The organism is Bacillus sp. V3-13, from assembly GCF_002860165.1.
Taxonomy (GTDB): domain Bacteria; phylum Bacillota; class Bacilli; order Bacillales; family Cytobacillaceae; genus Bacillus_BJ.
Genome location: NZ_PGUZ01000020.1, coordinates 1 through 56120, shown reverse-complemented (window position 1 = coordinate 56120; position 56120 = coordinate 1). Strand labels below are relative to the sequence as shown.

The window sequence follows — 56120 nt, the reverse complement described above, 5'->3', positions numbered from 1 at the left end:
GACATTTGTGATGCCGGATCTTGAGGGACTTGTTCTCGATGTAGGATGTGGCTATGGCTCAATTGGGTTATCAATTGCGAAAAGCTTTCCTGATCGAACGGTCCATATGGTGGACGTTAATGAACGAGCACTTGCGCTTGCGAAAGAAAATGCAGTGGCGAACGGCGTAAACAATGTTTCTATTTATGAGAGTGACCGGCTCTTGAATGTTGCAGATCTCGGCTTCGCAGCTATTTTAACGAATCCGCCCATCCGCGCAGGAAAAAAAGTCGTTCATGACATCTTTGAACAAAGTTTTAGCCTGCTCGTTTCCGGAGGGGAACTTTGGGTAGTGATTCAAAAGAAGCAGGGGGCACCATCAGCGATTGACAAATTGAAGGAATTGTACGCTGAAGTTGAGACGGTCGAGAAGAAAAAAGGTTATTTTATTTTAAAAGCAAAAAAACATTGACGCAAATTTTTGACTATGTTAATATTATAAAATGCCAATATATTATATTCAGGATGTAAGCTAAATTAAACAACTGTTGTATAAATTTGGTTGTTTAAGGAGAAAATAACAAAATAATAGTTCGTAATATGAAAATGTGGTTTTTGAGTTAAAAACCCTTTTTCTTTTTGTCTTACGCAAAGGGCTTGTACCTGGTAAGACGCTATAGATCCAATTATAACGCTTGATTTGAGGGGTGAATCAGTTGACAGGTCAACTAGTTCAGTATGGACGACACCGCCAACGAAGAAGTTATGCACGAATCAGTGAAGTTTTAGAATTACCAAACTTAATTGAGATCCAAACCTCTTCATATCAATGGTTTCTTGATGAAGGTTTGCGTGAAATGTTCCAGGATATTTCACCAATTGAGGACTTTACTGGTAACCTATCGCTTGAGTTCATTGACTACAGTCTTGGCGAACCAAAGTATTCTGTTGAAGAATCAAAAGAACGAGATGTAACATATTCAGCACCTTTGCGTGTTAAAGTTCGTCTTGTAAACAAAGAAACAGGCGAAGTAAAAGACCAGGATGTCTTTATGGGTGACTTCCCGCTCATGACAGAAACAGGCACCTTTGTCATTAATGGTGCAGAGCGCGTTATTGTTTCCCAGTTAGTCCGCTCTCCGAGTGTTTACTATAGCGGAAAGCTCGATAAAAATGGAAAAAAAGGTTTTACTGCAACCGTAATTCCGAATCGCGGCGCCTGGCTTGAGTATGAAACAGATGCCAAGGACGTCGTATATGTAAGAATAGATCGTACGAGGAAGCTGCCCGTTACGGTTCTTTTGCGTGCTCTCGGGTTTGGTTCCGATCAAGCGATCATCGATTTAATTGGTGATAACGAGTATATTCGCAACACACTTGAAAAGGACAATACGGAAAGCACAGAAAAAGCTCTATTGGAAATTTACGAGCGTCTGCGCCCGGGTGAGCCGCCAACAGTCGAAAATGCAAAAAGCTTGCTTGTGTCCCGATTCTTTGACCCAAAACGCTATGATTTGGCAAATGTAGGACGTTACAAGATTAATAAGAAGCTTCATATTAAAAACCGGTTATTTGGACAGCGTCTGGCGGAAACGCTTGTGGACCCTGAAACTGGTGAAATTATCGCTGAAAAAGGGACGATTTTAGACCGCCGCACATTGGATCGGATCCTTCCTCACCTGGAAAAGAATATCGGTTTTAAAACTTTCACTCCTGTTGACGGTGTAGTGGATCATGACATTGTGCTGCAAACGATCAAGATTTATGCACCGAATGACGAAGGTGAAAAGGAAATCAATGTTTTAGGTAATGCTTATGTTGAAGAAACGGTGAAGAATATTACGCCTGCAGATATTTTTGCTTCGATCAGCTATTTCTTTAATCTTCTGCATGGAGTAGGCGATACAGACGATATTGACCATCTCGGCAACAGGCGTTTGCGCTCTGTCGGAGAGCTGCTGCAAAATCAATTCCGTATCGGGTTGTCCCGGATGGAACGCGTCGTGCGCGAAAGAATGTCGATCCAGGATACAAATACGATTACGCCTCAGCAGCTGATTAATATTCGTCCTGTTATTGCATCGATCAAAGAGTTCTTTGGAAGCTCGCAGTTGTCTCAATTTATGGACCAAACGAACCCGCTTGCGGAATTAACGCATAAAAGGCGTTTGTCTGCATTGGGACCTGGTGGCTTAACGCGTGAGCGTGCAGGCTTTGAAGTCCGCGATGTCCACTATTCACACTATGGCCGCATGTGTCCAATTGAAACGCCGGAGGGCCCGAACATTGGATTGATTAACTCTCTATCATCGTTTGCCAAAGTAAATCGATTCGGCTTTATTGAAACGCCATATCGCCGCGTTAACCCGGAAACAGGAAAAGTAACCGGACAAATCGATTACATGACCGCTGATGAAGAAGATAATTATGTAGTTGCCCAGGCGAATGTCCCTCTTGGTGAAGATGGTTCTTTCCTTGATGAGGAAGTTATTGCCCGTTTCCGCGGAGAAAATACAGTCGTTCCAAGAGACCGCGTCGACTATATGGATGTGTCTCCGAAGCAGGTAGTATCTGCTGCAACCGCTTGTATACCGTTCCTGGAAAACGATGACTCAAACCGTGCATTAATGGGCGCGAACATGCAGCGCCAGGCGGTTCCGCTCATGCAGCCGGAAGCGCCGCGAGTAGGTACTGGCATGGAATACGTATCGGCAAAAGATTCTGGTGCTGCGGTGATCTGTAAGCATGAAGGAATTGTCGAGCACGTTGAAGCGCGCGAAATCTGGGTGCGCCGGATTCAGGAAGTTGATGACCAGGAAGTCAAAGGTGACCTTGATAAGTACCGGATGTTAAAATTCATCCGTTCAAACCAGGGTACATGTTATAACCAGCGTCCGATTGTCAGTGTCGGAGACCGTGTCGTTAAAGGAGAAATTCTTGCAGACGGACCTTCGATGGAAAAAGGTGAGCTTGCGCTTGGCCGCAATGTTCTCGTCGCTTTCATGACATGGGATGGCTATAACTATGAAGATGCGATCATTATGAGTGAACGTCTTGTAAAAGACGATGTATACACTTCTATCCATATTGAAGAATATGAATCAGAATCCCGCGACACGAAGCTTGGACCGGAGGAAATTACCCGCGACATCCCGAACGTCGGCGAAGACGCCCTTCGCAACCTGGATGAGCGCGGAATTATCCGGATTGGTGCTGAAGTGAAAGACGGTGACTTGCTTGTTGGAAAGGTTACTCCTAAAGGTGTAACTGAACTGACTGCCGAAGAACGTCTTCTTCATGCCATTTTTGGCGAAAAAGCCCGTGAAGTAAGAGACACATCCCTTCGTGTGCCACATGGCGGCGGCGGAATTGTTCTCGACGTTAAAGTATTTAACCGTGAAGATGGCGATGAATTACCACCTGGTGTTAACCAGCTTGTCCGTGTTTATATTGTCCAAAAACGGAAAATTTCCGAGGGTGACAAAATGGCCGGACGCCATGGAAACAAAGGGGTTATCTCCAGGATTCTTCCAGAAGAAAACATGCCGTTCCTTCCAGACGGCACGCCTGTAGATATCATGCTCAATCCGCTCGGGGTACCTTCGCGGATGAACATCGGACAGGTGCTTGAGCTTCATCTTGGCATGGCGGCAAGAAGCCTTGGCATTCACGTTGCTTCTCCAGTATTTGACGGAGCCCGTGAGGAGGATGTTTGGTCAACGATCGAAGAAGCCGGAATGGCCCGCGATGCGAAAACCATTTTATATGATGGACGTACTGGTGAACCGTTTGATAACCGCGTTTCGGTCGGTGTTATGTATATGATCAAGCTTGCCCACATGGTAGACGATAAGCTGCATGCCCGTTCAACTGGACCATACTCACTTGTTACTCAGCAGCCGCTTGGAGGTAAAGCCCAATTCGGCGGACAGCGCTTTGGTGAGATGGAAGTTTGGGCCCTTGAAGCATACGGTGCTGCATACACATTGCAAGAAATCTTAACCGTTAAATCGGATGATGTCGTTGGCCGTGTGAAAACGTACGAAGCCATTGTCAAAGGTGAAAATGTTCCAGAACCTGGTGTTCCGGAATCATTCAAAGTATTAATGAAGGAACTTCAAAGCTTGGGCATGGATGTTAAAATCCTTTCAGGTGATGAAGAAGAAATAGAAATGCGTGATACGGAAGATGATGAGGAGCTACAACAGGCTGAATCATTAACGATTGCACCGGAGCCGGAAGACTCTGTATCTGAAAAAGTTGGAATCAAAGAATAATCCCGATTCAGCAATAAGGGTAAAACCCAGAGATCGAAAGGGAGGTAGGCCCCTTGCTAGATGTAAATAATTTTGAGTATATGAAGATTGGTCTTGCGTCACCGGACAAAATCCGTTCATGGTCATTCGGTGAGGTTAAGAAGCCAGAAACGATTAACTATCGTACATTAAAACCAGAAAAAGACGGCTTGTTTTGTGAGCGTATTTTCGGTCCGCAAAAGGACTGGGAATGTCATTGCGGCAAATACAAACGCGTCCGTTACAAAGGGGTAGTCTGTGACCGGTGTGGCGTTGAGGTAACCCGCGCGAAGGTTCGCCGTGAGCGCATGGGTCATATTGAGCTTGCTGCACCCGTATCTCATATTTGGTATTTCAAAGGGATTCCAAGCCGGATGGGACTTGTCCTTGACATGTCCCCCCGGGCGCTTGAAGAAGTCATCTACTTTGCCTCTTACGTGGTGACGGAAACTGGCGATACAGCTCTTGAAAAGAAACAGCTCCTTTCCGAAAAAGAATACCGGGCATATCGCGATAAATACGGTAACAAATTCCAGGCATCAATGGGTGCTGAAGCGATTAAAAAGCTTCTCTCTGACATTGATTTGGATAAAGATGTCGAAACGCTCAAAGAAGAGTTAAGAACAGCCCAGGGTCAGCGCCGTACTCGTGCGATTAAACGCCTCGAAGTACTGGAAGCTTTCCGTGGTTCAGGAAATGAACCGTCATGGATGATTTTAGACGTTCTTCCGGTCATTCCGCCTGAGCTTCGCCCAATGGTTCAATTGGATGGAGGCCGTTTTGCGACTTCAGACTTAAACGACCTTTACCGACGTGTAATCAATCGTAACAACCGCCTGAAGCGCTTGTTGGATTTAGGCGCTCCAAGCATCATTGTTCAAAATGAAAAGCGGATGCTCCAGGAAGCGGTTGATGCACTTATTGACAACGGCCGCCGTGGCCGTCCGGTAACAGGACCTGGCAACCGTCCGTTAAAATCGCTCTCCCACATGCTCAAGGGTAAGCAGGGACGATTCCGCCAAAACCTTCTAGGGAAACGTGTTGACTATTCTGGCCGTTCTGTAATCGTCGTAGGCCCGAATTTGAAGATGTACCAATGCGGATTGCCGAAGGAAATGGCTCTTGAACTATTTAAACCGTTTGTGATGAAAGAGCTTGTTGAAAAAGGTTTAGCGCATAACATCAAATCAGCTAAGCGCAAAATCGAAAGAGTGTCACCGGAAATCTGGGATGTTCTTGAAGAAGTCATTAAAGAGCACCCTGTATTGCTTAACCGGGCCCCAACTCTTCATAGGCTCGGCATCCAGGCGTTTGAACCGACATTGGTGGAAGGCCGTGCAATCCGTCTCCATCCGCTTGTATGCACGGCATACAATGCCGACTTTGACGGTGACCAAATGGCCGTTCACGTTCCATTGTCTGCAGAAGCACAAGCAGAAGCAAGACTTCTCATGCTCGCTGCTCAAAACATCCTGAACCCTAAAGACGGTAAGCCGGTTGTTACTCCATCACAGGATATGGTATTAGGGAACTACTACCTGACGGTGGAGCGCGCAGGTGCTGTCGGGGAAGGCATGATTTTTAAAGATACAAACGAAGCGCTGATTGCTTACCAGAACGGCTATGTCCATTTGCACACAAGAGTTGCGGTTCATGCCGGATCATTAAACAATCAGACATTTACAGAAGAACAAAACAAAAAGCTGATGGTTACAACTGTCGGAAAGCTGATCTTCAATGAGATTTTGCCTTCCACATTCCCGTATATCAATGAGCCTACTAAGCAAAATCTTGAGGAGAAAACTCCAGAAAGATATTTCGTAGATCAGGGATCTGACGTTAAATCAGTCATTAGCGGGATGCCGCTTGTCGATCCGTTTAAAAAGAAAATCCTTGGGAACATCATTGCCGAAGTGTTTAAACGTTTCAAAATCACAGAAACGTCGAAAATGCTTGACCGCATGAAAGACCTTGGATTCAGGTACTCTACGAGAGCCGGGATCACGGTTGGTGTGGCTGATATCGTTGTATTAAAAGAAAAGCAGGAAATCATTCAAGAAGCTCAAGGCAAGGTTGATAATGTCTTAAAGCAGTTCAGACGCGGTCTCATTACAGAAGATGAGCGCTATGACCGGGTTATCTCAATCTGGAGTGCTGCGAAAGATACAATTCAAGCGAAGCTGATGAAATCTCTTGATAAAACGAATCCGATCTTTATGATGAGTGATTCAGGTGCCCGTGGTAACGCGTCTAACTTTACACAGTTAGCCGGTATGCGCGGTCTGATGGCCAACCCGGCCGGCCGGATTATCGAGTTGCCGATCAAATCCAGCTTCCGTGAAGGCTTAACAGTACTCGAGTACTTTATTTCTACACACGGTGCCCGTAAAGGTCTTGCGGATACAGCCCTTAAAACAGCTGACTCAGGTTACTTGACCCGTCGTCTTGTCGACGTTGCCCAGGATGTAATTGTTCGTGAGGATGATTGCGGAACGGACCGGGGCTTGTTAATCAGAGCGCTTAAAGACGGCACAGAAGTCATCGAATCTCTTGAGGAACGTTTAATTGGCCGTCATGCAAGAACTGCGATCAGGCATCCTGAGACGAATGATGTGATTGTTGAAGCTAACGGCTTAATTACCGAAGATATTGCTGCAGAGATCGTTGCAGCCAATATTGAAGAAGTCAATATCCGCTCTGCCTTCACATGTAACACCCGCCATGGCGTATGTAAAAAATGTTACGGCCGCAACCTCGCAACCGGACAAGAGGTTGAAGTCGGCGAAGCAGTTGGCATCATTGCTGCTCAATCAATCGGTGAACCTGGTACCCAGTTAACGATGCGTACTTTCCATACAGGCGGAGTTGCCGGTGACGATATTACGCAGGGTCTGCCTCGTATCCAGGAGCTGTTTGAAGCGCGGAATCCGAAAGGGCAAGCGGTGATCTCAGAACTTGAGGGAACGGTTGTCGGAATTAACGAAGGAAAAGACCGCCAGCATGAGATCGTCATTCAAGGTGAAGTGGAGTCCCGTACGTACCATGCTCCGTACACTGCCCGCCTAAAGGTGGCCGTGAACGATCGCGTCGAGCGCGGACAGGAGCTTACGGAAGGTTCTATTGACCCGAAAGAATTACTCAGAGTCCGAGATGTCAGAGCTGTTCAGGAATACTTGCTTCGTGAAGTGCAAAAGGTATACCGGATGCAAGGTGTTGAAATTGGCGATAAGCACATTGAAGTTATGGTCCGCCAGATGCTTCGGAAAGTGCGCGTCATCGACGCAGGAGAAACGGATGTTCTTCCAGGAACGCTTCTGGAGATCCATCAGTTTACCGATGCCAATGAAAAAGCGCTTCTGTCCGGAAAACTTCCGGCAACAGGAAGACCGGTATTGCTCGGAATCACGAAAGCATCGCTTGAAACAGACTCGTTCTTATCTGCTGCTTCCTTCCAGGAAACAACAAGAGTTCTTACCGATGCTGCGATCAAAGGCAAGCGCGATGAACTTCTTGGCCTGAAAGAGAACGTGATTATCGGGAAGCTTGTTCCAGCCGGAACCGGTATGCAGCGTTATCGAAAAGCGGAACCGCTTCTTAAAGAAGATACGCTTGAAGATGCTGTAACGGTTGAGTAAGAGAGTTTAATCAATAAGCGGTACTTGTATGGTCGAACACACCGCAAGTACCGCTTTTATTTCTAAAAAATGAATTGCGATATAACTGGTTAAAAAAAGCTTTTACAATGTTGACATCCTTATACCAAAATGTTAATATAGCAAAGGTGCTCCTATTTACCTGGTGCTTTGGAGGATATGATGAATGTCTTATGAAAAAGTAATTCAGGCTAAGAAAATTATCGTAGGAACAAAGCAGACGGTTAAGGCGCTTCAATCCGGTAAAGCCATTGAACTGATTGTTGCTGACGATGCTGACCCGAGGGTAATAGCAAAGATCAAGCAAACAGCGAGGGAAATGGAGATACCGATTGCCCATGTATGTTCCATGAAGAAGCTTGGCAAGGCATGTGGTATTGAAGTGGGTGCCTCAGCGGTCGCAATTATCGCTTAAAAACTGTTTTTGCAGGATGATAACTTGCAAGAACTTTGTTTTTTGTTTTAAAATGAACCACCTGGATGTGTGGGCTTAAATGTAGAAATGAAGGGAGGAAAATATCAATGCCTACAATTAATCAATTAGTGCGCAAGCCTCGTCAATCTAAAGAGGAAAAGTCAAAATCTCCTGCGCTTAATAAAGGATACAACAGCTTCAGGAAAGCACAAACAAATGTATCTTCACCACAAAAACGCGGGGTTTGTACTCGTGTTGGTACAATGACACCGAAAAAGCCGAACTCAGCATTGCGTAAATATGCGCGTGTTCGTTTAACCAACGGTATCGAGGTGACTGCTTACATCCCTGGTATCGGGCATAACCTGCAAGAGCACAGTGTTGTATTAATCCGTGGCGGACGTGTTAAAGACCTGCCTGGTGTGCGTTATCACATCGTTCGTGGCGCACTTGACACTGCCGGAGTAAACAATCGTATGCAAGGTCGTTCTAAATACGGAACAAAGAAACCTAAAGCTGCAAAAAAATAATCCAGTAAAATCAAGCTTTTTTGAAAGGAGGAACATCCATGCCCCGTAAAGGACCTGTAGCAAAAAGAGACGTATTACCGGATCCGATTTACAACTCAAAGCTTGTATCCCGTCTTATCAATAAGATGATGGTTGACGGCAAGAGAGGTAAGTCACAAGCAATTCTTTACTCTGCATTTGATATTATTCAAGAACGTTCAGGCAAAGAGCCGATGGAAGTTTTTGAACAAGCACTGAAAAACATCATGCCAGTTCTTGAAGTTAAAGCTCGCCGTGTAGGTGGTTCTAACTACCAAGTACCAGTTGAGGTGCGTCCAGAGCGCCGCACAACTCTTGGTCTTCGCTGGTTGGTAAACTACTCTCGCCTTCGTGGAGAAAAAACGATGGAAGAGCGGTTGGCAAACGAAATTCTCGATGCTGCCAACAACACTGGTGCATCTGTGAAGAAGCGTGAAGATACACACAAGATGGCTGAAGCAAACAAAGCATTTGCTCACTATCGCTGGTAAATTGACTGCAATCTATTTAAATCAATCATACCTAGGAAGGAGAAAGACACCCAATGGCAAGAGAGTTCTCCTTGGAAAATACACGTAATATCGGCATCATGGCTCACATTGATGCCGGTAAAACAACAACAACTGAGCGCGTGCTTTATTACACTGGCCGTATCCATAAGATCGGTGAAACTCATGAAGGTGCGTCTCAAATGGACTGGATGGAGCAAGAGCAGGAGCGCGGAATTACAATCACTTCTGCTGCTACAACTGCTCAATGGAAAGGCCATCGCGTAAACATTATCGATACACCGGGACACGTAGACTTTACAGTCGAAGTTGAACGTTCCCTCCGTGTACTTGATGGTGCGGTAGCTGTTCTTGATGCCCAGTCCGGTGTAGAACCGCAAACAGAAACTGTTTGGCGCCAGGCTACAACATACGGAGTTCCACGTGTTGTGTTCGTTAACAAAATGGACAAAATCGGTGCGGACTTCCTGTATTCTTTGAAAACTTTGCATGACCGTTTGCAGGCAAATGCAGCTGCCATTCAATTGCCAATCGGTGCAGAAGATGCATTCGAAGGCATCATTGACTTAGTTGAAATGAAAGCTACATTCTACGGCAACGATCTCGGCACAGAAATCGAAGAGCGTGAAATCCCTGCAGAATACATGGATCAAGCTGAAGAGTACCGCGAAAAATTAATTGAAGCGGTAGCTGAACTTGATGAAGACTTAATGGAGAAATACCTTGGCGGAGAGGAAATCTCCAACGAAGAGCTGAAAGCAGCCATTCGTAAAGGTACAGTAAACGTTGAGTTTTACCCGGTAATCTGTGGATCAGCTTTCAAAAACAAAGGTGTTCAAAAGATGCTTGATGCAGTAATTGACTATCTTCCTTCGCCGCTGGATGTACCGGCCATTAAAGGTACACTTCCTGATTCGGATGAAGTCGTAGAACGCCATTCAAGCGATGACGAGCCATTTGCAGCGCTTGCATTTAAAGTCATGACAGACCCTTATGTTGGAAAGCTTACATTCTTCCGTGTGTACTCTGGTACATTGAGCTCAGGTTCATATGTACAGAACTCTACTAAAGGCAAGCGTGAGCGTGTAGGACGTATCCTGCAAATGCATGCGAACAGCCGTGAAGAGATCTCACAAGTATATGCAGGGGATATCGCTGCAGCAGTTGGTCTTAAAGATACAACTACTGGTGATACTCTGTGTGACGAAAAAAATCTTGTTATTCTTGAATCTATGGAATTCCCAGAGCCTGTTATCTCGCTTTCCATTGAACCTAAATCAAAAGCGGACCAGGACAAGATGACCACAGCTCTTCAAAAATTACAAGAAGAAGACCCAACATTCAGAGCACATACAGATCAGGAGACTGGCCAGGTAATCATCGCCGGTATGGGTGAACTTCACCTTGATATCCTTGTTGACCGTATGCGCCGCGAATTCAAAGTAGAAGCCAATGTTGGTGCTCCGCAGGTTGCTTACCGCGAAACTTTCCGCAGTTCAGCACAAGTTGAAGGGAAATTCGCGCGCCAGTCTGGTGGACGCGGACAATACGGACACGTTTGGATTGAATTCTCTCCAAACGAAGAAGGAAAAGGCTTTGAATTTGAAAATGGAATCGTCGGTGGTGTTGTTCCGCGTGAATACATCCCGGCAGTTCAAGCCGGCCTTGAAGACGCGCTTGAAAGAGGTGTTCTTGCTGGCTATCCATTAGTAGATATTAAAGCAAGGTTGTTTGACGGTTCTTATCATGATGTTGACTCCAGTGAAATGGCGTTCAAGATCGCTGCTTCAATGGCGCTTAAGAACGCAGCTTCCAAATGTAACCCTGTAATCCTTGAGCCTATCATGAAGGTTGAAGTTGTCATTCCAGAGGAATACATGGGAGATATCATGGGGGATGTTACTTCTCGCCGTGGACGTGTAGAAGGTATGGAAGCACGCGGAAACGCTCAAGTTGTCCGTGCAATGGTTCCACTTTCTGAAATGTTCGGCTATGCAACATCATTGCGTTCCAATACGCAAGGACGCGGAACATTCTCAATGCACTTCGACCACTACGAAGAAGTACCAAAATCAATTTCTGAAGAAATCATCAAAAAAAATAAAGGTGAATAATTGATTTTCATCCTTTAATAAAGTATAACTACTAATGTAAGCATGGGGCCGTGAATAAGCCTGGCTTGTTCACGGTCCATAAATATACTTAATTTTAATATCCAAAGGAGGATTTTCCTAATGGCAAAAGCTAAATTCGATCGCTCAAAGCCACACGTTAACATTGGTACAATTGGTCACGTTGACCATGGTAAAACAACTTTAACTGCTGCAATCACTTCTGTTCTTGCTAAATCTGGTGGTGCAGAAGCTCGTGCATACGATCAAATCGACGCGGCTCCTGAAGAGCGTGAGCGCGGTATCACTATCTCAACTGCACACGTTGAGTACGAAACTGCAAACCGTCACTATGCACACGTTGACTGCCCAGGACACGCTGACTATGTTAAAAACATGATCACTGGTGCTGCGCAAATGGACGGCGGAATCCTTGTTGTTTCTGCTGCTGACGGCCCAATGCCACAAACTCGTGAGCACATCCTTCTTTCCCGTCAAGTAGGTGTTCCTTACCTGGTTGTTTTCATGAACAAATGTGACATGGTAGACGACGAAGAACTACTTGAATTAGTAGAAATGGAAGTTCGTGACCTTCTATCTGAATACGATTTCCCTGGTGACGATATTCCTGTAATAAAAGGTTCTGCCCTTAAAGCTCTTGAAGGAGATGCTGCTTGGGAAGAAAAAATCGTTGAACTTATGGCTGCTGTTGACGAGTACATCCCAACTCCAACTCGTGACACTGACAAGCCTTTCATGATGCCTGTTGAGGACGTTTTCTCAATCACAGGCCGTGGAACAGTTGCTACAGGACGTGTTGAGCGCGGACAAGTTAAAGTTGGTGACGTTGTTGACATCATCGGCTTAACTGAAGAGCCAAAATCAACTACTGTAACTGGTGTTGAAATGTTCCGTAAGCTTCTTGACTACGCTGAAGCTGGTGACAACATTGGTGCCCTTCTTCGTGGTGTTGCACGTGAAGAAATCCAACGCGGCCAAGTATTGGCAAAGCCAGGCTCAATCACTCCACACACTAAGTTCAAAGCTGAAGTTTACGTTTTATCAAAAGAAGAAGGTGGACGTCACACTCCATTCTTCACAAACTACCGTCCTCAGTTCTACTTCCGTACAACTGACGTAACTGGTATTTGTAATCTTCCTGAAGGCGTAGAAATGGTTATGCCTGGAGATAACATCGAAATGAACGTTGAGCTTATTGCTCCAATCGCTATCGAAGAAGGTACTAAATTCTCTATCCGTGAGGGTGGACGTACTGTAGGCGCTGGCGTTGTTGCTACAATCGTTGAGTAATGATAATTAGAAAAGCAGATGGGTGACGACCCATCTGCTTTTTTTACTGTATAGGAAATTATAAAATCAAACGCTGTGAATAACTTTGAGATTATTGCAGACTTCGTCCAGCTCCAGCGCCTAGCCCCTCGAGTCGCTTCGGTCCTGCCAATGAAGTCAAAGAACGACTTCACCGTCAGGCCCTCCAGCGCTTGTCGGGGCTGATCAAGGCGCTTGCGCTTTTGTTCCTGTTTAGAATCATAAATATGCTTATTTTAAAACATTAAAGTAGCGTGCCTCCGGGTGTGCAAACACGATGGCTGTTACAGAAGCTTCCGGCTCCATCATGAATCCGTCTGTCAGATGAATGCCGATCTCTTCTGGACGTATGAGCTTAAACAGCTTTGCTTGATCTTCCAGGTTAGGGCAGGCTGGATATCCAAAAGAGAAACGTTGCCCCTGATACTTTGCAGAAAAGCGGTCTTTCATCGTCATTTCAGTCGGATCAGGAAAACCCCAGCGGTCGCGCATTTGCCGGTGAATCAACTCTGCCAAACCTTCCGCAGTTTCTAAAGCGAGTGCTTGCAGTGCGTGACTTTCAAGGAAACGTCCTTCCTTCTTTAACTTTTCAGCTGTTTCGCGAATTCCTCTGCCGGCTGTTACCGCAAAAAAACCCACATAATCGATTTCCGGGCTTTCGGACGATTTTAAATAATCTGCTAAACAAAGATAAGGATCAGCCTCCTGTCTCGGGAAGTCAAATTCGTCCAGCACCTGGCTATGGTCCTCAGGGCTGAAAACAACAACACGGTTACCTTCGGACTTTGCCGGAAAAAATTGATAAACAGCAGAAGGCTGAATCCAATCATTGTCCACCGACTCTTGTATTAAACCATCCACCACTGCTTTTACTTTTAACGCTTTTTCATCTTGTTCCTCAAGCAGCCTGGAAATCTTTCCTTTAACCCCTAAATGGTGACCAAGCAGCATTTGTTGGTTTACATAAGGAAGAACGTAGGAAAGGGGATAGTTTTTCAATATATGCCGCTTAGTATCCTTGGGGATAAAAACCGGTGCTGGCTTAACGGTTACTTTAGGAACCGGCCTGGTTGCGGTGGCAACAGAGGCTTGAGATCGCTGATCCTCCGCTAAGGCCGACACCTTTTCCTGTTTATCAGCCAAGAATTTATCATAGCCATCAGGAGACTGCAGCTGGTTGGCGAGAGACAATCCGGTCATTGCATCTTTTGCATAAAGGACAATTCCGTCATATTCTCTCGAAATTTTTGTATCGGTAAATTTTCGCGACAAAGCAGCGCCGCCTACCAAAATTGGCACGGAAATCCCGGCTTGCCTCATATCCTGTGCAGTCAAGACCATTTGCTGGGCAGACTTAACAAGCAGGCCAGACAACCCGACGATATCGGGTTTTTCGCTCCGAATTGCTGCAACAAGATCTGTTGGTGATACTTTTATGCCAAGATCAACGACTTGGTAACCGTTATTGCTTAAAATAATCTCAACCAGGTTTTTGCCGATATCATGAACATCACCTTTAACGGTCGCCAATATAATTTTACCTTTCGAAGAAGAAACGGAGTCTTTTTCCATAAAAGGTTCAAGGAAAGCAACAGATGCTTTCATCACTTCGGCGCTTTGGAGGACTTCTGCAACGATTAATTGATTATCGTTAAAAAGGCGGCCGACTTCCTTCATTCCATCCATTAAAGGGCCGTTAATGATATCAAGAGGTGACGGATAATTACTGAGGGCTTTTTCCAAATCAGGAAGCAGCCCTTCTTTCGTTCCCTCAACAATGTAATAGGATAGTCGTTCCGCTAAACTCATTGCGGGTATATTGCTTTTTGATTCCTTCTTTTTACCGCGGTAGAACTCAGTGAATTCGGCTAAAGATTTGTCATCAGTGTTGAATAAAAGTGCTTCTGCCAACTCCACTTCCTGCTTTGGAATCGACGGGAATCTCTCCAGTTTTTCCGTGTTGACAAGCGCGTAATCAAGCCCTGCCTGTGTACAATGGTAGAGAAAAACGGAATTTAAGATTTCCCTGCCGACAGGAGGAAGGCCAAACGATACATTGCTGATCCCCAAAATGGTCTGTGTGTCCGGAAACTGCTCTTTTATTAAGCGGATCCCATCAACCGTAGCCTTGGCCGAACCGATATATTGTTCATCTCCCGTACCGACAGGAAATACGAGTGGGTCAAAAATGATATCCTCCGGGCGAATCCTGTATTTACCAACAAGCAGGTCATAGGAGCGCTTCGCGATTTCGAGCTTGCGTTCGGCTGTTACGCCCATTCCTTTTTCGTCAATCGTGCCGACCACTACTGCCGCTCCATATTTATGGATGAGCGGACAGATCGCTGCAAAACGTTCCTCACCGTCTTCAAGATTAATCGAATTAATAATCGCTTTCCCCTGGGAGTAGGTTAACGCCTTTTCGATTATTTTTTCATCGGTTGAATCGATTACTAACGGAACCTTTACCTTTTTAACAGCTTCGATAATAAATTGTTCCATATCGAACAGTTCATCCCGGTCCGGGTCGGCAAGGCATATATCAATAACATGGGCGCCTCCCTTGACCTGGGCTCTGGCAATTTCAGCAGCTTCTTCATATTTGCCTTCGCTGATTAACCGTTTGAATTTCCGGGAGCCAATCACATTGGAACGTTCACCGACCATAATTGGACGCAGTGACGGGTCATCATAGATTAATGGTTCAATTCCGGAAACCTTATGGACGTGGTTTTCTTTTATAGTTCTTGGTTTAATATCCTTCATCACAGCAGCAATCGCTCTTATATGGTCGGGTGTTGTCCCGCAGCAGCCACCGACTATGTTCAGCCAGCCTTGCTCTGCAAAACCGGCGAGCTTCTTTGCAAGCGTTTCAGGCGTTTCATGATATTGCCCTTCTTCGTCAGGCAAACCGGCATTCGGGTAACAGCTGACGGCAGTTGAAGCCAGGTTGGAAAGGGACCTGATATGATCCTGCATAAATTCCGGACCTGTCGCACAGTTCAACCCAACAGCGGCGGGTTTCATATGCTCGACTGAAATATAAAATGCCTCAATTGTCTGGCCGGCGAGGGTCGTTCCCATTGGCTCAATTGTACCGGATACCATGAGCGGAAGAGTTGTGCCGGTTTTTGCAAATGCTCTTTCAATGCCGATGTATCCTGCCTTCACATTGAGAAGGTCCTGGCTTGTTTCAAGGAGCAGAAGATCCACACCGCCATCAATTAAACCAATTGCTTGTTCTTCGTATGTTTCAATTAATGCAGCAAACGTTGTTCCGCCGGTGACGCTTAACGTTTTTGTTGTCGGTCCCATTGATCCGGCAACATAACGAGGCCGGCCTGGTGCAGAAGCCCTGTCTGCGGCCTTTTTGGCAATTTGCGCGGCGGCTTTGTTAATTTCATAGGCTCTATGGCCAAGTTGATATTCATCGAGGACCAAGCTTGTTGCGCCAAATGTATTTGTTTCAATAATATCGGCTCCTGCCTCCAGGTATTGTTCATGGATTTGTTCAATCACATCGGGGACGGTTAAATTTAAATACTCATTGCAGCCGTCATACTGTTCACCGCCAAAGTCTTCTGCACTGAGGCCAGCTCGTTGCAGCATCGTGCCCATTGCCCCATCCATAATCAGGATTCGTTCTTTGAGTAGATCAGAGAATTTTGGTTTGGTCATGGTGATTCCCCCCTGTTAAGACGTTGTCATAGCGCCGGGCATAATTCGTTAATTCCACAGTCAGTTCATACCGCAAAAATGGCGTAATTAAATAAATGCCATTAAATAAATCGAGCGCAGCGTCAATTAAAGATTTTGAAATCTCAAGCCCCTCCCGGCAGGCTTCAGCAGGATCATCTTTAAAACGGGCCATTCTCTCCCTGATGCTTTCCGATATTTTGATACCCGGCACTTCGTTATGCAGGTATTCAGCATTTTTACTGCTGATCAGGGGCATGACGCCAATATAAATCGGTGCTTCAATATGTGTAGTTGCTTCATGGATTTCGATCATTTTTTCTTCAGAAAAAACGGGCTGTGAAATAAAATAATCGGCTCCGCAGTCGATTTTCTTTTCAAGGCGTTTAACGGCTTTATCCAAAGAACGAACATGGGGATTAAAAGCACCGCCAACGGAAAAAGTTGTTTTTTGTCCAAGTTCCTTTCCGGAAATGGATAGCCCTTCATTTAACTGCTTAATCATTTGGATCAATTCAAACGATGACATATCGTATACCGACGATGCACCGGGAAAATCACCGACCCGGGCCGGGTCTCCGGTAACGGCTAACACATCGTGCAAACCGAGTGTGTGAAGGCCCATAAGATGAGACTGGAGCCCGATAATATTGCGGTCGCGGCATGTAATGTGAATGAGCGGCCTCAGGCCCAGTTTCGATTTGACGAGATGCCCCAATGCTTCATTCGCAATTCTTGGAGTAGCAAGCGAATTATCAGCCAGTGTGATGGCGTCGATCCCGGCATCCTGAAGGGCCTTTGCTCCCTCAAAAAATTTCCCTGTATTCAGCTTCCGCGGCGGATCCAGCTCGACGATGACCGAACGTCTTTGTTTGACGACCTGATCGAGGGGAGGTTCCGCTCTTTTTACTGTAGCTGTTTCGACGATGATCTTCTTATCTTTTAGTTTAACGATTTTGTTTGTTACAGGGGCTTTATCTTTCAGTTCCGCAGCAAAAGCGCGGATATGTTCCGGCGTTGTGCCGCAGCAGCCGCCGAGCAGCCTGACTCCCTGTTCCCGGAAAGGTTGTGCCGATTTTCTGAAATATTCTGCATCACCTTCATAGTGAAATTTGCCATCGACATAGGCAGGAAGACTGGCGTTTGGATACGCGGAAAGATAGGCATGCTTTGGCAGCGGCACCTGCTCGAGCGTCAACAGCATATGATGCGGGCCGAGGCGGCAGTTAAGGCCGATAATATCGGCACCTGTTTGCTCCAATTTTGCAAAAGCTTCATCGATTGGCGTCCGATCCTGAAGTATTCCCGTTTCTTGCAGGGATACCTGGGCAATGATCGGAAGCGCAGTTTCTTTCCTGGCAATCGCCAAAACGGTTTCAAGCTCTTTTAGATCATAATACGTCTCAAGGAGCAGGCCGTCTACCCCCGCCAAAAGAAGACAGTATAATTGTTCACGAAAACTCCTTTTTATTTCTTCAATCGAAATCGAATGGGGTTTTATCCCGCGGTTCCCGCCGATTGTTCCGAGCACGTATGCATTGTCTTGGGCCGCATTCCTGGCGATCTTGACAGCGGCGCTGTTAATCTCTTTTACTGAATCCTCCAGTCCATATCGCTGCAGCTTCAAATAGTTAGCTGCATACGTATTCGTTTGGATAAGGTCGGCACCGGCATTGATATACGCTTTGTGAATATTCAGGATCTGCTCCGGCTCGGAAAGATTCAGTTCTTCAAAACAGCAGTCGGTACCGTAAGAGTACAAAAGCGTACCCATCGCTCCGTCTGCTATCAATATTTGATTTTCCATTTTTTTAAGAAAGCTCATAGTTGTACTCCTTGGTGAGCGACAAATTGCCTCGTTGTCTCCAACGCAGCAGAAAAGTCGTTAATAATATCTTCAGCATTTTCGAGACCAACCGATAAGCGCAGCAGGCTATCGCTGATCCCGCGTTTTTGCCTTTCCTCAACCGGCATCGAAGCATGGGACATCTTTGCCGGATAGGATAAAATGGATTCGACTGCACCGAGACTAACCGCAAAAACGGGAATTTCCACATGCGAAACAAAATGGTAAAGCGCCTCCCTGCCGCCGGCTAAATCAAATGAGAGAATTGCCCCTGCTCCACCCGCCTGCCTCTGTTGGAGATCATACTGCGGATGGTCTTCAAAGCCCGGGAAGTAAACTTTATGAACGGCAGGATGTGTTCTTAAAAAGCAGGCAATTTGGTGCGCACTTTTCAAGGATTGTTCCAGCCTGACATGAAGCGTTTTTAACCCTCTCAATACGAGCCAGGAATCCTGGACACCAAGGACGGCACCAAGCGTATTTTGCAGAAAATAAAGTCTTTCGGCCAAGTCCTCATCCTTGACGACAGCGAGCCCAGCCACAACATCACTATGGCCCGATAAAAATTTTGTAGCACTGTGCAGGACGACGTCGGCTCCCAATAACAAAGGTTTCTGCAGAGCCGGGGTCAGGAACGTATTGTCGACAAATGTTAAGGCATCGTTCTCTTTTGCCAGCCCACTGACCGCTCTGATATCTGTAACTTTTAAGAGGGGATTGGACGGTGTTTCAACATAGAAAACCCTTGTATTTGGCTGTACGGCTTCCCGGACTGCGTGAAGATCTGTCATATCGGCAAACGTATACTCAATCCCCATTCGCGATAGAACTTGTGTTACCATCCGGTATGTTCCTCCGTATACATCCTCGGAAATCACGACATGGTCACCAGAGGACAAAAGAAGAAAGGCTGTCGAGATCGCTGCCATTCCGGATGAAAAGGCAAAGCCCCTTGTGCCTTCCTCGAGCTCGGCGATTGCCTGCTCAAGAGCTTCACGTGTCGGGTTGGAACTGCGGCTGTAATCGTATTTGCCGAAGCTTTCAATATCGAATTGATGAAAGGTAGAGGCATGGTGAATCGGAACACTTACAGCACCGGTGGCCGGATCAGTTTTCTGGCGATTATGCAGCAGCCTTGTTTCAAAATGTATTTCCCTGTTCACTTTCATAAGGCAGCCTCCTCCACGATGGAACTGAATGCTTGCGCAAGGTCTTCAATCAAATCATCCGCATTTTCAATGCCGACGGAAAATCTTAATAAACGGTTGCATACCCCGGTTTCAATTCTGATTTCTTCCGGGATATCCGCATGTGTTTGGGTGGCAGGATAAGTAATAAAGCTTTCGACACCGCCAAGGCTTTCAGCAAATGTGATCAGGGATAATTTTTTCAAAAAAGGATTCACCCATTTTTCATCCTTGATTCTAAAAGAAATCATCCCGCCTCTCCCCGGGTAAAGGACATCTGTTACACTTTCATGGCTTGAAAGGTACTGCACAAGTTTCTTTGCGTTTTTCTCGTGTTTTTCAATCCGGAGCGCCAATGTTTTCATGCCGCGGATTAACAGCCATGAATCAAAAGGACTGAGAACTGCGCCCGCTGCATTATGGTGGAATGCAAGAGATTCACACAAGCCGTCACCTTTGGCGACAATCAACCCGGCCAGCACATCATTATGGCCGCCAAGGTACTTGGTTGCGCTATGTATGACAATGTCAGCGCCGAGAAGAAGGGGCTGCTGGAGAATGGGTGTATAAAATGTGTTATCAACAATCAGCAATAATCCGTGTTTTTTGGCCAGGTCTGAAATAGAAGCAATATCTGTTTGCTCCATAAGGGGATTGGTTGGGGTTTCAACAAAAATGGCTTTCGTTTGCGGAGTTATTTTTCGATCCAACTCCTCGAGACAGCTCGTGTTGAGATATTGACACGTTAATCCCCACTTCCTGAAACCGTGTTCAAGCAATCGATATGTGCCTCCATATAAATCTTTGCTGACAATCCATTCATCGCCTGATTGAAACAATGATAGCAATGTCGCAATCGCTGCCATGCCCGAACTGCAGGCAAAACCCTGGTCGCCGTGCTCAAGGTCTGCGATCGCTTTTTCAAGGAGCTCGCGTGTCGGGTTGCCTGTTCGGATATAGTCATAGCCGGATGATTGGCCGATCCCTTCATGCATGTATGCCGTAGAGAAGTATACAGGCGGGTTTACCGATCCAGTAATATCACTCCTGTTGCCGATTTGGGCCAGCTTCGTATCTAATTTGTACATTGCCATCACTCCTTTAAAAAATAAAAAAAGCCTTCAAGAAGAAGACTTTATATGTTGGCGCAGCCGTTCTTCTCATCTTTCAAGTCCATAAAAAACTTGCAGGATTTAGCACCTTTTCAATGCTTAAAGGCATTGATGGTTGCTGAGGCGTCTTCGGGCCGGTCCCTCAACCTCTCTCGATAAGAAATCATTTTATTGAATTGACTAAAATTTACAACATTCAATTACTTGTGTCAACCATTTTTTTAAAATTAAGAAAATATTTTTACTTTAAAAACGGGTTAGCATTAAGAACTAACTATTCCGAGCGGCTAAAATTTCAAAACCCGGTCCGGATTCGAAAAAAAAAATTAAGTTGTATATAATCATGATATGTACGCATTTGGAAAAGGACACTTTAAAATTAACGATTGACAAATAACTGGCATCCTATTAATATAAATATAACCCATCGGAATTATAGGATTTAAGTTTTTTTAGCGCTTTGCCCGATGCGCCTGGACTAAATTCCTATTTTTCATTTCAGTACTTTAAAGTATTGACATGGAATTCCTTTGTGTTAAAATCTAGAAAAAATAAACTTATCCAGAGCGGCGGAGGGAATTGGCCCGATGAAGTCCGGCAACCTGCTGAATAAGCAAGGTGCTAAATCCAACAAAATGTGAAAACCATTTTGGAAGATAAGGTAAACATATTCTTACCTGATGAGTCTTTCCGAAGTGGAAAGGTTTTTTTATTTAGAAGGAGGGGCTTGTTTGGGAAAGAAAGTGAATCAGTTCGATGAAATTTCTTTGCGCTTGCAGGAAATCCTGGCGGGAATGAAGTACGGTTCGATCACGCTGGTCGTTCAGGACGGCGTAGTTGTTCAAATCGAAAAAAATGAAAAACTGAGAATTAAATAATCTTGCTGACTAGATAAACTAGAGGCAGTTTTAACCGTTACCGGTTAGAGCTGCCTCTTTTTTCGGAATTGGAGGGATTGATTTGGCGCAATTCATTACGTATCAAGATTTTGATACGTTTTCACCACTGGACTTTTCATACGATAACGAGACAAAAGGAGCATTGGACGTTCTGAAGTGGGCGTATTCGCATTATGGAGAGGAAAACCTTGTTTATGCATGCAGTTTTGGGATTGAAGGGATTGTCTTGATCGACTTGATCTACAAGGTGCATGAAAAAGCGAGAATTGTTTTTCTCGATACAGATCTTCATTTCGCGGAGACTTATCAATTAATTGATCAAATTAAAGAGAAGTATCCACGATTAGTCATTGAACTGAAAAAACCTGATCTATCTCTGGAAGAACAGGCGCAAAGTTATGGGGATGAACTATGGAAGAGTGACCCGAATAAATGCTGTGAGCTTCGAAAAGTGATTCCGCTTAACAGCGTGCTTTCAGGAACAGCGGCCTGGCTGTCAGGCTTAAGGAGAGAACAATCAGAAACAAGGAAACATATGCAATTTATTAATAAGGACCACCGCTTTCAATCAGTGAAGATTTGCCCGCTTATCCATTGGACGTGGAAGGATATTTGGCGTTACGCCCACAAAAACAATTTGCCGTATAACATCCTCCATGATCATGGCTACCCAAGCATCGGCTGCAAGACGTGTACGGCGCCTGTTTTCAATAGCGGGGACTTGAGATCAGGCCGGTGGACCGGACAGAATAAAATTGAATGCGGACTTCATCAATAAGAGGTAATCAATATGATCCTAGCTTATATAACTTGTATCGTCGCCTTGTTTTTTGCGATGAATATTGGAGCGAGCGGGGCAGCGGCTTCGATTAGCATTGCATACGGGTCGGGGGCTATTCCAAGCAGGAGAAAGGCATTGTTCTTGTGCGGAATCGCTATTTTTGCCGGTGCTGCCCTGGGCGGGAGTGAAGTAGTCAAAACGATAGGCACAGACATTATCCCGCAGTCGCTGCTGACCGTAAAAGCGGTTTTGATCATCCTTTCCTCAGCCGCCTTATCTTTATTTATTGCCAACCTGATGGGGATCCCGCTCTCAACCAGTGAAATTACCGTTGGATCAGTTGTCGGAGTCGGAATTGCCTATCAGGCTTTGTACATCCATAATATTTTGGTCATCGTCAGCTTTTGGATTATCGTACCTGCTGCCGGGTTTACGATCGCGCTTCTGCTCGGCAAGCTCATAAAAAAGCTGGAGAAGCAATACCCGGGATTGAAAAACGAAAAGATGCAAAAAACGCTTGCTGTGTTTGTGATCATTGTCGGATTCTTTGAAGCTTTTTCAGCCGGCATGAACAATGTTGCCAATGCGGTTGGCCCTCTGGTCGGTGCGGGAATTGTGCCGATTCATACAGGCATTCTGATTGGAGGCTTGTTTATCGCCCTGGGTGCAATATGGATGGGCGGGGGGGTTTTGCAAACAAACGGGAAGAAGATTACCAACTTTTCGTTGTTGGAAGGAGGCGCGATTTCAGGAACCGGGGCGTTCCTGGTGATCCTTGCTTCCATTTACGGGCTGCCCGTTCCGCTGACACAGGTAACCAGCACGGCTATTATCGGAATCGGCGCATCGCATAATGGATTGGGCATTTTGAAGAAGAAAATTATCAACAAAATTCTTAAAGTATGGATCGTTTCGCCGATCGTCTCGCTGGTGATCTCATACAGCTTTGTGAAGATGTTTGTCGAAAGCGACCTATATTCCGTGATTGTTTTATTCAGTGTTTGCGCTGCAACGCTTGGAACGCTCAGTTTGGCGAAAACAATAAGAGAAGACAACAGGATCATTTACGAAAAAGGTGGAGGCATTTAGACAAAAAACCCATTTTTCTTATAAGGATACTTGATTTCAAATAGGAACAGGAGGAAATAAACATGACTTTAAGCCTTCCGCACGGGGGAACATTAATCAACCGCTGGAATCCTTCGTTTGTTTATGAAAAAATTGACAAACAGATTGAACTGGATGGAATCGCATTAAGTGATCTTGAATTGATTGGCACAGGCGCCTACAGTCCGTTAGACGGGTTTATGAGAAAGGAGGATTACGAGTCCGTTTTACATAGAATGCGCCTGGCGGATGGTACGGTGTGGAGCATTCCGATTACGCTGCCGGTCACCGATCAAGAAGCAATCACGCTTTCAATTGGCGATGAAGTGCGGCTGGTAAGCAAGGATGTGACATATGGAGTTATTACGATCTCCGATATCTTTCATCCGGATAAGCTGGCGGAAGCGCAATCTGTTTACCGGACCCGGGAGCTTAAGCATCCAGGAGTCAACAAACTTTTACAAAGAGGCGATGTATATGTTGGCGGGCAGATTACCCTTGTAAAACGGGTCAAGCGGACAGATTTTCAGTCATTCTATTTGGATCCGGAACAAACGAGAAACATATTTGCGGATAAGGGCTGGAAAACCGTCGTTGGATTTCAAACGAGGAATCCCGTCCACAGAGCCCACGAATATATCCAAAAAACGGCACTCGAAACGGTTGATGGACTATTTTTAAATCCGCTTGTTGGTGAAACAAAATCGGATGATATTCCCGCTGATGTCAGAATGAAAAGCTATCAAATTTTACTTGAAAACTATTATCCGCTCGAGCGCGTGTTTCTCGCTGTATTTCCAGCAGCGATGCGCTATGCGGGGCCGCGCGAAGCGGTGTTCCACGCTATCGTTCGGAAAAATTATGGCTGTACCCATTTTATCGTCGGACGGGATCACGCCGGGGTTGGCGATTATTATGGAACCTATGATGCACAGAAGATTTTCAGCGAGTTTAAGCCGGAAGAACTCGGGATTACCCTGTTATTTTTTGAGCACAGCTTTTATTGCTCTAAATGCGAAAATATGGCGTCAGCGAAAACATGCCCGCACTCAAGCGCGGACCATGTCATCCTTTCGGGAACAAAGGTCAGAGAGCTGCTGCGAAATGGCGAAACCCCTCCAAGTACCTTCAGCCGCAAAGAAGTGGTCGAGGTGTTAATTGAAGGATTACAGGAAAATGCAGTGAGAGCATAACAGGATCGGGGAGGATTATTTTTGAGTAAAAGTTCACATATCACCTGGCATGATTTATCACTTTCGAAACAGTTAAGAAGAAGACAAAACGGCCATCACAGTTTTGTGATCTGGTTTACCGGTCTGTCGGGATCTGGAAAATCGACTGTTGCCAATGAGGTCGCGAAAAGGCTTTTTGACCAGCAAATCAATAATTATGTATTGGATGGCGACAACATCCGTCATGGATTAAACAAGGATCTGGGTTTTAGCGACTTTGACCGAAAAGAAAATATCAGAAGGATCGGAGAAGTTTCCAAGCTGTTTATTGATAGCGGCCAGGTCATTTTAACGGCGTTTATTTCCCCTTTTCTCGAGGACAGGCAGCTTGTCAGGAGCCTTCTCGAAGAGGATGAGTTTATTGAAGTTTATATTAAATGCCCGCTTGAAGAATGTGAAAGGCGCGATCCAAAAGGCCTTTACCAAAAAGCGAGAAATGGCCTGATCCGGGATTTTACCGGGATAACCTCTCCTTATGAGGAGCCGGTTGAGCCTGAGATCACAATTGAGACAGACCTTTATACAGTCGAAGAAAGTGTTGAACAGGTCATTGATTATCTTAGATTAAAAAATTTTATATAAACAGGGGGAATTGAAATGGCTTATGAAAAGTTCTGGGCGGGCAATCCTGCAATCAACAAGACTGAAATAAAGAAGCTCGAAAAAGACGGCTTAAAGATTTTTGATGATATCCCTTATTATGCCAAGCATGGTTTCGCCTCGATCCCGAAAGAAGAATGGGATATGTTCAAATGGGCTGGATTATACTTGCAGCGCCCTAAGGAAGACGGATACTTTATGATGCGGGTTTGCGTTCCGTCAGGAATCCTCACCTATGAACAGGCTGTGACACTCGCTAATATTGCGAAGGATTACGGGCGGGGGGTCTATGATGTGACGACAAGGCAAGCGATCCAGTTTCACTGGCTGACGATCGAACAATTGCCCGACATCTTCGCCAGGCTTGCGAAAGTAGGGCTGTCCAGTGCAGGCGCTTGCGGGGATATTACGAGAAATATTGTCGGCAACCCGCTGACAGGAATCGATCCAAATGAATTATTTGATACGAGCGGTATCGTAAAGGAAGTTTACGAATTCTTTCAGTTTAATGAGGACTTTTCAAATTTGCCAAGGAAATACAAGCTGTCGATCAGCTCGAATGTACACAATGCTTCAAATGCGGAAATTAACTGTTTGTCTTTTGTACCGGCATATAAAGAATTAAATGGGGAACGGGTTGCCGGTTTTCACGTGAAGGTGGGCGGAGGCTTATCGTCTGTTCCCTATCTGGCTGAAACGCTTGATGTATTTGTTACTCCGGAACGGACACTTGAAGTTGCAGTCGCAATCACAACGATATTCCGCGATTACGGTTACCGTGAAAAACGCCACCGCGCCCGGCTCAAGTTCCTTGTTGCCGATTGGCGGCCGGAAAAATTCAAGGAAAAGCTGCTTCAACTGACCGGGCCGCTTCCTGAAAAAGGGGAAGACGCAGCGAAAGGCTGGAATGCCGGTTACTTTTACGGAATTCATCAACAAAAGCAGCCGGGCCTTAATTATGTCGGCATAAACATACCTGTAGGCCGCTTGACTCCGGAAGACGTTTTAGAATTAGCGCGAATTTCGAAAAAATACGGAAATGGCGAAATCAGAAATTGCAACTCACAAAATGTCATCATTCCGAATATACCCGATCAACATGTCGAAGCACTTCAAAGCGAGGAAATTTTTAAAAAGTTCCCGATTGCTCCAAGCAAATTTATCGGCTATGCCGTTTCCTGTACCGGCATAGAATATTGCAATCTTGCCCTTGTTGAAACGAAGGAGAGAATGAGAAGAATTGCTGAACATTTGGATCAGCAAGTGGAGCTTGATGTCCCGGTCAGGATTCATATGGTCGGATGCCCAAATTCCTGCGGACAGCGGCAAATTGCCGAGATCGGGCTTCAGGGCATCAAAATGAAGAACAAGGATAAGGTGATGGTTGAAGCCTTTGAAATCTATGTCGGTGGCACGCTTGAAAACGGCGGCAAATTAAACGAGAAATTAAAAGGAAAAGTGGAAGCAAATCAGCTTGAGTTTGTTCTAAAAGAGATTTTGCTCTATTTTAAAGACACAAAAATCGCAGGTGAATCGTTTTTCGATTATGTTGAACGAGTTGGAACGGAGCCATTGCAGGAGCGCTTAAACACGATCATTGACAGTGTAGCTGTATAAAGGAAGAAAGGTGACCTAAAACATGAATCTATACCGATTTGAAGTCACGATCGATCAAGAGGTGGCCCATGTCATCATTGCAGCTGAAAATGATGAAGCGGCGTTCCGCCTTGTCGATGTTGAACTTGAGAAGCATTTTTTAAAGGTAAGGGAAGTCGACGATATTTCTTTATATGAAAAGAAAAAAATCCGCAACGGAAACGGCTTTGTATTATCGGGATTTGAAACGATTCTTTAATGATGAGGGGTGAGGTATATGCAATCAGGGAAAGTCTATCTGGTCGGGGCCGGTCCCGGAGACCCGGAGTTAATCACGGTAAAAGGACTGAACAGCATTAAAGAAGCGGATGTGATTCTATATGACCGGCTGGTAAACAATGAGCTGCTCAAGTATGCAAAGCCGAAAGCAGAGCTGATTTACTGCGGAAAACTGCCCAATTATCATTCGCTGCAGCAGGAAACAATTAACCATTTCCTCGTTAAGCATGCCAAGAAGGGGAAAATCGTAACCCGTTTAAAAGGCGGCGATCCGTTTGTATTTGGCAGGGGAGGAGAGGAAGCGGAAGTACTTGCTGCGAACGGAGTCGATTTTGAAATTGTTCCCGGCATCACAGCAGGAATCGCAGCACCCGCGTATGCCGGCATCCCGGTAACGCACCGGGACCACAGCTCGTCCTTTGCGATTGTGACCGGGCATCGCAAGAAAGGCGAAGATGACAACATCAAGTGGGAGCTCCTTGCGAAAGGGATCGATACGCTTGCAATCTATATGGGTGTCAAAAACCTTCCCTATATAAGAGAAAAACTTCTCCACCATGGAAAACGGGAAGATACGCCGGTCGCACTGATTAACTGGGGAACATTGCATGCGCAAAAAACCGTCGTCACTACACTGGGGGACGTAGAGCAGGCCGCTGTAAAGGGGAAAATAGAGAATCCTTGCATGATCATTGTCGGAGACGTTGTCAATATGCGCGACAAGATTAATTGGTTTGAAAATAAACAACTAAAAGAAAGCCTGTTTGCAAGCGGGGCATATTAATGGAAGCTATTTTATATATTTGCCATGGAAGCCGGGTTCCGGCAGCGCAGCAACAAGCTATCGCGTTTATTGAAAAAACGATGAAAGAAAGCCCGGCACCGATCAACGAGTACTGCTTTCTCGAACTCGCGAAGCCGACGATTGAGGAAGCGTTCAGGCGCTGTATTGAAAAAGGGGCAACGAAAATCGCAGCGGTCCCTGTGTTATTGTTAACAGCCGTTCACGCAAAAAAAGATATTCCAAATGAGCTAAACAGAACAGCTGCCCAGTTTCCTGAAGTGCAACTGAACTACGGACGGCCGATCGGTGTTCATCCCGGCATGGTCGAAATCTTGCTCGAACGACTTAAAGAGACGGATGAGGCCCTGACAGAAGATTCGATGATCGTGTTGATAGGCAGGGGGAGCACAGATCCGGATGTTAAGCGGGATCTTGGTGAGATTGCCGAACTGCTGAAACAGAGCAGTGGAGTAAGAAGGGTAGATACGTGTTACTTAACAGCTGCTGAGCCTGGTTTGGAAGAAGGCCTGAAAATAGCAGCCGAAAGTCCCTTCAGTAAAGTTTTTGTCATTCCCTATTTGTTGTTCACAGGAATTTTGATGAAAACAATTGAAAAAGCAATTAACAACCATAGTCAAAAAGATTACAAACAATATATTTTGAGCAATTACTTGGGATACCATCCGCATATAGAAAGCATATTGCGCGAGCGTGCCCATGAACTCTTGGGCGGACAAGAGCAAAAAGGAAACGAGCTGTTAAGATATATATATAGTAGAAGATAAAAGATTCGGAATAAGCAAGATTGAAATCGGGCCGCCAGGCCTGATTTTTGTTTTTAACTAGAATGTATCCACTATATTTGCAACAAGTAAAAGATATATTTTACCGTTTCGCTTAAATCATCCTGGCAATTTCAGCCGGGATTTTTGTATTGCAGAATCTCCATATCATGACAAATTATTGGAAACAAGGAATCTCTTGAAAAGAGATACGGACATCGCTATAATAGAAAAAGTGTGTGAAACATAAAGAAAAGCGAAGATCAGCTTGCGTTTGCTTTATGATTTCTGTATAATAGATAATGTTGGTCTTTGACTGCGATGATGTGGAAGGTTGCTGACACACCCGGCCGCTTTGCCATGGCGAGTGTGTGGGAAATTTCCACGGAGAATGTCTATTTGAAAATAGGCGAAAAGGAGGGAAAGTAATGGCAAAACAAAAGATTCGTATCCGTTTAAAAGCGTATGATCACAGGATTCTTGATCAATCCGCAGAGAAAATTGTTGAAACAGCGAAACGTTCCGGTGCAGCAGTATCAGGTCCGATCCCGCTTCCAACAGAAAAGTCAATCTACACTATTCTTCGTGCGGTGCATAAGTACAAGGATTCTCGTGAGCAGTTTGAAATGCGCACACACAAACGTTTAATTGACATCATTAATCCAACACCACAAACTGTTGACTCATTAATGCGTTTAGACTTGCCATCAGGCGTAGATATCGAAATTAAACTTTAATGAAATAAACCAAACAATCATTTAGGAGGTGTGACTGAAATGACCAAAGGAATCTTAGGAAGAAAAATCGGTATGACTCAAGTGTTTGCTGAAAACGGGGACCTTATTCCAGTAACAGTTGTTGAAGCAGGAGCAAACGTTGTTCTTCAAAAGAAAACTGTTGAAACTGACGGCTATGAAGCGGTTCAACTGGGTTTTGAAGACAAGCGCGAAAAGCTTTCCAACAAACCTGAAAAAGGACACGTTGCAAAAGCAAATACTGCTCCTAAGCGCTTCGTTCGTGAATTGCGCGGAGTTAACTTAGAAGAGTATGAAGTTGGTCAAGAAGTCAAAGTTGATATTTTTGCAGAAGGCGATGCAGTTGATGTAACTGGTATCTCAAAAGGTAAAGGTTTCCAGGGCTCAATCAAGCGCCATGGACAATCTCGCGGGCCTATGGCGCACGGATCACGTTATCACCGTCGCCCTGGTTCAATGGGACCTGTTGCTCCAAACCGTGTATTTAAAGGTAAAGCATTACCTGGACGTATGGGTGGAGAGCAAATCACTGTGCAAAACCTTGAAATCGTAAAGGTTGACGCTGAGCGCAACTTGCTTTTAGTGAAAGGTAACGTACCTGGAGCGAAAAAAGCATTGCTTAAAATTAAATCTGCGGTAAAAGCATAATATCTTCACAGGAAAGGAGGAAACAAAATGCCTAAAGTAGCATTATACAGCCAAGACGGATCACAAGTTGGTGAAATCGAGCTTAATGAATCTGTATTTGGCATCGAGCCCAATAACCATGTGTTGTTTGAAGCGGTGATCATGCAAAGAGCATCACTTCGTCAAGGAACTCACAAAACTAAAATTCGTTCTGAAGTAGCCGGCGGCGGACGCAAGCCGTGGCGCCAAAAAGGAACTGGACGCGCACGTCAAGGATCGATCCGTTCTCCACAATGGCGCGGCGGCGGTACTGTATTCGGACCTGTTCCACGCAGCTACAGCTACAAACTGCCAAAAAAAGTACGTCGTTTAGCGATTAAATCTGCACTATCTTCTAAAGTGTTGGATGAAAATATCCTAGTATTAGAAAACCTTGCTTTCGAAGCACCAAAAACAAAAGACTTCAAAGGAGTCCTTAAAGGTCTTTCAGTTGATTCAAAAGCGCTTGTTGTTACAGCTGACCTCGATGAGAACGTAGCGTTGTCCGCTCGCAACATCCCTGGTGTAACTGTTGTAACTGCTTCTGGAATCAATGTTTTGGATGTTTTAAATCATGATAAGTTAATCATGACGAAAGCAGCGGTTGAAAAAGTAGAGGAGGTGCTTGCATAATGGATGCACGCGAAATCATTAAGCGCCCCGTAATCACTGAAGCTTCTTCTGATATCATGGCTGACAAGAAATACACATTCGAAGTCGATGTTAGAGCGAACAAAACTCAAGTTAAAGACGCTGTTCAAGAAATCTTTGGAGTGAAAGTTGAGAAAGTCAACATTATGAACTACAAAGGTAAGTTCAAGCGTATGGGTAAATTTGGCGGCTATACAAACAAACGCCGCAAAGCTATCGTGAAATTAACTGAAGACAGCAAAGAAATCGAATTCTTTGAGGTTTAATATTTTTAACTAGAAGAGGAGGGAAATAAAATGGCGATTAAAAAGTACAAACCTACCTCCAACGGTCGTCGCGGCATGACTAGTTCTGATTTCGCTGAAATCACAACTGACAAACCGGAAAAATCCTTGCTTGCTCCTTTAACAAGAAAAGGCGGCCGCAACAACCAAGGTAAGTTAACTGTTCGTCATCAAGGTGGCGGCCATAAGCGTCAATACCGTCTAATCGACTTTAAACGCGATAAAGATGGCATTCCAGGACGCGTTGCCACTATTGAATATGATCCAAACCGTTCCGCAAACATTGCATTAATCAACTATGTAGATGGAGAAAAGCGCTACATCCTTGCTCCTAAAAACCTTGAAGTAGGTTTGGAAGTTATGTCCGGCCCTGAAGCTGACATTAAAATAGGAAACGCTCTTCCACTGGCAAACATTCCTGTGGGTACAGTTATCCACAACATCGAGTTAAAGCCTGGTAAAGGCGGACAATTAGTACGTTCAGCTGGAACAAGCGCGCAGGTGCTTGGTAAAGAAGGCAAATACGTATTGGTTCGTTTAAACTCAGGTGAAGTTCGCATGATTCTTGCTACTTGCCGCGCTTCTATCGGCCAGGTGGGTAACGAGCAGCATGAACTAATCAACATTGGTAAAGCAGGTCGTTCACGCTGGTTAGGCAAGCGCCCGACAGTCCGCGGATCTGTTATGAACCCTAACGATCACCCGCACGGTGGTGGTGAAGGACGCGCTCCAATCGGACGTAAATCACCAATGTCTCCATGGGGCAAACCAACTCTTGGATTCAAAACACGCAAGAAGAAAAATAAATCAGATAAATTTATCGTACGTCGCCGCAAAAAATAACGGGATTGAACTACGGTTCACATATAGAGCCGTAGCACAATCACGAAGGGAGGTTCAATCATGGGTCGCAGCTTAAAAAAAGGACCTTTTGTTGATGAGCACTTAATTAACAAGATCGAAAAGTTAAATGAGACTGATGGCAAGCAAGTTGTCAAAACCTGGTCTCGCCGTTCTACGATCTTCCCGCAATTCATCGGACACACTGTTGCTGTTTATGACGGTCGTAAACATGTGCCTGTTTACATCACTGAAGACATGGTAGGTCACAAGCTTGGAGAATTCGCTCCAACTCGTACTTATAAAGGCCATGCAAGTGACGATAAGAAAACAAGACGTTAATGAGAGGAGGGCATTCAGATGCAAGCTAAAGCTGTTGCAAGAACAGTTCGTATTGCTCCTCGTAAAGCTCGTTTAGTCGTAGATTTAATTCGAGGAAAGCAAGTGGGAGAAGCGGTTGCAATTTTAAATCACACGCCAAAAGCTGCTTCACTGATTGTTGAAAAGGTATTAAAATCAGCTGCTGCCAACGCAGAGCATAATTATGAAATGGATGTAAACAACTTGATCGTAGCACAAGCTTATGTTGACGAAGGACCAACACTGAAACGTTTCCGTCCTCGTGCAATGGGCCGTGCAAGCGCAATTAACAAACGTACCAGCCACATCACTATCGTTTTATCAGAAAAGAAGGAGGGATAATCAGTGGGGCAAAAAGTAAATCCAGTCGGTTTGCGTATCGGAATCATCCGTGATTGGGAATCCAAATGGTACGCTGGAAAAGACTATGCGGATCTATTGCACGAAGATATCAAAGTTCGTGAATATATCACTAAGCGTTTAAACGATGCTTCTGTTTCCAAAGTAGAAATCGAACGTGCTGCCAATCGCTTAAATATCACTATTCACACTGCTAAGCCAGGTATGGTCATTGGTAAAGGCGGTACAGAAGTTGAAGCACTTCGCAAAGCGCTAAACGCACTTACAGGCAAGCGTGTACACATTAACATCCTTGAAATTAAAAGAGCAGATGTTGATGCTAAATTAGTTGCTGAAAACATTGCTCGTCAATTAGAGAACCGTGTATCATTCCGCCGTGCACAAAAACAAGCGATCCAACGCGCTATGCGTGCCGGTGCAAAAGGGATTAAAACAATGGTATCCGGCCGTTTGGGCGGAGCGGATATCGCTCGTTCTGAACATTACAGCGAAGGAACAGTTCCACTTCATACTCTTCGTGCTGATATTGACTATGCTACAGCTGAAGCTGATACCACTTATGGCAAGCTTGGCGTAAAAGTATGGATCTATCGTGGAGAAGTCCTTCCTGCCAAGAAGAAGACTGAGGAAGGAGGCCAATAATATGTTAATGCCAAAACGCGTTAAATATCGTCGTGATCACCGCGGAAAGATGCGCGGAAACGCGAAAGGCGGTGCAGAAGTAACATTTGGTGAATTTGGCTTGCAAGCTACAGAAGCAAGCTGGATTACAAACCGCCAAATCGAAGCTGCTCGTATTGCCATGACTCGTTACATGAAACGTGGCGGTAAAGTTTGGATTAAAATCTTCCCTCATAAACCATATACTGCAAAGCCTCTTGAAGTCCGGATGGGTTCCGGTAAAGGTGCTCCTGAAGGATGGGTAGCTGTTGTTAAGCCGGGGAAAGTAATGTTTGAAATTGCCGGCGTATCTGAAGAGGTCGCTCGCGAAGCATTACGTCTTGCAGCACACAAGCTTCCAATTAAGTGCAAGTTTGTGAAACGAGAAGAAATTGGTGGTGAATCAAATGAAAGCTAATGAAATTCGTGACCTTACCACTGCTGAAATAGAACAAAAAGTTAAATCATTAAAAGAAGAGCTTTTCAACCTTCGCTTTCAATTGGCGACTGGACAACTTGAAAACACTGCGCGCATTCGTGAAGTACGCAAATCGATTGCCCGCATGAAAACAGTTATTGGTGAAAGAGAAATTGGCGTTAGCAAGTAATAATCCGAGAGGAGGTTCGCCACAATGAGTGAACGCAACCAGCGCAAAGTTTACACAGGACGCGTCGTTTCTGACAAGATGGATAAAACCGTAACGGTTCTTGTTGAAACACACAAAAAGCATCCTTTATACGGTAAACGCGTTAAGTACTCTAAGAAATTTAAAGCTCATGATGAGCAAAATGAAGCGAAAATTGGCGATGTGGTACGCATTATGGAAACTCGCCCGCTTTCTGCAACTAAGCGCTTCCGCTTAGTAGAAGTAGTAGAAAAAGCCGTTATTATTTAATTGTTCGGAGTAGTTGATTCCGAAGGGAGGTACACTCATGATTCAACAAGAAACGCGCTTGAAAGTAGCTGACAACTCTGGTGCTCGTGAAGTCCTAACGATTAAGGTTCTTGGTGGTTCCGGCCGCAAGACTGCCAATATTGGTGACGTGATCGTTTGTACAGTCAAACAAGCAACACCAGGTGGCGTTGTTAAAAAAGGTGAAGTTGTTAAGGCGGTTATCGTCCGTACAAAGAGCGGAGTTCGCCGTAAAGATGGCACATACATTCGTTTTGATGAAAACGCATGTGTAATTATCCGTGATGATAAGAGCCCTCGTGGTACTCGTATCTTCGGACCGGTTGCTCGTGAACTGCGCGACAACAACTTTATGAAAATCGTATCATTAGCTCCAGAAGTACTATAATTCAAATTTCAATGCCTTTAAGGAGGTGCGACAGATGCATGTGAAAAAAGGTGACAAAGTTATGGTCATCTCTGGCAAAGATAAAGGCAAAACAGGTACTATCCTGGCAGCTTTTCCAAAGCAAAGCCGAGTACTTGTAGAAGGAATTAATGTTGTGAAGAAGCACTCAAAGCCTTCTCAAGCCAATCCGCAGGGCGGAATTATCAGCCTGGAGGCACCTATTCATGTATCAAACGTAATGCCTATCGATCCGAAATCCGGAGAACCAACCCGTGTTGGATACAAAGAGGTTGACGGCAAAAAAGTCCGCATTGCGAAAAAATCTGGTGAAGTTTTAGATAAATAGTTTATTAAGAAGGGAGGTACAATGAATGAACCGCCTAAAAGAAAAGTTTGTTAAAGAAATAACTCCTGCTCTAATGAGCAAGTTCAACTATACATCTGTAATGGAAGTACCGAAGCTTGAAAAAATCGTAATCAATATGGGTGTTGGCGATGCTGTTGCAAATGCAAAGGCGTTGGACAACGCTGTTGAAGAGCTTGCAACAATCACAGGTCAAAAGCCGGTTGTGACTCGTGCGAAAAAGTCAATCGCTGGTTTCCGTCTTCGTGAAGGCATGCCAATCGGCGCGAAAGTAACTCTTCGCGGTGAGCGCATGTATGAGTTTTTCGACAAGTTAGTATCTGTATCTCTTCCGCGTGTACGTGACTTCCGCGGGGTTTCCAAAAAGTCTTTTGATGGACGTGGAAACTACACTCTTGGTGTAAAAGAGCAGTTAATCTTCCCTGAAATTGATTATGATAAAGTAAGCAAAGTACGTGGTATGGATATCGTTATTGTAACTACGGCTAAAACCGATGAAGAGGCTCGTGAACTTTTATCTCAATTCGGAATGCCATTCCAAAAGTAAGGGAGGCGAAAATGTGGCTAAAAAGTCAATGATTGTGAAACAAAAACGCACGCCTAAATACAAAGTACAAGAGTACACACGCTGCGAACGTTGCGGACGTCCACACTCTGTATACCGAAAATTTAAGCTTTGCCGTATCTGTTTCCGTGAATTAGCATACAAAGGACAAATTCCTGGTATTAAAAAAGCTAGCTGGTAAAACTAAAGGTTTGGGAAGGAGGTAAAAACAATGGTCATGACAGATCCAATTGCAGATATGCTTACACGTATTCGTAACGCGAATATGGTTCGTCACGAAAAGTTAGAAGTACCTGCTTCTAATATCAAAAAAGAAATCGCTGAGATTTTGAAGCGTGAAGGTTTCGTTCGTGATGTAGAGTTTATCGAAGACAACAAACAAGGTATCATCCGTATCTTCTTAAAGTACGGTGCAAGCAACGAGCGTGTTATCACAGGTTTAAAACGTATCAGCAAGCCTGGACTTCGCGTATATGCAAAATCAAACGAAGTTCCCCGCGTACTGAACGGTCTTGGTATCGCTCTTGTTTCAACTTCTCAAGGTGTTTTAACTGACAAAGAAGCTCGCGCCAAGCAAGTTGGCGGCGAAGTATTAGCATACGTTTGGTAATACAGTTTCTGAATGAATGGAGGTGCAATAAATGTCTCGCGTAGGTAAAAAACCAATTGATATTCCAACTGGTGTTACAGTTGTTGCTGATAACGGAACTGTGACAGTTAAAGGTCCTAAAGGCGAACTTACTCGCTCTTTTAACCCGGAGATTGAAATTAAAATCGAAGAGAATGTAATCAACATTTCTCGTCCATCTGATGCGAAAGAACATCGCGCATTGCACGGTACGACTCGCGCAGTTATCGCAAATATGGTGGAAGGTGTATCGAAAGGCTTCGAAAGAAACCTTGAGTTAATCGGTGTCGGTTACCGTGCTCAAAAGCAAGGCAAAAAGCTGGTATTAAACGTAGGATACTCTCATCCTGTGGAAATTGAACCAGAAGAAGGCCTTGAAATCGATGTTCCTGCAAATACAAAAATCACAGTTAAAGGTACTGACAAAGAACGCGTTGGTGCTTTGGCTGCAAACATCCGCCAAGTTCGTCCTCCAGAGCCGTACAAAGGCAAAGGAATTCGTTATGAAGGCGAATATGTGCGTCGTAAAGAAGGTAAAACCGGTAAGTAATGCCGCGTAGTTAAACGAAAGGAGTGACATTAATGATTACGAAGCTTGATAAAAATGCCGTACGCTTAAAAAGACATGCTCGTGTTCGTTCTAAGCTTAGCGGAACTGAAGCTCGTCCTCGTTTAAATGTGTTCCGTTCCAATAAACACATTTATGCGCAGCTAATCGATGATGTGAACGGAGTTACTTTAGCAAGTGCTTCTACAATGGACAAAGAAGTTTCTTTAGAGTCTACATCTAATGTTGAAGCTGCTCAAAAGGTCGGAGAATTAATTGCTAAACGTGCTGTAGAAAAAGGCTTTAAATCTGTAGTATTTGACCGCGGAGGCTACCTGTACCATGGACGTGTTCAGGCATTGGCAGATGCAGCCCGCGAAAACGGCTTGGAATTTTAATAGACAAAGGAGGGACACAAAAAGATGCGTCGTATTGATCCAAACAAACTTGAACTTGAAGAGCGCGTAGTTACAGTTAACCGTGTAGCGAAAGTTGTTAAAGGTGGACGCCGTTTCCGTTTCTCTGCTCTTGTAGTAGTTGGCGACAAAAACGGTCACGTTGGCTTCGGAACTGGTAAAGCGCAAGAAGTGCCAGATGCTATTCGCAAGGCGATTGAAGATGCAAAGAAAAACTTGATTGAAGTACCTATGGTTGGAGGAACAACTCCTCACCAGGTTATCGGGCGCTTTGGCGCTGGTGAAATCCTGATCAAACCTGCTTCTGCCGGTACAGGTATCATCGCTGGTGGTCCGGTTCGTGCGGTTCTTGAGTTAGCCGGTGTGGCAGATATCCTGTCAAAATCATTGGGAACAAACACTCCAATCAACATGGTCCGTGCAACGATTGACGGATTAAAACAATTAAAACGTGCTGAAGACGTAGCGAAGCTGCGTGGTAAATCAGTAGAAGAACTGTTAGGATAAGGAGGGAAACCAAATGGCTAACAAATTGCAAATTACCCTCACTCGCAGCGTGATTGGTCGCCCTGAGGACCAGCGCGAAACAGTTAAAGCTTTAGGATTACGAAAAATGCACCAAACAGTTGAGCAGCAAGACAACCCGGCTATCCGCGGCATGATCAAAAAAGTTGCTCACCTTGTGACGGTTAAAGAACAATAAATCCATTCTTCTTTGAATAAGGAGGTGCCAAAATGAAACTTCATGAATTAAAACCTGCAGAAGGTTCTCGTCAAGAACGTAAACGTAAAGGTCGCGGTATTGGTTCTGGTAACGGCAAAACTGCCGGTAAAGGTCATAAAGGTCAAAACGCCCGTTCCGGCGGCGGTGTTCGTCCTGGCTTTGAGGGTGGTCAAACACCTCTTTTCCAACGCTTGCCTAAACGTGGATTTACGAACATCAACCGTAAAGAATATGCAGTTGTGAACCTTGAGACGCTTAACCGCTTTGAAGACGGTACTGAAGTTACTCCAGAACTTCTGATCGAAACAGGTGTTGTCTCCAGCGGGAAAGCAGGAATTAAGATTCTTGCAAAAGGAAATGTTGAGAAAAAGCTTACAGTTAAAGCTCATAAATTCTCCTCTGCTGCCAAGGAAGCGATTGAAGCTGCCGGCGGTCAAACTGAGGTGATCTAATGTTTCAGACAATCTCCAATTTTATGCGCGTGGGTGAAATAAGACGAAAGATCATATTCACCCTTTTAATGTTGATTGTATTTCGCATCGGTGCATTTATACCTGTACCCAATGTGAATGCCGATATTTTAAAAGCACAAGATGAACTTAATGTTTTTGGCGTGCTGAATACATTTGGCGGCGGCGCGTTATTTAACTTCTCCATTCTTGCGATGGGAATCATGCCGTATATCACAGCCTCGATTATCGTTCAGCTTTTACAGATGGATGTCGTGCCAAAGTTTACGGAATGGTCAAAGCAAGGGGAGGTTGGACGCCGCAAATTGGCCCAGTTTACCCGCTATTTTACAATTGTGCTTGGTTTAATCCAGGCCGTTGGTATGTCTTATGGCTTCAACGCAATGGCGGGCGGCATGCTGATTGAAAACCCTGGTATAACTACCTATTTGCTGATTGCAATTGTTCTCACGGCAGGTACTGCATTTTTAATGTGGCTCGGTGAACAAATCACAGCAAAAGGTGTCGGCAACGGGATTTCAATTATCATTTTTGCCGGTATTGTTGCCGGTATTCCGACAGCGGTCAACCAGGTTTACGCCCAGCAGTTTGAGAATGCGGGCGAAGACCTATTTCTTCGGATTGTGACCGTATTGTTAATCGTTCTTGCTGTAATCGCGATTATTGTCGGAACGATTTTCATTCAACAAGCACTGCGTAAAATCCCGATCCAGTATGCGAAAAGGATGGCGGCGGCAGGCCGTCAGACAGGTGGCCAATCAACGCATCTACCATTAAAAGTAAATGCAGCGGGAGTTATCCCGGTCATTTTCGCGGTCTCATTTGTTGTTACTCCGCCGACGATTGCTTCGTTTTTCGGCTCGAATGATGTAACGAGATGGATTCAAGATACGTTTGATTATACAAGTCCGATCGGAATGAGCTTATATGTGGCCTTGATTATCGCTTTTACGTATTTTTATGCCTTTATCCAGGTGAATCCAGAGCAGGTTTCGGAAAACCTTAAAAAGCAAGGCGGATATATTCCTGGAATACGTCCGGGGAAAAACACTCAAGAATATTTGACCCGGGTTTTATATCGGTTGACATTAGTCGGCTCGATTTTCCTAGCGCTTATTGCTGTTCTGCCGGTATTCTTTACCCAATTTGCCGGACTTCCTCAATCTGCCCAAATTGGTGGAACGAGCTTGCTTATCGTAGTAGGGGTTGCCCTGGAGACGATGAAGCAGCTTGAAGCTCAGCTTGTAAAGCGCCATTACAAAGGCTTTATTAAATAATTTGGTTTTGGGGACTTTTGTTCCCTAAAGCCGATTAGAGACTGAGGGGGATACGGATGAATTTAGTGTTAATGGGGCTTCCGGGTGCAGGAAAAGGCACGCAAGCCGAAAAAATTGTTGCCAAATATGGCATCCCTCATATCTCAACAGGAGATATGTTCCGTTCAGCCATCAAAGATGGAACGGAACTGGGTTTAAAAGCAAAATCATTTATGGATAAAGGCGAGCTTGTTCCTGACGAAGTAACAATCGGCATTGTCCGTGAACGATTAAGCAAGGATGACTGTAAAAAAGGCTTCTTATTAGATGGATTTCCAAGAACGGTTGCTCAAGCAGAAGCGCTTGAGGATATGCTGTCAGGCCTGGAAATGAAAATAGATTACGTCATTAATATTGATGTCGATCAATCCATTCTAATGGAGCGCTTAACTGGTCGGCGCATTTGCAAAAACTGCGGTGCCACCTATCATCTTGTTTTTAATCCTCCTGCTGTCGAGAATGTGTGTGATCGCTGTGGCGGAGAATTATATCAGCGCGCAGATGATAATTCGGAAACAGTTAAAAATCGCCTTGATGTGAACATTCAACAATCCAGGCCTTTATTGGACTTTTATGAAACAAAAGGCTACTTACGCAACATCGATGGTCAGCAGGATATCGATTTGGTTTTTGCTGATATTGACAAGTTGCTCGGAGGCTTAAAGTAATGATTATTTGTAAAACTCCCCGTGAAATAGAGATCATGAGGGAAGCCGGACGAATAGTGGCACTAACCCACCAGGAGTTGAAAAAATATATAGTTCCTGGCGTGACCACGAAAGAACTCGATGCAATTGCTGATCGGTTTATCCGTGCGTCTGATGCTTATCCTTCTTTTAAAGGGTATAACGGATTTAGTGGCAGCATCTGCGCTTCTGTCAATAATGAGCTTGTTCACGGGATACCAGGTAGCCGTGTCCTCAAGGAGGGCGACATAATCAGCATTGATATCGGTGCGAAGTTTAACGGGTATCATGGTGACTCAGCATGGACGTATCCTGTTGGGAAAATAGATGAAGAAACGGTGCGTCTATTGGACGTAACCGAAGCTTCTCTTTATGAAGGACTCAAGGAAGCTAAGCCAGGCGAACGTCTATCAAACATCTCCCATGCGATCCAAACGCACGTCGAAACAAACGGTTTTTCCATAGTGCGTGAGTATGTCGGTCACGGAATCGGGCAAGACTTACATGAGGACCCGCAAATTCCTCATTACGGTCCTCCGAATAAAGGGCCGCGCTTAAGGCCTGGCATGGTACTTGCTGTTGAACCGATGGTGAATGCAGGCAGTCGATATGTAAAAACATTAGCGGACGATTGGACAGTGGTTACAGTAGATGGAAAGATGTGTGCCCATTTTGAGCATACGATTGCGATTACTGAAACTGGTTATGAGATTTTAACAAAAATCTAGATCCAATTGCCTGGAAATGTGCGTTTCGCAGTTTTGGATAAAATTCCGATGAAAAATGCGGGCGCAAAACCATTCAATATGCTATAATTATAAGGTTGGAAAATGAAAGGTTTATCGATTTGTTTATATCAGCGTAAACATCTTTTATGCTGAAACAAAATGAGGATTACCACATTTTCTGCTCGAAAATTGCGCATCACTGAATATGTTCACAGCGGAAAGCTACAGGCTGCGAAAAAATGAAAACCACGCTTTGCCCTGCAAAACGTTTGGAAGAATACGTGTTGAAAGAAGAAGGGAGACGAGTTCGATGGCTAAAGATGATGTAATCGAAGTAGAAGGCACCGTGATTGAAACTTTGCCTAATGCCATGTTTAAGGTAGAATTAGAAAATGGTCATACTGTACTGGCTCATGTCTCGGGCAAAATTCGCATGCACTTTATTCGCATTTTACCGGGTGATAAAGTAACGGTTGAGCTTTCTCCATATGATTTAACCCGCGGAAGAATTACGTACCGCTTTAAATAATCCTGATGCACTCCGTACTATTAAGGAGGTTAGAATAATGAAAGTAAGACCATCTGTTAAGCCGATCTGCGAAAAGTGTAAAGTAATCCGCAGACGCGGCAAAGTCATGGTTATCTGCGAAAACCCTAAGCATAAACAAAAACAAGGTTAATTTTGAAGGAGGTGCTGAAGTTTATGGCACGTATTGCTGGAGTGGATATCCCACGTGAAAAACGTGTAGTTATCTCTTTAACTTACATTTTTGGTATCGGTAAAAGTACTGCTCAAAAAGTACTGGCTGAAGCAGGTGTTTCTGAAGACACTCGCGTTCGTGACTTGACGGAAGATGAATTAAATAAAATCCGTGAAATCATTGACAGATTAAAAGTAGAAGGTGACCTTCGCCGTGAAGTTTCCCTTAACATTAAGCGTTTAATGGAAATTGGAAGCTATCGTGGATTGCGTCATCGCCGTGGTTTGCCCGTTCGCGGACAAAATACGAAAAACAATGCCCGTACTCGTAAAGGTCCTCGTAAGACTGTAGCGAACAAGAAGAAATAATCGGTAAAGGAGGTACTATTAATGGCTCGTAAAACTAATACACGCAAACGCCGTGTGAAAAAGAATATTGAAGCAGGCGTTGCACATATTCGTTCAACTTTCAATAACACAATCGTAACCATTACTGACGTACATGGTAACGCGATTTCCTGGTCCAGTGCCGGAGCTCTTGGCTTTAAAGGTTCTCGTAAGTCCACTCCATTTGCTGCTCAAATGGCGGCAGAAACTGCGGCAAAAGCTTCTCAAGAACATGGCATGAAAACTCTTGAAGTAACGGTTAAAGGACCTGGTGCAGGCCGCGAAGCCGCTATCCGTGCTCTTCAAGCTGCTGGTCTTGAAGTAACAGCAATCAGAGACGTAACTCCAGTTCCTCATAATGGATGCCGTCCGCCAAAACGCCGCCGAGTATAATTTTTCTGTATAGATTTTGTATCCCTGTCTATAATGGGATATGATACAATTTTTTTATGTTCGTACAGAAACATTAACTCCAGTTGTTGTGCACAAACGGGAACGTATACATGGGGGAAATTTCGGTAGGGAAAATCCAGCCGGGGTTCCGACGTTTTGAAGGAGGGTATATATTTGATGATCGAAATAGAAAAACCAAAAATCGAAACGGTTGAGATCAACGATGATGCCAAATACGGGAAGTTCGTTGTGGAACCACTTGAGCGTGGATATGGTACAACTTTGGGTAACTCCTTACGTCGTATCCTATTATCCTCACTCCCAGGTGCCGCTGTCACGTCGATTCAAATCGATGGAGTGCTTCATGAATTTTCAACAATTGAAGGCGTCGTGGAAGATGTTACATCTATCATACTAAACATTAAAAAACTAGCATTGAAAATCTATTCTGATGAAGAAAAGACGCTTGAGATCGACGTTCAAGGTGAGGGAAACGTAACTGCAGCTGACATTACGCATGACAGTGACATCGAGATTTTGAATCCTGATCTGCACATTGCTACGCTTGGATCGAACGGTCACCTGCGCATGCGTTTAACGGCTAGAAGAGGCCGTGGTTATACTCCAGCTGATCAGAACAAGAGAGAAGATCAGCCTATCGGCGTTATTCCTATTGACTCTATCTATACACCAGTTTCACGCGTTCAATATCAGGTGGAAAATACACGTGTTGGTCAAATGACAAACTATGATAAGTTGACATTTGATGTTTGGACAGATGGAAGCACAGGTCCAAAAGAAGCGATTGCTCTTGGGGCGAAAATTTTGACCGAGCATTTAAACATCTTTGTTGGTTTAACTGACGAAGCACAAAATGCTGAGATTATGGTTGAAAAAGAAGAAGACCAAAAAGAAAAAGTTCTGGAAATGACTATTGAAGAGCTTGATCTTTCGGTTCGTTCATATAATTGCTTAAAGCGTGCTGGCATCAATACCGTCCAGGAATTAGCCAACAAAACGGAAGAAGATATGATGAAAGTACGTAATTTAGGACGCAAGTCTCTTGAAGAAGTAAAGCATAAACTGGAAGAGCTTGGACTGGGCTTACGTAAAGACGACTGACTAGTTAACAATGTGTGTAACTAGCCATTTTTGATGTTAGCTTCTCGTGCAAGACAGACTTCAACAAAGGAGGGAAACTCTCATGGGATACAGAAAGTTAGGACGCACAAGCGCACAGCGTAAAGCTATGTTACGTGACTTGGCTACAGATTTAATCATCAATGAGCGCATTGAAACAACTGAAACTCGTGCGAAAGAGCTTCGTTCAGTTGTAGAAAAAATGATCACTCTTGGAAAGCGTGGAGATTTACATGCACGCCGCCAGGCAGCTGCCTTCATCCGCAATGAAGTAGCAGATGCTGAAACAAACCAGGATGCATTGCAAAAATTATTTGCTGACGTTGCCCCGCGTTATGGAGAGCGCCAGGGTGGATACACTCGCATCATGAAACTAGGTCCTCGCCGCGGTGACGGTGCACCAATGGTTATCATTGAGCTAGTTTAATATTGCACATTTAACAAGGGCGGCGGACAGTTTTAACAGAACTTGTTCTATGCCCTTTTTTTAAAATTCAGGAAAGCATCAATATATACTTCGCAGGAATACGCTGGTTCCAAGCGAAGCTGGTGCTGTTCTGATAAATTCTCCAGCAAAGCCCAAATAGAGCGTTATAATGAGCAGGAGTGACATTTAGGCCGGGCTTTCAGGCATGTCAGATACCAAAGCGTACCCGCCCGCAATAAATGTCATATGCAGCCTTTATATTGAAGGCTGAAATGAAATGCAATTCTGCCGAGCTAATTTTGCTTGGAAAACAAGCCAAAAGCCGCTTGTTCCTATTGCGGAAACAAGCTTAAAGCGTGCTTGTTCCTATTGCTGTCCTGTCTCGTCTAGCTCATGCACCTCCCCCTATTCCTTTGGAATATTGTGGCCAATGCGAAAAAGTCTTTTCGCCCGGGGAGAGGTGCAGGCTTTTTTTATATTTCAGCAATAAAAAGAGATGAGTGAAGTTTTCGGAGATGAGAGGAGGAGCAGCAATGAAAAAGCCGTTGATTGTGTTGGAAAATGTATCTTTTCAATATGAAGGCCAACAGGAAATGGCACTTAACAATGTATCATTTACATTATTTGAGGGTGAATGGCTGGCGATTGTCGGGCATAATGGCTCCGGCAAATCAACACTGGCAAAGCTGTTGAACGGACTTCAGTTCCCGAAAGAAGGAACGATTGAAGTTTGTGGCATGGAGCTCACTGAAGAAACAGTCTGGGACATCCGCAAACAGCTCGGGATGGTTTTTCAGAATCCTGATAACCAGTTTGTTGGCACAACAGTTCAGGATGATGTGGCTTTTGGTTTAGAAAACCATGGGATCGAAAGAGATGTGATGGTCAAACGTGTTCAAGAAGCATTAGACAGAGTCAAGATGGGACCATTTCTTGATCAAGAGCCGCACCATCTGTCGGGGGGACAAAAACAGCGCGTCGCGATTGCCGGAATCCTGGCATTGCGGCCGGCGATCATTCTCCTCGATGAAGCAACCTCAATGCTTGATCCGCGCGGACGGGAAGAAGTATTGGATACCGTGAGACAGTTGAAAAACGAAAAGCAACTGACCGTTATTTCAATTACCCATGATCTGGAGGAGGCTGCGAAAGCAGACCGGATTTTAGTGATGAACAAAGGAGAAATATATCGGGAAGGCACACCTGAAGAAATATTTCAATTGGACGAGGAATTAATTGAGCTTGGCCTTGATATTCCATTTCCGGTGAAGGTCAGCAAAGCATTGCGGAATAAGGGTGTTCCTGTGTCGAAACAATTTCTGTCGGAAGAAGAGTTGGTGACTGAGCTATGGACATCTCGCTACAGCAAGTAGAATACTCATACCAGGCAAATACCCCTTTTGAAAGGCTTGCGATCAAGGACGTAAACCTGGATATCCCTTCAGGCATATATATGGCGATAATTGGCCATACAGGTTCAGGGAAATCGACGATCCTCCAACATTTAAATGCCCTGTTAAAACCGACAAAGGGCAAAGTCTTGATCGGGGACAGGGAAATTACCGCTGATAAAAAAGAAAAAAATCTCCGCCCGATTCGCCAAAAGGTAGGAATTGTCTTTCAATTCCCGGAGCATCAACTGTTCGAGGAAACGGTCGAAAAGGACATCTGCTTTGGGCCAATGAATTTCGGTGTGCCGGAAGATGAGGCAAAAAGGCGGGCCCGCGAAACGATTAAGCAAGTAGGGTTGCCGGAAGACATCCTCGAAAAGTCGCCGTTTGACCTATCGGGCGGGCAAATGCGGCGGGTCGCGATTGCCGGAGTTTTAGCGATGGAGCCCGACGTCATTGTTCTCGACGAGCCGACGGCCGGATTGGATCCACGGGGAAGAAGAGAAATCATGGAGATGTTTTACCGTCTCCATCAGGAAAGAGGCCTGACAACAATGCTGGTCACGCACAGCATGGAAGATGCCGCCCGCTATGCCGACGAGATCGTGATTATGAACAGCGGGAAGGTATTTAAAAAAGGGACACCAGAAACAATTTTCTCGAACCCTGCTGAACTGATCAATCTTGGCCTTGATGTTCCGGAAGTGGTTCGATTTCAGCTGAAAATAGAAGAAGTTTTCGGGATAAAATTCGATAGAACATACCTTTCGATGGAGCAATTAACAGATGCGGTTGCACATCTTTGGAAGGGGGAGAGACCGAAATGATGGAAAAAATGATTTTCGGCCGTTATGTCCCTGCTGAATCTGCGATTCATCGGATGGATCCCCGCTCCAAATTATTGATTGTCTTTTTGTTTGTATGTATTGTTTTTATTGCCAATAATGCTTTAACTTATGCCATTCTTGCTGCCTATACCGTATTTATGGCCGCAATGTCAAAAATACCGGTCCGCTTTCTTTATGGCGGGTTAAAACCTGTTCTCTGGCTTGTTCTTTTTACGGTTATTCTCCATCTGTTTTTAACAAAAGAAGGACAGCTGTTATTTGAACTTGGCCCAATTAACATATATGAAGAAGGTTTAAGGCAGGGGATATTCATTTCATTGCGGTTCTTCCTGCTGATTGTAACAACCTCGCTGCTGACGCTGACGACAACACCAATCGAAATTACCGACGGATTGGAAAGCCTGTTAAACCCGCTGAACAAGATAAAGTTTCCGGTTCATGAATTAGCGCTTATGATGTCCATTTCCTTGCGGTTTATTCCGACTTTAATGCAGGAAACAGATAAAATCATGAAAGCCCAAACAGCAAGAGGAGTCGATTTTACAAGCGGTCCAATCAAGGACCGGATCAAGGCGATTGTCCCGCTTTTAATCCCGCTGTTTGTCAGTTCGTTCAAGCGGGCGGAAGAACTGGCGGTAGCGATGGAAGCGCGCGGCTACCGTGGCGGTGAAGGGCGGACAAGGTACCGCCAGCTAAAATGGACAGGCCTCGATACGGCGATGATCGCGCTTCTTCTTGCTATCACTGTGCTGCTTGTTTTATATCGATCATAATGGAGCTGCTGCAGAATGCAACGTTATAAATGTACCCTTTCATATGATGGATCGCAGTTTTCCGGCTACCAGGTTCAGCCCGATGCCCGAACCGTTCAGAAGGAATTGGAAACAGCGCTCGCCAGGCTGCATAAAGGAAATTCCGTGCCTGTGACCGCTTCAGGGCGGACAGATGCAGGCGTGCATGCCAAGGGTCAGGTCATCCACTTTGATTCGCCTTTGCAGATTCCTGTTTCAAAATGGGAGCTGGCTTTAAATAGCTTGCTTCCGGGAGACATTGCTATCAACAGGGTTGAAAAGGCAGCGGCGGGCTTCCATGCGAGATTCGATACCGTCGGCAAGGAATACCGTTATTTCGTGCATCCATCAGCGAGACGGGATCCATTTAAGCGCAACTATGCCTATCAATTTCCTTATCCAATCGACTATATCGCGATGAAGGAAGCTTTGAAATTTTTTATCGGGAGCCATGATTTCACTTCATTCTGTTCCGCGAAGACGGCGATCGAAGACAAAGTGAGGACGATCAAGGAAATTGAGTTTTTTGAAGAAGGGGATCTGCTCGGATTTCGCCTGGTGGGGAACGGATTTTTGTATAATATGGTCCGGATCATTGTCGGTACTTTGCTGGAAATTGGTTCAGGAGAACGAAGCCCGTATGAGATACCGGAAATCCTTGAAAAGCGGGACCGCACACATGCCGGAAAGACAAGCCCGGGACATGGCTTATATTTATGGAAAGTTTTTTATTAAAGAGGTATAAAAAGCTCCATGACAACTAATCCTGGTGTTGACAAACTGGAACCAACAAGGTATTATATCATATGGTATGTATTTTAGCCCCACGATAAGCCCCGGAAAGTGAATCGTGATTGAAAATATATGAGACCAATAAATGTAATTGATTTTTATTAGGAGGGTAAATCATGCGTACAACGTTTATGGCAAATGCCAATAATATCGAGCGTAAATGGTACGTAATTGATGCTGAAGGCCAAACGCTGGGCCGTCTTGCTAGTGAAGTAGCATCAATTCTGCGTGGAAAACATAAACCAACTTATACACCACATGTGGACACTGGTGATCATGTAATCATCATAAATGCATCAAAAATCGAGTTAACAGGTAAAAAACTTACTGACAAAATCTACTACCGCCACACTATGCATCCAGGTGGACTAAAACAAAGAACGGCTCTTGAAATGCGTACAAACTACCCTGAGAAAATGCTGGAACTTGCGATTAAAGGCATGCTTCCAAAGAATTCTCTTGGCCGTCAAATGTTTAAAAAATTGAACGTATATGCTGGCAGCGAGCATCCGCACCAAGCACAAAAACCAGAAGTTTACGAACTTCGCGGGTAATTTAAAGGGAGGTTATTAATATGGCACAAGTTCAATATATTGGTACTGGTCGTCGTAAGAGCTCCGTTGCTCGCGTACGTTTAGTGCCTGGTGATGGACAAATCATCATCAACGATCGTGATATCGAAAACTACATTCCATTCGCAGCTTTACGTGAGGTTGTTAAACAGCCGCTTGTAGCAACTGAAACTCTTGGAAGATACAACATCCTTGTAAACGTAACTGGCGGCGGCTACACTGGTCAAGCTGGCGCTATCCGCCACGGTATCGCTCGTGCGTTACTGCAAGCTGATCCGGAATATCGTCCAACATTAAAGCGCGCAGGACTATTGACTCGTGATGCACGCATGAAAGAACGTAAGAAATACGGTCTTAAAGGCGCCCGTCGTGCACCTCAGTTCTCAAAGCGTTAATTATCAAATTTCAAGGCTCTCAACCTTTATTGGTTAGGGGTCTTTTTTATTGCGAAAATTGGCTTTTGACCACATTTTGACCATGAAAAAATTTTTTGACCGCATATCGTAACTCAATGTAACCTTTGAACCTCTCCGCAGTTTGCTCTTTTAAAGTATCTGTAACGTAAAAAAGCGCAGATTTTTCTACGCTTTTTTTACAGTTACCGTTGTAGTTAATGATGATTTACCACGTATATGAGATTTATTATTATATCCTAAAGATTCAAGTAAACGTTTATTGTTTTCAGATTTTTTTTTCATTTCCGTTTCTTTAGCTATACGAGTCAGATGCTTTGGAGTCGAACCAATATATACTGCACTATCCTTACTCATTTAACATCCCTCCCAATAGGTCTATTGCAAAATCAAATGGTTGCCTTTTATCCATTATAGCACTAACAATTTCACTTTCATAGCTGTTAACACGCCGACTTGACCATACTTGCGATAATTGGAAGTGACAAGATAGAACTAATTCTCCCACTTTCTTTGTCATGTAAATCATTTGTTTCTCTTCTGAGTAAAAAATATGTTCTTGGTGTTCCATATCTTTATTATAAGTTTGAGCAACAAATGAATCATCATCAGTTATATTAAAGAGTTGAGTTGGAGTTTTACTTCCATAAGAATCAACTAAAGAGAGGATGTCTCCATTTTTTTTGTATAAGGTAATGGCTTTACATTCAGATATATTCACAACAGGTACAGGATGTTCCGCATAATCACTGTAAGGGTCGTAAATTGATTGGCCCGGCAAATACTCAGATAAGGTCTTAAAGTACAGTGGAAGATTGAGCTGAGCATTTTTTATGCACTTCATAAAGTTTGTTACAGAGTCTTGGTAAACAGTTAGCTCATCGTAAAGCAACAGGTTTTGAGTGATTTCCTTTTCATGAAGATAAAATTTAGTACTTTTTCTTAATACTTGACTTAATACTTGCAAAAGAAAAGTGCAAAGGTCAGGTGTATCTGCGATATGATAATCATATGTCCATCTTGTCATTTTAAAACAGTCATGGATAAAGGCCCATATAAATTCATCAACATCCATCTCTGTAATTCTTTTATGTAAGACAGTGTCCTTTTCTTTATGCTCTTCCAAAAGGTCTTTTACGATTGGAAAAGTGAATCGAGGCTCGCGATCGTGTTCCTCTTCATACTTGTTGATCGCTCTGTCTAATTCATCTTTAATATGCTCTTTATAGAAGTTAAATATTTGTGTTTCCACTATAGGTATCACAATTTTATCGTTCTTTAGAGCAGTCATAAATTCTGCATAGGTAATGGTGATATTAGGATTACTACGGCTTAGGCTTCCCGCTTTATTTGATATAAATAAAACAAGAACATCAGCATCCTTTACCTTAGTTAAGCAATCTTGATTAGGATCATCTGTATATAATCCCATATCTCCATATTCGTACATAACAGTTTCGTGACCAGCATTCTCTAATGCCGCTTTAATTCTATCTCTTAAAGGTTGAAGGGTTTGCTGAGAGGAAGAACTAATAAATATTTTGGTGACATCAATATTCAATTGCAGATCCTCCTTTGGATAAAATTTCTATTTCTAAAATTATTTTATCATAAAAATTCTGATTATAGTGAACAGAAAAAACAGAGAGGAAAATAGCTCTCATTGGTTGTGACTCATTTACATTCATGAATCATCTTCAGGTGGTATCAAGTTTTTCCTTGAATAAAAATCAAAAATAATCTCCTTCACTAAATCAATCTTCATAAATTTAGCCAAAAAAACTGGAAGAGGAAAGGCCGCCCGATCCTGAATGTCTTGTCTTTTCGGGATGAAAAATATCTTCAAGGGGTGAATTTTCTTGAACGTCATTACTTCCTTTAAAGAAAAGAAACGTGCTAAACAAATCAAGTATGAACGCTCTGTACTGCGTGACATATCGGTAAATTTATTGAAGAAAAAGGTGCAGCATTATTTTGGATCGTCGAGGTTTATTACGGGCTTATTAATGAATGCCGGCCTTGAGGAAGCTTTATACGATGTTGCAATCGAAGCATATTTGCTCGGCGCAAACTTTAGCAAATTCGGCTACTACGGTGAAGCCATCGAAGAGACCCGAAAAAGGTGTACAGAAGAAGAAAAGCATTTGACTGATACGCTTTACCATTTCCTGCTCTTTTGGGGGAAGGGTGAAGAAGGCGTATATAATGAAACATTATTAACGATGTGTGAGCAATATGTAGAAACATGGTGGAGAGAGGGTTATTTAAAAGGAGAGCGGCGCTATAAACTGCGCCTCCATTAAGCCGTTCTAAAATCACGACGCCTCCCATATATTCAATAGTAAATGGGACGAGCAGGAGAGTGATTTTGGCGATGAAGAAAAAACTTAAGATGGGAATATTTATGGCAGGACTTCTCGTATTGTTTTTAATATGGCAATACGATTTTATAGAAAACAATTCATGGAAATCCTGGAACCTCCCCCTGTCAGGGAAAATCATTTTACTTGATCCAGGTCATGGCGGCCCTGATGGCGGTGCAGGCACTATGCAAGTGCTCGAAAAAGACATTGCTTTAAAAGTCTCATTAAAACTCAGGGAATATCTGCAGGAGCAGGGAGCCTTGGTCATCATGACAAGGGAGACCGATAAAGACCTTGCCGACAAAGGAACGAGAGGCTACAGCCGGAGAAAAGCTGAGGATTTGAAAAAAAGGCTCAAGATGATCAATGAATCCGAAGCCGATTTTTATGCGAGCATCCACTTAAATGCAATTCCTTCCTCGCGCTGGAGCGGGGCGCAAACCTTTTACTCGCCAAAAATAAAAGAAAATAAGAAAGCTGCCAAATTTATTCAGGATGAACTGCGGCGCAACCTTGAAAATACGGACAGGAAAGCAAAGGCCATCAGCAATGTGTATATATTAAAGCATGCCAAAAAGCCGGGTGTCCTTGTTGAGATCGGTTTTTTGTCAAACCCGGGCGAAAGAGCGAAACTGCAAAAGGATGCCTATCAGGAAAAAGTAGCAGCCTCCATTTATGAAGGAATTTTGCGGTATTATACAAATGAAAGCGAGTTGAAAGACGAATGGTAAAGAAGGCGAGAAAGAGGAGCCTTCTTTACTGTTTTATGACAGATTTTATTTTACAATTTGAAAAATTGCTTGTTCCAAATGTGATTGAGTTAACAGCCAGATGGCGGGTTTGTGTTATACTACTATTGCAAACGAATACAAAAGGCGGGTGTTTATAAATGATCACAGAAGGAAAAGTTCGCGAGGCATTATCGGGTTTGAAGGAACCTTTTTTACATAAATCGCTTGGAGAGGTCAATGCGATTCAAGAGATTAAAATCAAGGAAGAAAAAAACCATGTCAGTGTAAAAATTGCGATTGCAAAAACCGGTACGGGAGAACAGCTTCAGCTTCAGCAGCAAATTGTTGCCGTTTTAAAAGAGGCCGGCGCCGAGTCTGTCGGGATTCGTTTCGCAGAGCTGCCGGAAGAGGTGCTGGCTAAATTCCGTGCTGAGGTTCCTGCTGAGGAAGCAGGCCTGCTTTCACCGGCGAGCAAGACAACTTTTATAGCCGTTGCGAGCGGAAAGGGCGGAGTCGGAAAATCAACAGTTTCGGTTAATTTAGCAGTGTCGCTGGCCCGGCTTGGCAAAAAAGTCGGTTTGATTGATGCAGATATTTACGGATTCAGTGTTCCCGATATGATGGGGATCACAAAGCGGCCTGTTGTTCGGGGCGAACGGATTCTGCCTGTAGAACGATTTGGCGTCAAGGTGATCTCAATGGGTTTCTTTGTTGAAGACAATGCCCCGATTATTTGGCGCGGACCGATGCTTGGAAAAATGCTCAACAGCTTCTTTCATGAAGTTGAGTGGGGAGAAGTCGATTATATTCTTCTTGACCTGCCGCCTGGAACGGGGGATGTAGCGCTCGATGTACACACGATGCTCCCAGCCTGCAAAGAGATCATCGTGACAACCCCACATCCAACCGCGGCATTTGTGGCAGCGCGGGCAGGGGCGATGGCATTAAGAACAGAACATGAAATTCTTGGGGTTATTGAAAACATGTCCTATTTTGAAAGTAAAACGGGCGATAAGGAATATGTATTTGGCCAGGGCGGCGGTGAAAAGCTGGCAGAGGAACTGCAGACAAAGCTGCTCGGACAGCTTCCTTTATCGCAGCCGGATTGGAATGAAGAGGATTTTTCTCCTTCTGTTTATCAGGAGGATCACAAACTGGGAGCGATATATCGGCAAATTGCTGAAAATGTCATCGCAAGTATAGAAAAATAAGAAAAGCGGAAGCGACTCGATGAAACAAGGCTGGCTTTCCCTTGCGGAAATGCCAGCCTTTATAGTCTTGTAAATGCTTATAAACTTTAAGCTCCACCGCCACCGCCGCCGCCGCTCTGGCCTCCGCTGCTGCCTTGGTCACCGCCGCCACCACCACCACCTTGTCCCTGTTGTCCGCCGCCTTGCTTGTTTGCCGCTTTTAAAAGGATATCCTGAATTCTAGCCTGATATAACGGGCTCTCAAGTGTTTCTGAAACGACGGATTGAAGATGTTTCCGGTAATCATTGCTTTTCAAAATATCGGTGACATCTTTTTGCAGTTCTGGGTCTCTAAGTACTTCAACCATCATTGCGCGGTATTCCGGGTCCTTCATTAAATTTTTTAGTAATTGCTCATTTTCCTTTTCCATACTTTTGGCCATACTTTCCGCAAACTTCGGATCTTCAAACGATTTTCGCCAAAAATCGGTTCCTTTGTCAGATGTTAATGTAGTGGTGATCGTATCAGAAACCACTGCTTGGTCCATGACAAGATTTTGCTTCATGCCATCACTCGTCATAATCTCTTCAATTGCTTTTTTTGCATCGTCTGTTTGTAATATATCGACAACCATTTTCTTTGTTTCTTCATAATCAACTTGACCGCCGCCTGACTCATTTTGCGCACAGCCTGAAATTAGAGCTATTACAAGAAAAGGCAGGAGCAGGTGATAAATTCGGTTCATATTTAAGCTCCTTTCGCATTACTATCCATGGTTTTATGATGAGAAAAAAGGAGAAAAAATATGCGTTTAAAACCGAATACCTAGATTTTTCAAGCTTTAGTTTGGTACAATCAGGAGTGAATGTTGAATCGTATGGGGGAAAGCTTGTGACTAGCCGTAATTTGGTAAGGTTATTTATGTCCACGCTATTAATTGGCGGGATTACAACCGGGATTGTCGGATTTATTGTCCGTTGGGATGAATTCAAATCCATATTCATTGACTTTGATCTAATTGAAATTTTATCGATATTGTTTTGGTTAATTGGCGTCGGGCTGATTTTCAGTATTATCAGTCAGATGGGATTTTTTGCGTACTTAACGATACACCGTTTTGGCCTTGGAATATTTAAGGCGATATGGGCTCCTGTGCAAGTGGTGTTGATTGCGTTCGTATTGTTTGACCTTGTATATTTTCGATATCAGGCCTTTGGTAAAGGAGAAAGTATTCTTCCTTATACGTTAGTGGCAGTGTTTATTCTGCTCGTCGGTTTAGTCGTGGCAAATATGAAGGCAAGACAAACGAATAGAGCGGCTTTTATCCCGGCTTTATTTTTCATGACAGTCGTGACAACGGTTGAATGGGTGCCGGCCCTGCGAGTGAATGAAGAAGGCTGGCTCTATTTAATGCTTTTTCCATTGTTGGTTTGTAATGCCTATCAATTGTTAATTCTTCATAAGCTAAACGAAAGCTCGGAGCTGCATAGGCAGCAACTTCAGAAAAAGCCGTCCAAATAATATCGGACGGCTTTTATCGTTATTTGATTTCTTTTGATTCGGCCTCTCCATTCATGATCATTTCTGAGACACTGACAAACTTAAGCTCTTTTTGCCGAATATCCGTGAGAATAAGCGGCAGTGCTTCAGCTGTTTGCTTGGCAGAATCGGAGGCGTGTAAAAGAACAATATCGCCCTTTTTCGCTTTGGAGACATTCTGGCGAATTACTTCAATTCCGGGATTTTGCCAATCGTTTGAGTTCACACTCCAGTGAACAACTGTAAGCCCAAGCCGATCAGCTATTTTTAATGTTTTTTGATCAAAGTGTCCGGTTGGAGGCCTCATTAATTTGATGTTTTTAACATTTAATTTTTTAAATGCCTCTTTGGCAAGGATCAGGTCCTTTCTGATTTCAGGTTCTTCTAAATCGGTGTAATCCTTATAGGCATATCCGAGCATCCCGATTTCAAAGCCTTCTTTAACGATGCGGTTGACTAAATCCGGATGTCGTTCTGCCCAGGAACCGGAAAGGAAAAATGTTGCGGCTTTAATATTTTCCGTTTTTAAAGTGTCCAGAATTGGTTCGGCCTTCTCATCACCCCAGCCGATGTTAAAGGTCAATGCAATATCCTTTTCCCCTTTGAAAACAGCCTTTGGTCCATCCTTCCCCGAAAAAGCAGGAATTTGAACAATCGATTCCATATACAAAAACCAGGCAGTAAAAAAAGCAGCAAAAACGATGAGCATAAACTGTTTTACAGATTTTCCATTCAAGACAAAAAAGAAATTCATATCCTTCACCTCGTCCAATGCACTCCTTGTCTACATCCTATGCGCGGAAAAAATGAATATGATCAAAAACTGTGTTTATAAAATAGAAGATATTCGAAAACACTAGAAGAACTGAAGTATTGGAAAGGAAGTGTTGGAATGCTTGGAATGATCATAAATGAAAAAGAACAGAAAGAGCTGCAGTATTTATTAAAGAGAGAAATGGATGAAATTATATTCGACCGGAATGATGAGCGGATTGAACCACTTATAAAACGGGCGATGCAGGAAAGGTATTATTTATTATTTACTTTATTTAAACGTATCGCTGATCCTTATGAATGCATTAAATATATGCCGACGAAAACACAATTAAAAAGGGATAAAGTTTAACACGATTTTCTTTATTAGGGTGTTGACTTTGTTTTTGCATCCTGGTATATTAGTAAACGTCGCTGTCAAGGGTTGATGAATAACTCGGTAGTGGCGGAGATATTCTCTTGAATAAAGTTGTTGACATAACATTGTCAAAATGATATATTAATAAAGTCGCCTTGAACGGCGAATGAGTTAAAAATTGCTCTTTGAAAACTGAACAAGCAAGCAAAAACGTCAACGTTAATTTATTTTATTTAAGAGCTAATCTT

General features: G+C 44.1%; 66 protein-coding genes and 2 riboswitches (1 of these 68 running past the window's edge). Of the genes, 58 read left to right on the top strand and 8 right to left on the bottom strand.

All coding sequences use genetic code 11. The features are described from left to right. The 8 genes from CU633_RS08380 to tuf all read left to right on the top strand — a co-directional run. Window positions 1-451, top strand: the 3' portion of a protein-coding gene (locus tag CU633_RS08380; RefSeq protein WP_101659336.1) for a class I SAM-dependent methyltransferase. 152 nt of this gene lie to the left of the window's left edge; 451 of the gene's 603 nt are visible here — the last part of the coding sequence; its start codon lies off the left edge, out of view; the stop codon is at window positions 449-451. 244 nt (window positions 452-695) lie between these two features. After that, complete coding sequence (gene rpoB, locus CU633_RS08375) at window positions 696-4256, top strand: DNA-directed RNA polymerase subunit beta (RefSeq protein ID WP_101659335.1); 3561 nt, start codon at window positions 696-698, stop codon at window positions 4254-4256. Between the two features lie 53 nt (window positions 4257-4309). Continuing rightward, window positions 4310-7909: a DNA-directed RNA polymerase subunit beta' gene (gene rpoC / locus CU633_RS08370; protein ID WP_101659334.1), complete on the top strand. Its 3600-nt coding sequence runs from the start codon at window positions 4310-4312 to the stop codon at window positions 7907-7909. Window positions 7910-8093: 184 nt separating this feature from the next. Further along, entirely contained in the window at window positions 8094-8342 is a 249-nt protein-coding gene (locus CU633_RS08365; RefSeq protein WP_101659333.1) for a 50S ribosomal protein L7ae-like protein, read from the top strand. A 107-nt stretch (window positions 8343-8449) separates the two neighbouring features. Further along, window positions 8450-8872: a 30S ribosomal protein S12 gene (gene rpsL, locus CU633_RS08360; protein ID WP_101659331.1), complete on the top strand. Its 423-nt coding sequence runs from the start codon at window positions 8450-8452 to the stop codon at window positions 8870-8872. A 38-nt stretch (window positions 8873-8910) separates the two neighbouring features. After that, on the top strand, window positions 8911-9381 hold the full coding sequence (gene rpsG, locus CU633_RS08355) for a 30S ribosomal protein S7 (protein WP_101659329.1): 471 nt from the start codon (window positions 8911-8913) through the stop codon (window positions 9379-9381). 53 nt (window positions 9382-9434) lie between these two features. Next, window positions 9435-11513 carry an elongation factor G gene (gene fusA / locus CU633_RS08350; protein WP_101659327.1) on the top strand — a complete coding sequence of 693 codons (2079 nt, stop codon included), beginning with the start codon at window positions 9435-9437 and terminating at the stop codon, window positions 11511-11513. Window positions 11514-11633: 120 nt separating this feature from the next. Continuing rightward, window positions 11634-12821, top strand: coding sequence for an elongation factor Tu (tuf, locus tag CU633_RS08345; RefSeq protein ID WP_101659315.1), 1188 nt, complete (start codon window positions 11634-11636; stop codon window positions 12819-12821). 249 nt (window positions 12822-13070) lie between these two features. Here the strand turns inward: tuf and metH are convergent, their stop codons facing one another. The 4 genes from metH to CU633_RS08325 are packed head-to-tail and all read right to left on the bottom strand — an operon-like array spanning window position 13071 to window position 20656. Next, window positions 13071-16517, bottom strand: a complete 3447-nt coding sequence (gene metH / locus CU633_RS08340) for a methionine synthase (protein WP_101659313.1) — start codon at window positions 16515-16517, stop codon at window positions 13071-13073. Beyond that, on the bottom strand, window positions 16495-18360 hold the full coding sequence (locus tag CU633_RS08335; RefSeq protein ID WP_101659302.1) for a bifunctional homocysteine S-methyltransferase/methylenetetrahydrofolate reductase: 1866 nt from the start codon (window positions 18358-18360) through the stop codon (window positions 16495-16497). The genes metH and CU633_RS08335 overlap by 23 nt, the downstream gene beginning before the upstream one ends. Next, a complete protein-coding gene (gene metC / locus CU633_RS08330) occupies window positions 18357-19550 on the bottom strand; it encodes a cystathionine beta-lyase (protein ID WP_101659301.1) in 1194 nt (397 codons plus the stop codon). Before metC ends, CU633_RS08335 begins: the two co-directional genes overlap by 4 nt. Next, window positions 19547-20656, bottom strand: coding sequence for a methionine biosynthesis PLP-dependent protein (locus CU633_RS08325; RefSeq protein ID WP_101659299.1), 1110 nt, complete (start codon window positions 20654-20656; stop codon window positions 19547-19549). Before CU633_RS08325 ends, metC begins: the two co-directional genes overlap by 4 nt. A gap of 69 nt (window positions 20657-20725) precedes the next feature. After that, a riboswitch (SAM riboswitch) is annotated at window positions 20726-20842 on the bottom strand. Between the two features lie 392 nt (window positions 20843-21234). Beyond that, window positions 21235-21343: riboswitch (SAM riboswitch) on the top strand. 98 nt (window positions 21344-21441) lie between these two features. On the opposite strand from CU633_RS08325, the gene CU633_RS08320 reads away from it, so the two are divergent. The 45 genes from CU633_RS08320 to rpsI all read left to right on the top strand — a co-directional run bounded on the left by CU633_RS08320 (window position 21442) and on the right by rpsI (window position 48898). Continuing rightward, a complete protein-coding gene (locus CU633_RS08320) occupies window positions 21442-21558 on the top strand; it encodes a YezD family protein (protein ID WP_374703357.1) in 117 nt (38 codons plus the stop codon). 94 nt (window positions 21559-21652) lie between these two features. After that, window positions 21653-22357: a phosphoadenylyl-sulfate reductase gene (locus tag CU633_RS08315; RefSeq protein WP_257958570.1), complete on the top strand. Its 705-nt coding sequence runs from the start codon at window positions 21653-21655 to the stop codon at window positions 22355-22357. A gap of 12 nt (window positions 22358-22369) precedes the next feature. Continuing rightward, window positions 22370-23449, top strand: a complete 1080-nt coding sequence (locus CU633_RS08310; protein WP_101659293.1) for an inorganic phosphate transporter — start codon at window positions 22370-22372, stop codon at window positions 23447-23449. Window positions 23450-23511: 62 nt separating this feature from the next. Further along, entirely contained in the window at window positions 23512-24660 is a 1149-nt protein-coding gene (gene sat, locus CU633_RS08305) for a sulfate adenylyltransferase (RefSeq protein WP_101659291.1), read from the top strand. Window positions 24661-24681: 21 nt separating this feature from the next. Then, window positions 24682-25281: an adenylyl-sulfate kinase gene (gene cysC / locus CU633_RS08300; RefSeq protein WP_101659289.1), complete on the top strand. Its 600-nt coding sequence runs from the start codon at window positions 24682-24684 to the stop codon at window positions 25279-25281. A 15-nt stretch (window positions 25282-25296) separates the two neighbouring features. Continuing rightward, on the top strand, window positions 25297-26916 hold the full coding sequence (locus tag CU633_RS08295; RefSeq protein ID WP_101659288.1) for a nitrite/sulfite reductase: 1620 nt from the start codon (window positions 25297-25299) through the stop codon (window positions 26914-26916). A 22-nt stretch (window positions 26917-26938) separates the two neighbouring features. Then, window positions 26939-27154 carry a DUF3906 family protein gene (locus CU633_RS08290; RefSeq protein ID WP_101659286.1) on the top strand — a complete coding sequence of 72 codons (216 nt, stop codon included), beginning with the start codon at window positions 26939-26941 and terminating at the stop codon, window positions 27152-27154. A gap of 18 nt (window positions 27155-27172) precedes the next feature. Then, window positions 27173-27958: a uroporphyrinogen-III C-methyltransferase gene (cobA, locus tag CU633_RS08285; RefSeq protein WP_101659283.1), complete on the top strand. Its 786-nt coding sequence runs from the start codon at window positions 27173-27175 to the stop codon at window positions 27956-27958. After that, window positions 27958-28743 (top strand): sirohydrochlorin chelatase, encoded by a 786-nt coding sequence (locus CU633_RS08280; protein WP_101659281.1) that lies wholly within the window; start codon window positions 27958-27960, stop codon window positions 28741-28743. The genes cobA and CU633_RS08280 overlap by 1 nt, the downstream gene beginning before the upstream one ends. 425 nt (window positions 28744-29168) lie before the next feature. Next, window positions 29169-29477, top strand: coding sequence for a 30S ribosomal protein S10 (gene rpsJ / locus CU633_RS08275; RefSeq protein WP_009791329.1), 309 nt, complete (start codon window positions 29169-29171; stop codon window positions 29475-29477). A gap of 39 nt (window positions 29478-29516) precedes the next feature. Beyond that, entirely contained in the window at window positions 29517-30143 is a 627-nt protein-coding gene (gene rplC / locus CU633_RS08270) for a 50S ribosomal protein L3 (RefSeq protein ID WP_101659279.1), read from the top strand. Window positions 30144-30170: 27 nt separating this feature from the next. After that, window positions 30171-30794 carry a 50S ribosomal protein L4 gene (rplD, locus tag CU633_RS08265; protein ID WP_101659277.1) on the top strand — a complete coding sequence of 208 codons (624 nt, stop codon included), beginning with the start codon at window positions 30171-30173 and terminating at the stop codon, window positions 30792-30794. Continuing rightward, on the top strand, window positions 30794-31078 hold the full coding sequence (rplW, locus tag CU633_RS08260; protein WP_101659273.1) for a 50S ribosomal protein L23: 285 nt from the start codon (window positions 30794-30796) through the stop codon (window positions 31076-31078). The genes rplD and rplW overlap by 1 nt, the downstream gene beginning before the upstream one ends. A gap of 30 nt (window positions 31079-31108) precedes the next feature. Then, complete coding sequence (rplB, locus tag CU633_RS08255; RefSeq protein ID WP_101659271.1) at window positions 31109-31939, top strand: 50S ribosomal protein L2; 831 nt, start codon at window positions 31109-31111, stop codon at window positions 31937-31939. 60 nt (window positions 31940-31999) lie between these two features. Continuing rightward, window positions 32000-32278 (top strand): 30S ribosomal protein S19, encoded by a 279-nt coding sequence (gene rpsS, locus CU633_RS08250; protein ID WP_101659270.1) that lies wholly within the window; start codon window positions 32000-32002, stop codon window positions 32276-32278. A gap of 18 nt (window positions 32279-32296) precedes the next feature. Next, on the top strand, window positions 32297-32638 hold the full coding sequence (rplV, locus tag CU633_RS08245; RefSeq protein WP_101659269.1) for a 50S ribosomal protein L22: 342 nt from the start codon (window positions 32297-32299) through the stop codon (window positions 32636-32638). A gap of 3 nt (window positions 32639-32641) precedes the next feature. Beyond that, complete coding sequence (rpsC, locus tag CU633_RS08240; protein WP_101659267.1) at window positions 32642-33298, top strand: 30S ribosomal protein S3; 657 nt, start codon at window positions 32642-32644, stop codon at window positions 33296-33298. 1 nt (window position 33299) lies between these two features. After that, window positions 33300-33734, top strand: a complete 435-nt coding sequence (rplP, locus tag CU633_RS08235) for a 50S ribosomal protein L16 (protein ID WP_101659266.1) — start codon at window positions 33300-33302, stop codon at window positions 33732-33734. Further along, window positions 33724-33924: a 50S ribosomal protein L29 gene (rpmC, locus tag CU633_RS08230; RefSeq protein WP_101659265.1), complete on the top strand. Its 201-nt coding sequence runs from the start codon at window positions 33724-33726 to the stop codon at window positions 33922-33924. The genes rplP and rpmC overlap by 11 nt, the downstream gene beginning before the upstream one ends. 24 nt (window positions 33925-33948) lie before the next feature. Then, window positions 33949-34212 carry a 30S ribosomal protein S17 gene (gene rpsQ / locus CU633_RS08225; RefSeq protein ID WP_007085281.1) on the top strand — a complete coding sequence of 88 codons (264 nt, stop codon included), beginning with the start codon at window positions 33949-33951 and terminating at the stop codon, window positions 34210-34212. A gap of 37 nt (window positions 34213-34249) precedes the next feature. After that, a complete protein-coding gene (gene rplN / locus CU633_RS08220; RefSeq protein ID WP_101659264.1) occupies window positions 34250-34618 on the top strand; it encodes a 50S ribosomal protein L14 in 369 nt (122 codons plus the stop codon). Window positions 34619-34652: 34 nt separating this feature from the next. Beyond that, window positions 34653-34964 carry a 50S ribosomal protein L24 gene (rplX, locus tag CU633_RS08215; RefSeq protein WP_101659263.1) on the top strand — a complete coding sequence of 104 codons (312 nt, stop codon included), beginning with the start codon at window positions 34653-34655 and terminating at the stop codon, window positions 34962-34964. 25 nt (window positions 34965-34989) lie between these two features. Then, window positions 34990-35529, top strand: a complete 540-nt coding sequence (gene rplE, locus CU633_RS08210; protein WP_101659259.1) for a 50S ribosomal protein L5 — start codon at window positions 34990-34992, stop codon at window positions 35527-35529. 13 nt (window positions 35530-35542) lie between these two features. After that, complete coding sequence (locus CU633_RS08205; protein ID WP_101659258.1) at window positions 35543-35728, top strand: type Z 30S ribosomal protein S14; 186 nt, start codon at window positions 35543-35545, stop codon at window positions 35726-35728. Between the two features lie 30 nt (window positions 35729-35758). After that, entirely contained in the window at window positions 35759-36157 is a 399-nt protein-coding gene (rpsH, locus tag CU633_RS08200; protein ID WP_101659257.1) for a 30S ribosomal protein S8, read from the top strand. 31 nt (window positions 36158-36188) lie between these two features. Next, window positions 36189-36725, top strand: coding sequence for a 50S ribosomal protein L6 (rplF, locus tag CU633_RS08195; protein ID WP_101659256.1), 537 nt, complete (start codon window positions 36189-36191; stop codon window positions 36723-36725). Window positions 36726-36757: 32 nt separating this feature from the next. Continuing rightward, on the top strand, window positions 36758-37120 hold the full coding sequence (rplR, locus tag CU633_RS08190; protein ID WP_101659255.1) for a 50S ribosomal protein L18: 363 nt from the start codon (window positions 36758-36760) through the stop codon (window positions 37118-37120). A gap of 24 nt (window positions 37121-37144) precedes the next feature. Beyond that, window positions 37145-37645 (top strand): 30S ribosomal protein S5, encoded by a 501-nt coding sequence (gene rpsE, locus CU633_RS08185; protein ID WP_101659253.1) that lies wholly within the window; start codon window positions 37145-37147, stop codon window positions 37643-37645. 13 nt (window positions 37646-37658) lie between these two features. Continuing rightward, window positions 37659-37841 (top strand): 50S ribosomal protein L30, encoded by a 183-nt coding sequence (gene rpmD, locus CU633_RS08180; protein ID WP_101659251.1) that lies wholly within the window; start codon window positions 37659-37661, stop codon window positions 37839-37841. A 32-nt stretch (window positions 37842-37873) separates the two neighbouring features. After that, the gene (gene rplO / locus CU633_RS08175; protein ID WP_101659249.1) at window positions 37874-38314 is read left to right on the top strand and encodes a 50S ribosomal protein L15; all 441 of its coding nucleotides are present in this window, start codon (window positions 37874-37876) and stop codon (window positions 38312-38314) included. After that, window positions 38314-39609, top strand: a complete 1296-nt coding sequence (gene secY, locus CU633_RS08170; RefSeq protein WP_101659247.1) for a preprotein translocase subunit SecY — start codon at window positions 38314-38316, stop codon at window positions 39607-39609. The genes rplO and secY overlap by 1 nt, the downstream gene beginning before the upstream one ends. Before the next feature lie 56 nt (window positions 39610-39665). After that, window positions 39666-40316: an adenylate kinase gene (locus CU633_RS08165; RefSeq protein WP_101659245.1), complete on the top strand. Its 651-nt coding sequence runs from the start codon at window positions 39666-39668 to the stop codon at window positions 40314-40316. Beyond that, the gene (map, locus tag CU633_RS08160) at window positions 40316-41062 is read left to right on the top strand and encodes a type I methionyl aminopeptidase (RefSeq protein WP_101659243.1); all 747 of its coding nucleotides are present in this window, start codon (window positions 40316-40318) and stop codon (window positions 41060-41062) included. The genes CU633_RS08165 and map overlap by 1 nt, the downstream gene beginning before the upstream one ends. A 310-nt stretch (window positions 41063-41372) precedes the next feature. Beyond that, entirely contained in the window at window positions 41373-41591 is a 219-nt protein-coding gene (gene infA, locus CU633_RS08155; RefSeq protein ID WP_010191517.1) for a translation initiation factor IF-1, read from the top strand. Between the two features lie 37 nt (window positions 41592-41628). Then, window positions 41629-41742: a 50S ribosomal protein L36 gene (gene rpmJ / locus CU633_RS08150; protein ID WP_000868344.1), complete on the top strand. Its 114-nt coding sequence runs from the start codon at window positions 41629-41631 to the stop codon at window positions 41740-41742. 23 nt (window positions 41743-41765) lie between these two features. Beyond that, window positions 41766-42131 carry a 30S ribosomal protein S13 gene (gene rpsM / locus CU633_RS08145; protein ID WP_101659241.1) on the top strand — a complete coding sequence of 122 codons (366 nt, stop codon included), beginning with the start codon at window positions 41766-41768 and terminating at the stop codon, window positions 42129-42131. A 21-nt stretch (window positions 42132-42152) separates the two neighbouring features. After that, on the top strand, window positions 42153-42542 hold the full coding sequence (rpsK, locus tag CU633_RS08140) for a 30S ribosomal protein S11 (RefSeq protein WP_101576187.1): 390 nt from the start codon (window positions 42153-42155) through the stop codon (window positions 42540-42542). Between the two features lie 177 nt (window positions 42543-42719). Further along, complete coding sequence (locus CU633_RS08135; RefSeq protein ID WP_101659395.1) at window positions 42720-43664, top strand: DNA-directed RNA polymerase subunit alpha; 945 nt, start codon at window positions 42720-42722, stop codon at window positions 43662-43664. Window positions 43665-43746: 82 nt separating this feature from the next. After that, the gene (rplQ, locus tag CU633_RS08130; RefSeq protein WP_101659239.1) at window positions 43747-44109 is read left to right on the top strand and encodes a 50S ribosomal protein L17; all 363 of its coding nucleotides are present in this window, start codon (window positions 43747-43749) and stop codon (window positions 44107-44109) included. 533 nt (window positions 44110-44642) lie between these two features. Then, window positions 44643-45482 carry an energy-coupling factor ABC transporter ATP-binding protein gene (locus CU633_RS08125; protein WP_101659237.1) on the top strand — a complete coding sequence of 280 codons (840 nt, stop codon included), beginning with the start codon at window positions 44643-44645 and terminating at the stop codon, window positions 45480-45482. Next, window positions 45458-46327 carry an energy-coupling factor ABC transporter ATP-binding protein gene (locus CU633_RS08120; RefSeq protein ID WP_101659235.1) on the top strand — a complete coding sequence of 290 codons (870 nt, stop codon included), beginning with the start codon at window positions 45458-45460 and terminating at the stop codon, window positions 46325-46327. The genes CU633_RS08125 and CU633_RS08120 overlap by 25 nt, the downstream gene beginning before the upstream one ends. Then, the gene (locus tag CU633_RS08115) at window positions 46324-47121 is read left to right on the top strand and encodes an energy-coupling factor transporter transmembrane component T family protein (RefSeq protein WP_101659233.1); all 798 of its coding nucleotides are present in this window, start codon (window positions 46324-46326) and stop codon (window positions 47119-47121) included. Before CU633_RS08120 ends, CU633_RS08115 begins: the two co-directional genes overlap by 4 nt. 15 nt (window positions 47122-47136) lie before the next feature. Then, window positions 47137-47874, top strand: a complete 738-nt coding sequence (truA, locus tag CU633_RS08110; RefSeq protein ID WP_101659231.1) for a tRNA pseudouridine(38-40) synthase TruA — start codon at window positions 47137-47139, stop codon at window positions 47872-47874. A 173-nt stretch (window positions 47875-48047) separates the two neighbouring features. Continuing rightward, window positions 48048-48485, top strand: coding sequence for a 50S ribosomal protein L13 (gene rplM / locus CU633_RS08105; protein ID WP_101659229.1), 438 nt, complete (start codon window positions 48048-48050; stop codon window positions 48483-48485). Window positions 48486-48505: 20 nt separating this feature from the next. Next, window positions 48506-48898, top strand: coding sequence for a 30S ribosomal protein S9 (rpsI, locus tag CU633_RS08100; RefSeq protein WP_101659227.1), 393 nt, complete (start codon window positions 48506-48508; stop codon window positions 48896-48898). Between the two features lie 186 nt (window positions 48899-49084). Here the strand turns inward: rpsI and CU633_RS08095 are convergent, their stop codons facing one another. After that, on the bottom strand, window positions 49085-49273 hold the full coding sequence (locus CU633_RS08095) for a hypothetical protein (protein ID WP_101659226.1): 189 nt from the start codon (window positions 49271-49273) through the stop codon (window positions 49085-49087). Next, window positions 49266-50477, bottom strand: a complete 1212-nt coding sequence (locus CU633_RS08090) for a DUF4062 domain-containing protein (RefSeq protein WP_180954914.1) — start codon at window positions 50475-50477, stop codon at window positions 49266-49268. The genes CU633_RS08095 and CU633_RS08090 overlap by 8 nt, the downstream gene beginning before the upstream one ends. Before the next feature lie 298 nt (window positions 50478-50775). On the opposite strand from CU633_RS08090, the gene CU633_RS08085 reads away from it, so the two are divergent. From CU633_RS08085 to CU633_RS08075, 3 genes are all read left to right on the top strand, one after another. After that, complete coding sequence (locus CU633_RS08085; RefSeq protein ID WP_101659221.1) at window positions 50776-51219, top strand: YbaK family protein; 444 nt, start codon at window positions 50776-50778, stop codon at window positions 51217-51219. A 71-nt stretch (window positions 51220-51290) separates the two neighbouring features. After that, on the top strand, window positions 51291-52010 hold the full coding sequence (cwlD, locus tag CU633_RS08080) for an N-acetylmuramoyl-L-alanine amidase CwlD (RefSeq protein WP_101659393.1): 720 nt from the start codon (window positions 51291-51293) through the stop codon (window positions 52008-52010). Between the two features lie 158 nt (window positions 52011-52168). Then, window positions 52169-53221 carry an Mrp/NBP35 family ATP-binding protein gene (locus CU633_RS08075; RefSeq protein WP_101659220.1) on the top strand — a complete coding sequence of 351 codons (1053 nt, stop codon included), beginning with the start codon at window positions 52169-52171 and terminating at the stop codon, window positions 53219-53221. 86 nt (window positions 53222-53307) lie between these two features. Here CU633_RS08075 and gerD read toward each other — a convergent pair whose 3' ends face one another. Next, window positions 53308-53946 (bottom strand): spore germination lipoprotein GerD, encoded by a 639-nt coding sequence (gerD, locus tag CU633_RS08070; protein ID WP_180954913.1) that lies wholly within the window; start codon window positions 53944-53946, stop codon window positions 53308-53310. A 146-nt stretch (window positions 53947-54092) separates the two neighbouring features. Between gerD and CU633_RS08065 the strand changes: the two genes are divergently transcribed. Then, window positions 54093-54722 carry a KinB-signaling pathway activation protein gene (locus tag CU633_RS08065; protein ID WP_101659219.1) on the top strand — a complete coding sequence of 210 codons (630 nt, stop codon included), beginning with the start codon at window positions 54093-54095 and terminating at the stop codon, window positions 54720-54722. Window positions 54723-54741: 19 nt separating this feature from the next. On the opposite strand, the gene pdaB is transcribed toward CU633_RS08065, so the two are convergent. After that, on the bottom strand, window positions 54742-55494 hold the full coding sequence (gene pdaB / locus CU633_RS08060) for a polysaccharide deacetylase family sporulation protein PdaB (protein WP_101659391.1): 753 nt from the start codon (window positions 55492-55494) through the stop codon (window positions 54742-54744). Window positions 55495-55632: 138 nt separating this feature from the next. Between pdaB and CU633_RS08055 the strand changes: the two genes are divergently transcribed. After that, window positions 55633-55866, top strand: a complete 234-nt coding sequence (locus tag CU633_RS08055) for a hypothetical protein (protein ID WP_101659218.1) — start codon at window positions 55633-55635, stop codon at window positions 55864-55866. Window positions 55867-56120 lie beyond the last annotated feature (254 nt).

What these genes read in the sequence shown, in the direction of transcription:
- CU633_RS08115 (WP_101659233.1), top strand. Translation starts at nt 46,324, where the DNA reads ATGATGGAAAAAATGATTTTCGGCCGTTATGTCCCTGCTGAATCTGCG.
- rplW (WP_101659273.1), top strand. Translation starts at nt 30,794, where the DNA reads ATGGATGCACGCGAAATCATTAAGCGCCCCGTAATCACTGAAGCTTCT.
- CU633_RS08295 (WP_101659288.1), top strand. Translation starts at nt 25,297, where the DNA reads ATGGCTTATGAAAAGTTCTGGGCGGGCAATCCTGCAATCAACAAGACT.
- rplN (WP_101659264.1), top strand. Translation starts at nt 34,250, where the DNA reads ATGATTCAACAAGAAACGCGCTTGAAAGTAGCTGACAACTCTGGTGCT.
- truA (WP_101659231.1), top strand. Translation starts at nt 47,137, where the DNA reads ATGCAACGTTATAAATGTACCCTTTCATATGATGGATCGCAGTTTTCC.
- rpsQ (WP_007085281.1), top strand. Translation starts at nt 33,949, where the DNA reads ATGAGTGAACGCAACCAGCGCAAAGTTTACACAGGACGCGTCGTTTCT.
- rpsJ (WP_009791329.1), top strand. Translation starts at nt 29,169, where the DNA reads ATGGCAAAACAAAAGATTCGTATCCGTTTAAAAGCGTATGATCACAGG.
- infA (WP_010191517.1), top strand. Translation starts at nt 41,373, where the DNA reads ATGGCTAAAGATGATGTAATCGAAGTAGAAGGCACCGTGATTGAAACT.
- map (WP_101659243.1), top strand. Translation starts at nt 40,316, where the DNA reads ATGATTATTTGTAAAACTCCCCGTGAAATAGAGATCATGAGGGAAGCC.
- rplQ (WP_101659239.1), top strand. Translation starts at nt 43,747, where the DNA reads ATGGGATACAGAAAGTTAGGACGCACAAGCGCACAGCGTAAAGCTATG.
- CU633_RS08335 (WP_101659302.1), bottom strand. Translation starts at nt 18,360, where the DNA reads ATGAGCTTTCTTAAAAAAATGGAAAATCAAATATTGATAGCAGACGGA.
- rpmC (WP_101659265.1), top strand. Translation starts at nt 33,724, where the DNA reads ATGAAAGCTAATGAAATTCGTGACCTTACCACTGCTGAAATAGAACAA.
- cwlD (WP_101659393.1), top strand. Translation starts at nt 51,291, where the DNA reads ATGAAGAAAAAACTTAAGATGGGAATATTTATGGCAGGACTTCTCGTA.
- CU633_RS08135 (WP_101659395.1), top strand. Translation starts at nt 42,720, where the DNA reads ATGATCGAAATAGAAAAACCAAAAATCGAAACGGTTGAGATCAACGAT.
- rplM (WP_101659229.1), top strand. Translation starts at nt 48,048, where the DNA reads ATGCGTACAACGTTTATGGCAAATGCCAATAATATCGAGCGTAAATGG.
- CU633_RS08365 (WP_101659333.1), top strand. Translation starts at nt 8,094, where the DNA reads ATGTCTTATGAAAAAGTAATTCAGGCTAAGAAAATTATCGTAGGAACA.
- CU633_RS08095 (WP_101659226.1), bottom strand. Translation starts at nt 49,273, where the DNA reads ATGAGTAAGGATAGTGCAGTATATATTGGTTCGACTCCAAAGCATCTG.
- secY (WP_101659247.1), top strand. Translation starts at nt 38,314, where the DNA reads ATGTTTCAGACAATCTCCAATTTTATGCGCGTGGGTGAAATAAGACGA.
- rpmD (WP_101659251.1), top strand. Translation starts at nt 37,659, where the DNA reads ATGGCTAACAAATTGCAAATTACCCTCACTCGCAGCGTGATTGGTCGC.
- CU633_RS08280 (WP_101659281.1), top strand. Translation starts at nt 27,958, where the DNA reads ATGGAAGCTATTTTATATATTTGCCATGGAAGCCGGGTTCCGGCAGCG.
- rpsG (WP_101659329.1), top strand. Translation starts at nt 8,911, where the DNA reads ATGCCCCGTAAAGGACCTGTAGCAAAAAGAGACGTATTACCGGATCCG.
- rpsS (WP_101659270.1), top strand. Translation starts at nt 32,000, where the DNA reads ATGGGTCGCAGCTTAAAAAAAGGACCTTTTGTTGATGAGCACTTAATT.
- CU633_RS08125 (WP_101659237.1), top strand. Translation starts at nt 44,643, where the DNA reads ATGAAAAAGCCGTTGATTGTGTTGGAAAATGTATCTTTTCAATATGAA.
- rplC (WP_101659279.1), top strand. Translation starts at nt 29,517, where the DNA reads ATGACCAAAGGAATCTTAGGAAGAAAAATCGGTATGACTCAAGTGTTT.
- sat (WP_101659291.1), top strand. Translation starts at nt 23,512, where the DNA reads ATGACTTTAAGCCTTCCGCACGGGGGAACATTAATCAACCGCTGGAAT.
- fusA (WP_101659327.1), top strand. Translation starts at nt 9,435, where the DNA reads ATGGCAAGAGAGTTCTCCTTGGAAAATACACGTAATATCGGCATCATG.
- metC (WP_101659301.1), bottom strand. Translation starts at nt 19,550, where the DNA reads ATGAAAGTGAACAGGGAAATACATTTTGAAACAAGGCTGCTGCATAAT.
- rpsH (WP_101659257.1), top strand. Translation starts at nt 35,759, where the DNA reads ATGGTCATGACAGATCCAATTGCAGATATGCTTACACGTATTCGTAAC.
- rpsK (WP_101576187.1), top strand. Translation starts at nt 42,153, where the DNA reads ATGGCTCGTAAAACTAATACACGCAAACGCCGTGTGAAAAAGAATATT.
- rplX (WP_101659263.1), top strand. Translation starts at nt 34,653, where the DNA reads ATGCATGTGAAAAAAGGTGACAAAGTTATGGTCATCTCTGGCAAAGAT.
- pdaB (WP_101659391.1), bottom strand. Translation starts at nt 55,494, where the DNA reads ATGAATTTCTTTTTTGTCTTGAATGGAAAATCTGTAAAACAGTTTATG.
- rplD (WP_101659277.1), top strand. Translation starts at nt 30,171, where the DNA reads ATGCCTAAAGTAGCATTATACAGCCAAGACGGATCACAAGTTGGTGAA.
- CU633_RS08325 (WP_101659299.1), bottom strand. Translation starts at nt 20,656, where the DNA reads ATGTACAAATTAGATACGAAGCTGGCCCAAATCGGCAACAGGAGTGAT.
- rplF (WP_101659256.1), top strand. Translation starts at nt 36,189, where the DNA reads ATGTCTCGCGTAGGTAAAAAACCAATTGATATTCCAACTGGTGTTACA.
- rplV (WP_101659269.1), top strand. Translation starts at nt 32,297, where the DNA reads ATGCAAGCTAAAGCTGTTGCAAGAACAGTTCGTATTGCTCCTCGTAAA.
- rpsL (WP_101659331.1), top strand. Translation starts at nt 8,450, where the DNA reads ATGCCTACAATTAATCAATTAGTGCGCAAGCCTCGTCAATCTAAAGAG.
- rplR (WP_101659255.1), top strand. Translation starts at nt 36,758, where the DNA reads ATGATTACGAAGCTTGATAAAAATGCCGTACGCTTAAAAAGACATGCT.
- rplO (WP_101659249.1), top strand. Translation starts at nt 37,874, where the DNA reads ATGAAACTTCATGAATTAAAACCTGCAGAAGGTTCTCGTCAAGAACGT.
- rplP (WP_101659266.1), top strand. Translation starts at nt 33,300, where the DNA reads ATGTTAATGCCAAAACGCGTTAAATATCGTCGTGATCACCGCGGAAAG.
- CU633_RS08290 (WP_101659286.1), top strand. Translation starts at nt 26,939, where the DNA reads ATGAATCTATACCGATTTGAAGTCACGATCGATCAAGAGGTGGCCCAT.
- rpsM (WP_101659241.1), top strand. Translation starts at nt 41,766, where the DNA reads ATGGCACGTATTGCTGGAGTGGATATCCCACGTGAAAAACGTGTAGTT.
- rplE (WP_101659259.1), top strand. Translation starts at nt 34,990, where the DNA reads ATGAACCGCCTAAAAGAAAAGTTTGTTAAAGAAATAACTCCTGCTCTA.
- rpsI (WP_101659227.1), top strand. Translation starts at nt 48,506, where the DNA reads ATGGCACAAGTTCAATATATTGGTACTGGTCGTCGTAAGAGCTCCGTT.
- rplB (WP_101659271.1), top strand. Translation starts at nt 31,109, where the DNA reads ATGGCGATTAAAAAGTACAAACCTACCTCCAACGGTCGTCGCGGCATG.
- rpmJ (WP_000868344.1), top strand. Translation starts at nt 41,629, where the DNA reads ATGAAAGTAAGACCATCTGTTAAGCCGATCTGCGAAAAGTGTAAAGTA.
- CU633_RS08310 (WP_101659293.1), top strand. Translation starts at nt 22,370, where the DNA reads ATGATCCTAGCTTATATAACTTGTATCGTCGCCTTGTTTTTTGCGATG.
- CU633_RS08055 (WP_101659218.1), top strand. Translation starts at nt 55,633, where the DNA reads ATGCTTGGAATGATCATAAATGAAAAAGAACAGAAAGAGCTGCAGTAT.
- rpsE (WP_101659253.1), top strand. Translation starts at nt 37,145, where the DNA reads ATGCGTCGTATTGATCCAAACAAACTTGAACTTGAAGAGCGCGTAGTT.
- cobA (WP_101659283.1), top strand. Translation starts at nt 27,173, where the DNA reads ATGCAATCAGGGAAAGTCTATCTGGTCGGGGCCGGTCCCGGAGACCCG.
- tuf (WP_101659315.1), top strand. Translation starts at nt 11,634, where the DNA reads ATGGCAAAAGCTAAATTCGATCGCTCAAAGCCACACGTTAACATTGGT.
- gerD (WP_180954913.1), bottom strand. Translation starts at nt 53,946, where the DNA reads ATGAACCGAATTTATCACCTGCTCCTGCCTTTTCTTGTAATAGCTCTA.
- metH (WP_101659313.1), bottom strand. Translation starts at nt 16,517, where the DNA reads ATGACCAAACCAAAATTCTCTGATCTACTCAAAGAACGAATCCTGATT.
- CU633_RS08165 (WP_101659245.1), top strand. Translation starts at nt 39,666, where the DNA reads ATGAATTTAGTGTTAATGGGGCTTCCGGGTGCAGGAAAAGGCACGCAA.
- CU633_RS08075 (WP_101659220.1), top strand. Translation starts at nt 52,169, where the DNA reads ATGATCACAGAAGGAAAAGTTCGCGAGGCATTATCGGGTTTGAAGGAA.
- CU633_RS08120 (WP_101659235.1), top strand. Translation starts at nt 45,458, where the DNA reads ATGGACATCTCGCTACAGCAAGTAGAATACTCATACCAGGCAAATACC.